Annotated in this window: 46 protein-coding genes and 1 riboswitch (1 of these 47 running past the window's edge); of the genes, 33 read left to right on the forward strand and 13 right to left on the reverse strand. The window is 60.1% G+C overall.

The features are described 5' to 3' along the window. Positions 1-99 precede the first annotated feature (99 nt). Positions 100-432, reverse strand: a complete 333-nt coding sequence (locus tag AB4N73_RS24165) for a DMT family transporter (protein WP_150638310.1) — start codon at positions 430-432, stop codon at positions 100-102. Between the two features lie 107 nt (positions 433-539). On the opposite strand from AB4N73_RS24165, the gene AB4N73_RS24170 reads away from it, so the two are divergent. Together AB4N73_RS24170 and waaA are read left to right on the forward strand one after the other, a co-directional pair. Next, positions 540-1,436, forward strand: coding sequence for a LysR family transcriptional regulator (locus AB4N73_RS24170; RefSeq protein WP_460142637.1), 897 nt, complete (start codon positions 540-542; stop codon positions 1,434-1,436). An 11-nt stretch (positions 1,437-1,447) separates the two neighbouring features. Further along, complete coding sequence (waaA, locus tag AB4N73_RS24175; protein ID WP_460142638.1) at positions 1,448-2,722, forward strand: lipid IV(A) 3-deoxy-D-manno-octulosonic acid transferase; 1,275 nt, start codon at positions 1,448-1,450, stop codon at positions 2,720-2,722. Between the two features lie 1,006 nt (positions 2,723-3,728). On the opposite strand, the gene AB4N73_RS24180 is transcribed toward waaA, so the two are convergent. After that, positions 3,729-5,162, reverse strand: a complete 1,434-nt coding sequence (locus AB4N73_RS24180) for a TolC family outer membrane protein (protein WP_041477642.1) — start codon at positions 5,160-5,162, stop codon at positions 3,729-3,731. Positions 5,163-5,366: 204 nt separating this feature from the next. Beyond that, positions 5,367-5,472: riboswitch (TPP riboswitch) on the forward strand. Positions 5,473-5,640: 168 nt separating this feature from the next. On the opposite strand from AB4N73_RS24180, the gene thiC reads away from it, so the two are divergent. Then, complete coding sequence (gene thiC / locus AB4N73_RS24185) at positions 5,641-7,506, forward strand: phosphomethylpyrimidine synthase ThiC (RefSeq protein WP_460143610.1); 1,866 nt, start codon at positions 5,641-5,643, stop codon at positions 7,504-7,506. A gap of 140 nt (positions 7,507-7,646) precedes the next feature. Continuing rightward, positions 7,647-8,939: a putative hydroxymethylpyrimidine transporter CytX gene (gene cytX / locus AB4N73_RS24190; protein WP_457264562.1), complete on the forward strand. Its 1,293-nt coding sequence runs from the start codon at positions 7,647-7,649 to the stop codon at positions 8,937-8,939. Here the strand turns inward: cytX and AB4N73_RS24195 are convergent. Further along, entirely contained in the window at positions 8,908-9,654 is a 747-nt protein-coding gene (locus AB4N73_RS24195) for an RsiV family protein (protein ID WP_016771974.1), read from the reverse strand. The two genes, cytX and AB4N73_RS24195, sit on opposite strands and share 32 nt — an antisense overlap. 227 nt (positions 9,655-9,881) lie before the next feature. Between AB4N73_RS24195 and AB4N73_RS24200 the strand changes: the two genes are divergently transcribed. The 9 genes from AB4N73_RS24200 to AB4N73_RS24240 all read left to right on the forward strand — a co-directional run bounded on the left by AB4N73_RS24200 (position 9,882) and on the right by AB4N73_RS24240 (position 19,382). Continuing rightward, complete coding sequence (locus AB4N73_RS24200; protein ID WP_024011344.1) at positions 9,882-10,499, forward strand: NUDIX domain-containing protein; 618 nt, start codon at positions 9,882-9,884, stop codon at positions 10,497-10,499. Further along, positions 10,490-10,942 carry a DUF1249 domain-containing protein gene (locus AB4N73_RS24205; RefSeq protein WP_016771972.1) on the forward strand — a complete coding sequence of 151 codons (453 nt, stop codon included), beginning with the start codon at positions 10,490-10,492 and terminating at the stop codon, positions 10,940-10,942. The genes AB4N73_RS24200 and AB4N73_RS24205 overlap by 10 nt, the downstream gene beginning before the upstream one ends. A 97-nt stretch (positions 10,943-11,039) precedes the next feature. Continuing rightward, complete coding sequence (cpdA, locus tag AB4N73_RS24210; RefSeq protein WP_460142639.1) at positions 11,040-11,855, forward strand: 3',5'-cyclic-AMP phosphodiesterase; 816 nt, start codon at positions 11,040-11,042, stop codon at positions 11,853-11,855. A 291-nt stretch (positions 11,856-12,146) separates the two neighbouring features. Next, positions 12,147-12,755, forward strand: coding sequence for a YqiA/YcfP family alpha/beta fold hydrolase (locus tag AB4N73_RS24215; protein WP_460142640.1), 609 nt, complete (start codon positions 12,147-12,149; stop codon positions 12,753-12,755). Between the two features lie 41 nt (positions 12,756-12,796). Continuing rightward, positions 12,797-14,704: a DNA topoisomerase IV subunit B gene (parE, locus tag AB4N73_RS24220; RefSeq protein ID WP_095180975.1), complete on the forward strand. Its 1,908-nt coding sequence runs from the start codon at positions 12,797-12,799 to the stop codon at positions 14,702-14,704. Beyond that, positions 14,704-15,693 carry an esterase-like activity of phytase family protein gene (locus AB4N73_RS24225; RefSeq protein ID WP_460059821.1) on the forward strand — a complete coding sequence of 330 codons (990 nt, stop codon included), beginning with the start codon at positions 14,704-14,706 and terminating at the stop codon, positions 15,691-15,693. Before parE ends, AB4N73_RS24225 begins: the two co-directional genes overlap by 1 nt. Next, the gene (locus AB4N73_RS24230; protein WP_460142641.1) at positions 15,690-16,214 is read left to right on the forward strand and encodes a retropepsin-like aspartic protease family protein; all 525 of its coding nucleotides are present in this window, start codon (positions 15,690-15,692) and stop codon (positions 16,212-16,214) included. The genes AB4N73_RS24225 and AB4N73_RS24230 overlap by 4 nt, the downstream gene beginning before the upstream one ends. Before the next feature lie 7 nt (positions 16,215-16,221). Next, positions 16,222-18,486 carry a DNA topoisomerase IV subunit A gene (gene parC / locus AB4N73_RS24235; protein WP_460059822.1) on the forward strand — a complete coding sequence of 755 codons (2,265 nt, stop codon included), beginning with the start codon at positions 16,222-16,224 and terminating at the stop codon, positions 18,484-18,486. A gap of 185 nt (positions 18,487-18,671) precedes the next feature. Continuing rightward, positions 18,672-19,382, forward strand: coding sequence for a PqiC family protein (locus tag AB4N73_RS24240; RefSeq protein WP_024011350.1), 711 nt, complete (start codon positions 18,672-18,674; stop codon positions 19,380-19,382). 227 nt (positions 19,383-19,609) lie between these two features. Here the strand turns inward: AB4N73_RS24240 and AB4N73_RS24245 are convergent, their stop codons facing one another. Continuing rightward, positions 19,610-21,121 (reverse strand): AhpA/YtjB family protein, encoded by a 1,512-nt coding sequence (locus tag AB4N73_RS24245; protein ID WP_150638296.1) that lies wholly within the window; start codon positions 21,119-21,121, stop codon positions 19,610-19,612. Positions 21,122-21,255: 134 nt separating this feature from the next. Between AB4N73_RS24245 and serB the strand changes: the two genes are divergently transcribed. Beyond that, positions 21,256-22,470, forward strand: coding sequence for a phosphoserine phosphatase SerB (serB, locus tag AB4N73_RS24250; protein WP_460059823.1), 1,215 nt, complete (start codon positions 21,256-21,258; stop codon positions 22,468-22,470). Between the two features lie 103 nt (positions 22,471-22,573). On the opposite strand, the gene AB4N73_RS24255 is transcribed toward serB, so the two are convergent. The 4 genes from AB4N73_RS24255 to AB4N73_RS24270 form a co-directional block, all read right to left on the reverse strand. Continuing rightward, a complete protein-coding gene (locus AB4N73_RS24255; RefSeq protein WP_460142642.1) occupies positions 22,574-24,322 on the reverse strand; it encodes a molecular chaperone in 1,749 nt (582 codons plus the stop codon). 66 nt (positions 24,323-24,388) lie between these two features. Then, on the reverse strand, positions 24,389-25,249 hold the full coding sequence (asd, locus tag AB4N73_RS24260) for an archaetidylserine decarboxylase (RefSeq protein WP_024011354.1): 861 nt from the start codon (positions 25,247-25,249) through the stop codon (positions 24,389-24,391). Positions 25,250-25,267: 18 nt separating this feature from the next. Next, complete coding sequence (rhdA, locus tag AB4N73_RS24265; protein ID WP_056787527.1) at positions 25,268-26,083, reverse strand: thiosulfate sulfurtransferase; 816 nt, start codon at positions 26,081-26,083, stop codon at positions 25,268-25,270. Between the two features lie 42 nt (positions 26,084-26,125). Continuing rightward, the gene (locus AB4N73_RS24270) at positions 26,126-27,664 is read right to left on the reverse strand and encodes an HDOD domain-containing protein (RefSeq protein WP_252887221.1); all 1,539 of its coding nucleotides are present in this window, start codon (positions 27,662-27,664) and stop codon (positions 26,126-26,128) included. 166 nt (positions 27,665-27,830) lie between these two features. Here AB4N73_RS24270 and motA point away from each other — a divergent pair, with 166 nt between their 5' ends. Then, positions 27,831-28,682, forward strand: coding sequence for a flagellar motor stator protein MotA (motA, locus tag AB4N73_RS24275; RefSeq protein ID WP_460142643.1), 852 nt, complete (start codon positions 27,831-27,833; stop codon positions 28,680-28,682). A 3-nt stretch (positions 28,683-28,685) separates the two neighbouring features. After that, the gene (gene motB / locus AB4N73_RS24280; RefSeq protein ID WP_073471668.1) at positions 28,686-29,726 is read left to right on the forward strand and encodes a flagellar motor protein MotB; all 1,041 of its coding nucleotides are present in this window, start codon (positions 28,686-28,688) and stop codon (positions 29,724-29,726) included. A 59-nt stretch (positions 29,727-29,785) separates the two neighbouring features. On the opposite strand, the gene AB4N73_RS24285 is transcribed toward motB, so the two are convergent. The 3 genes from AB4N73_RS24285 to rsgA all read right to left on the reverse strand — a co-directional run bounded on the left by AB4N73_RS24285 (position 29,786) and on the right by rsgA (position 32,575). Then, on the reverse strand, positions 29,786-30,271 hold the full coding sequence (locus AB4N73_RS24285) for a toll/interleukin-1 receptor domain-containing protein (protein ID WP_122748035.1): 486 nt from the start codon (positions 30,269-30,271) through the stop codon (positions 29,786-29,788). Further along, entirely contained in the window at positions 30,271-31,230 is a 960-nt protein-coding gene (locus AB4N73_RS24290) for a caspase family protein (protein ID WP_460142644.1), read from the reverse strand. Before AB4N73_RS24290 ends, AB4N73_RS24285 begins: the two co-directional genes overlap by 1 nt. A 313-nt stretch (positions 31,231-31,543) precedes the next feature. Further along, positions 31,544-32,575, reverse strand: coding sequence for a small ribosomal subunit biogenesis GTPase RsgA (rsgA, locus tag AB4N73_RS24295; RefSeq protein ID WP_024011360.1), 1,032 nt, complete (start codon positions 32,573-32,575; stop codon positions 31,544-31,546). Positions 32,576-32,682: 107 nt separating this feature from the next. On the opposite strand from rsgA, the gene orn reads away from it, so the two are divergent. The 6 genes from orn (at position 32,683) to AB4N73_RS24325 (ending at position 44,049) form a co-directional block, all read left to right on the forward strand. After that, positions 32,683-33,225 carry an oligoribonuclease gene (gene orn / locus AB4N73_RS24300; RefSeq protein WP_016771957.1) on the forward strand — a complete coding sequence of 181 codons (543 nt, stop codon included), beginning with the start codon at positions 32,683-32,685 and terminating at the stop codon, positions 33,223-33,225. Between the two features lie 151 nt (positions 33,226-33,376). Next, a complete protein-coding gene (locus tag AB4N73_RS24305; RefSeq protein WP_177342722.1) occupies positions 33,377-33,991 on the forward strand; it encodes a trimeric intracellular cation channel family protein in 615 nt (204 codons plus the stop codon). Positions 33,992-34,168: 177 nt separating this feature from the next. After that, the gene (locus AB4N73_RS24310; protein WP_460142645.1) at positions 34,169-35,194 is read left to right on the forward strand and encodes a hypothetical protein; all 1,026 of its coding nucleotides are present in this window, start codon (positions 34,169-34,171) and stop codon (positions 35,192-35,194) included. A gap of 184 nt (positions 35,195-35,378) precedes the next feature. Next, positions 35,379-37,898, forward strand: a complete 2,520-nt coding sequence (locus AB4N73_RS24315; RefSeq protein ID WP_460142646.1) for a leucine-rich repeat domain-containing protein — start codon at positions 35,379-35,381, stop codon at positions 37,896-37,898. A gap of 341 nt (positions 37,899-38,239) precedes the next feature. Then, a complete protein-coding gene (locus AB4N73_RS24320) occupies positions 38,240-39,226 on the forward strand; it encodes a hypothetical protein (protein ID WP_150638283.1) in 987 nt (328 codons plus the stop codon). An 80-nt stretch (positions 39,227-39,306) separates the two neighbouring features. Beyond that, a complete protein-coding gene (locus tag AB4N73_RS24325; protein WP_460142647.1) occupies positions 39,307-44,049 on the forward strand; it encodes an RHS repeat domain-containing protein in 4,743 nt (1,580 codons plus the stop codon). A 55-nt stretch (positions 44,050-44,104) separates the two neighbouring features. On the opposite strand, the gene queG is transcribed toward AB4N73_RS24325, so the two are convergent. Next, positions 44,105-45,205 (reverse strand): tRNA epoxyqueuosine(34) reductase QueG, encoded by a 1,101-nt coding sequence (queG, locus tag AB4N73_RS24330; protein WP_460142648.1) that lies wholly within the window; start codon positions 45,203-45,205, stop codon positions 44,105-44,107. A 63-nt stretch (positions 45,206-45,268) separates the two neighbouring features. On the opposite strand from queG, the gene AB4N73_RS24335 reads away from it, so the two are divergent. From AB4N73_RS24335 to hflC, 9 genes are all read left to right on the forward strand, one after another. After that, positions 45,269-46,768 (forward strand): NAD(P)H-hydrate dehydratase, encoded by a 1,500-nt coding sequence (locus AB4N73_RS24335; protein ID WP_460142649.1) that lies wholly within the window; start codon positions 45,269-45,271, stop codon positions 46,766-46,768. Further along, positions 46,756-47,226 carry a tRNA (adenosine(37)-N6)-threonylcarbamoyltransferase complex ATPase subunit type 1 TsaE gene (tsaE, locus tag AB4N73_RS24340; RefSeq protein WP_016771950.1) on the forward strand — a complete coding sequence of 157 codons (471 nt, stop codon included), beginning with the start codon at positions 46,756-46,758 and terminating at the stop codon, positions 47,224-47,226. Before AB4N73_RS24335 ends, tsaE begins: the two co-directional genes overlap by 13 nt. Positions 47,227-47,277: 51 nt before the next feature. Beyond that, positions 47,278-48,657: an N-acetylmuramoyl-L-alanine amidase gene (locus AB4N73_RS24345; RefSeq protein ID WP_370593506.1), complete on the forward strand. Its 1,380-nt coding sequence runs from the start codon at positions 47,278-47,280 to the stop codon at positions 48,655-48,657. After that, positions 48,654-50,561: a DNA mismatch repair endonuclease MutL gene (gene mutL, locus AB4N73_RS24350; RefSeq protein ID WP_460142650.1), complete on the forward strand. Its 1,908-nt coding sequence runs from the start codon at positions 48,654-48,656 to the stop codon at positions 50,559-50,561. The genes AB4N73_RS24345 and mutL overlap by 4 nt, the downstream gene beginning before the upstream one ends. Beyond that, positions 50,561-51,532, forward strand: coding sequence for a tRNA (adenosine(37)-N6)-dimethylallyltransferase MiaA (gene miaA / locus AB4N73_RS24355; protein ID WP_150638272.1), 972 nt, complete (start codon positions 50,561-50,563; stop codon positions 51,530-51,532). Before mutL ends, miaA begins: the two co-directional genes overlap by 1 nt. A gap of 95 nt (positions 51,533-51,627) precedes the next feature. Next, positions 51,628-51,894, forward strand: a complete 267-nt coding sequence (gene hfq / locus AB4N73_RS24360; protein WP_016771947.1) for an RNA chaperone Hfq — start codon at positions 51,628-51,630, stop codon at positions 51,892-51,894. A 12-nt stretch (positions 51,895-51,906) separates the two neighbouring features. After that, entirely contained in the window at positions 51,907-53,208 is a 1,302-nt protein-coding gene (hflX, locus tag AB4N73_RS24365; protein ID WP_041480728.1) for a ribosome rescue GTPase HflX, read from the forward strand. Between the two features lie 96 nt (positions 53,209-53,304). Next, the gene (gene hflK / locus AB4N73_RS24370) at positions 53,305-54,471 is read left to right on the forward strand and encodes an FtsH protease activity modulator HflK (protein ID WP_024011368.1); all 1,167 of its coding nucleotides are present in this window, start codon (positions 53,305-53,307) and stop codon (positions 54,469-54,471) included. Further along, the gene (gene hflC, locus AB4N73_RS24375; RefSeq protein WP_016771945.1) at positions 54,471-55,340 is read left to right on the forward strand and encodes a protease modulator HflC; all 870 of its coding nucleotides are present in this window, start codon (positions 54,471-54,473) and stop codon (positions 55,338-55,340) included. Before hflK ends, hflC begins: the two co-directional genes overlap by 1 nt. A 17-nt stretch (positions 55,341-55,357) precedes the next feature. On the opposite strand, the gene AB4N73_RS24380 is transcribed toward hflC, so the two are convergent. Continuing rightward, on the reverse strand, positions 55,358-55,564 hold the full coding sequence (locus AB4N73_RS24380; protein ID WP_143497950.1) for a hypothetical protein: 207 nt from the start codon (positions 55,562-55,564) through the stop codon (positions 55,358-55,360). Between the two features lie 88 nt (positions 55,565-55,652). On the opposite strand from AB4N73_RS24380, the gene AB4N73_RS24385 reads away from it, so the two are divergent. Next, positions 55,653-56,840, forward strand: a complete 1,188-nt coding sequence (locus AB4N73_RS24385) for an ATP phosphoribosyltransferase regulatory subunit (protein WP_095180957.1) — start codon at positions 55,653-55,655, stop codon at positions 56,838-56,840. A 54-nt stretch (positions 56,841-56,894) separates the two neighbouring features. Next, on the forward strand, positions 56,895-57,671 hold the 5' portion of the coding sequence (locus AB4N73_RS24390) for an adenylosuccinate synthase (protein WP_016771943.1). 513 nt of this gene lie beyond the right edge of the window; the window shows 777 of its 1,290 coding nt (coding positions 1-777); the start codon lies at positions 56,895-56,897; its stop codon lies beyond the right edge, outside the window.

The following is a 57,671-nucleotide window of genomic DNA, read 5'->3' on the forward strand; positions in this document are numbered from 1 at the left end:
GAGCCTGCTCGCGAAGAGGGAATGCCAGTCGACATATGTGTTGACTGATGTACCGCATTCGCGAGCAGGCTCGCTCCCACAGGGGATTGTGTCTGGCAGTTAATGGCCGGCGGTTTTCGAGAACAATTGAATCACCACCACGCCCAGCACGATCAACGCCATCCCCAGCATCGCCGGGATATCCAGCTTCTGCCCATAGATAAACAGTGCCGCCACGCTGACCATCACAATGCCCATACCGGCCCAGACCGCGTAGGCCACGCCGACCGGAACGGTGCGCACTACCAGCGTCAGCATCCAGAATGCAATCCCGTAGCCGACAATCACCAGAATCAGCGGTAGAGGAGTGCTGAAGCCCTTGACCGCTTTCATCGAAACGGTGGCGATCACTTCGGCGCAGATGGCGATGGCCAGATAGACGTAGGCGTTCATGGTTTGATCCTCAAATAAATCATTGCTTGCTGGAGTGACATTCTAGGGATTGCTCAGATGGGGTAAAGTCATTACCTATCTGTTCTATAGATGGGTTGGTAGCAAGCATGCAATGGAATCTCGATCAGCTGCGAGTATTTGTCGATGTCGCTGAACAGCGGTCTTTCTCCGCCGTGGCACGTCGACAACGCAAGGCGCAGTCGGCGATCAGCAGCGCCGTTGCGATGCTTGAAGAGGATTTGGGCGTAAGCCTGTTCGAGCGCAGCAGCGGTCGGCAGCCGATCCTCACCGAGGCGGGCGCGGCGTTGCTGGAAGAGGCGCGGGAAGTGTTGCGCCAGTGCGAGCGCCTCAACGGCAGGGCCATGGCGATGCTGCGCGGTCAGGAGGCGCAGTTGCGGGTGGCTCAGGACGAGGCGATGCCGTATCAGGCGCTGGTGGAAAGTTTCGGCGAACTGGCCGAGCAGTTTCCCAGCCTGGAAGTGCAACTGACCAGCGCCGCCCAAGGCGAAGTCGCGCGCAAACTGGTCGAACGCCGGGCCGATCTTGGCTTGTTGTTCTATCACGATGAAATCCCCGAAGCCCTTGAGCGCCGCGTGCTGGGTCGAGTGGAAATGGTCACGGTCTGTGGCGTCAATCATCCGCTGGCGCAGCATTCCTATGTGACCTGCCAGCAACTGGCGCAGCACCGGCAATTGCTGATGTCGACGCAGACCAGCGTCTATCCCGGCAACGAGCCGGCCAGCCCACAGGTGTGGCGCGCCGACAGCTTTTACGTAATGTCCGAATGGCTGGTGCGCGATCTCGGCTGGGCTTGGTTGCCGCGCCACGTTGTGCAGTACTCGGCGTATCAAGGCCAGATGATTGAGCTCGACAGCGAATGGACGCCGCCAGCGCTGGTGGTGGAACTGGTCTGGCGCCGCGACGAACCGCTCGGCCCGGCCGCGCGCTGGCTGGCGGAACGTTTTGCCGTGCACTTGCGGGCGATCGGCGACAAAAGCCGATAAACTCCGCCGCCATGAATAGAACTCTCTACACCGCGCTGTTTTACCTGGGGCTGCCATTGGTGGCGATTCGACTATGGCTGCGTGCGCGCAAGGCGCCGGCGTATGCCAAACGCATTGGCGAGCGCTTTACTTATGGCATGCCGACGTTGCAGCCCGGTGGCATCTGGGTGCACGCGGTGTCGGTCGGCGAAAGCATTGCCGCCGCGCCGATGATCCGCGCGCTGCTGGAACGCTACCCGACGCTGCCGATCACCGTGACCTGCATGACCCCGACCGGTTCGGAGCGGATTCAGGCACTGTTCGCCAACGAGGCGCGCATTCAACACTGCTATCTGCCGTATGACTTGCCTTGTGCGGCGGCGCGTTTTCTTGATCGCGTACAGCCCAGGCTTGCAGTGATCATGGAGACCGAGCTGTGGCCTAACCATATTCATCAATGTGCCAAGCGCGGGATTCCGGTGGCGTTGGCCAATGGGCGGTTGTCGCAGCGTTCCGCCAAAGGCTATGGCCGCTTCAGCAAACTCACTGCGCCGATGCTCGCCGAGATGAGTTTGCTGGCCGTGCAGACCGCAGCCGAGGCCCAGCGCTTCCGCGATCTTGGCGCACGTCCGGAAACTGTCGAGGTCACCGGTTCGATCAAGTTCGACCTGACCATCGACCCGCAACTGTTGCAGCGTGCAGCCGAACTGCGCAGCCGGTGGCAGGCGCAGGATCGCCCGGTATGGATCGCTGCGAGCACCCACGAAGGCGAAGACGAAGTGGTGCTCGACGCCCATCGTCGTTTGCTGGGCAGTCATCCCGATGCGTTGCTGATTCTGGTGCCGCGTCATCCCGAGCGTTTCAATTCGGTGTTCGACTTGTGCCAGCGCGAAGGTTTCGCCACGGTACGTCGCTCGACCGGGGCCAATGTCGATGCGCAAACGAGCGTGCTGCTCGGCGACACCATGGGTGAGTTGCTGTTTCTCTATGCCCTGGCCGACAGCGCATTTGTCGGCGGCAGTCTGGTGCCGAACGGCGGGCACAACCTGCTCGAACCCGCCGCGCTGGCAAAACCGGTACTCAGCGGCCCGCACCTGTTCAACTTCCTCGACATCGCCGCGCAATTGCGCGAAGCCGGGGCATTGGCCGAAGTGGATGATGCCGAAGGCCTAGCAGTCGAGGTGCAGCGCTTGTTCGAACTGCCGCGTGATGCGCAGCGCATGGCCGAGGCCGGGCTGGCGGTGATGCGCCGCAATCAGGGCGCGTTGCAGCGCTTGCTGGATGGCTTGGCGCGGCTGATCCAATAGTCGCCTGGAATATCAGGGTGGCGAGGGGATTCATCCCCGCTGGGTTGCGAAGCGGCCCAAAAACCATTCAGCGCGGTCATTCAGTCAGATCTGACAAGCAGGATTCACGACTGCTGCGCAGCCGGACGGGGATAAATCCCCTCACCACAGGGATTCATCCCCGCTGGGTTGCGAAGCAGCCCCAAAACCATTCAACGCGGTGATTCAGTCAGATCTGGCAAGCAGGATTTACGACTGCTGCGCAGCCGATCGGGGATAAATCCCCTCACCACAGGGATTCATCCCCGCTGGGTTGCGAAGCAGCCACAAGACCATTCAACGCGGTGATTCAGTCAGATCTGGCAAGCAGGATTTACGACTGCTGCGCAGCCGGACGGGGATAAATCCCCTCACCACATGGGATTCATTCCAGATTGTTTATGGCCGGGGCCTTTGGCTGGATGGTCTGGCGCGGCTGATCCAATAGTCGCCTGGAATATTACTGTGGTGAGGGGATTTATCCCCGTTGGGTTGCGAAGCAGCCCCAAAACCATTCAGCGCGTTGATTCAGTTAGATCTGGCAAGTCGGATTTACGACTGCTGCGCAGCCGGACGGGGATAAATCCCCTCACCACAGGGATTCATCCCCGCTGGGTTGCGAAGCAGCCCCAAAACCATTCAGCGCGGTGATTCAGTCAAATCTGGCAAGCAGGATTTACGACTGCTGCGCAGCCGGACGGGGATAAATCCCCTCGCCACAGGGATTCATCCCCGCTGGGTTGCGAAGCAGCCCCAAAACCATTCAACGCGGTGATTCAGTCAGATCTGGCAAGCAGGATTTACGACTGCTGCGCAGCCGGACGGGGATAAATCCCCTCGCCACAGGGATTCATCCCCGCTGGGTTGCGAAGCGGCCCCGAAACCATTCAACGCGGTGATTCAGTCAAATCTGGCAAGCAGGATTTACGACTGCTGCGCAGCCGGACGGGATAAATCCCCTCACCACATGGGATTCATTCCAGATTGTTTATGGCCGGGCCTTGAGCTGCGCTTCAGCCGCCGACGCCAGATCCGGCGGCAGGAAGTCCTTGTCCGGGTTGTAATCGGCTTTCAGATAGCGCCGCAGATCTTCCAGATCACCCGGGTTCAGCGTCCCCGCTGCCTGCTTCAGGCGCAGGTTGTCGAGGATGTAGTCGTAGCGGGTGTTGTTGTAGTTGCGCACCGAGGTGTACAGCTGGCGTTGCGCGTCGAGCACGTCGACGATGTTGCGCGTGCCGACCTGATAACCGATTTCCGTAGCTTCCACCGCACTCTGGTTGGAGATGATCGACTGGCGGCGCGCCTGCACCTGCTCGACGTCGGTGTTCACCGCGCGGTGCAGATTGCGGGTGTTTTCAACTACTTGCCGGCGCAGCGATTCGCGCTGCTGTTCGCTCTGATCCAGTTGCGCATAGGACTGACGCACTTGCGAACTGGTCAGCCCGCCGCTGTAGATCGGGATGTTCAGTTGCAGGCCCAGCGTGCTCTGCTCGACGTTGCCGCCATAAGGTGCGCCGAACGAGTTGGGGTTGGCGAAGCCGAGGGCGTCGTTGTCGCCTTTCTCGTATTTGGCCACGGCGTCGAGGGTCGGCAAGTGGCCGGCCTTGCGCTGCCTGAGCGTCTGCTCGGCGGAGCTGACCGCGTAGTTGCTGGCGAGCAGATTGAGGTTCTGCCGCGCCGCCGTGTCGACCCAGGATTTCGCATCGTTGGGCGAAGGCGGCAGAATCGGCAGCGTGTGGACGATGCCCTGAATCGAGTTGTACTGACGGTTGGTCAGGGTGATCAGCGCCTGGAACGCATCATCGACCTGACGCTGGGCGACGATGCGGTTGGCTCGCGCGGTGTCGTAACTGGCTTGCGATTGCAGCACGTCGGTCTTGTCCGAAAGGCCGACATCGAAGCGCTCGTTGGACTGATCGAGCTGACGTTTGAACGCCGCTTCTTCAGCCTTGGTCGAGGCCAGATTGTCCTGGCTGCGCAGCACGTTGAAGTAGCTTTCGGCGCTCTGCAGGATCAGGTTCTGCTCGGTGGCCGAGAGCTGCAGCGCGGCCTGTTCGTTGACGTCTTTGGCTGCTTGATACTGGAACCAGCGATCGGCGCGGAACAGCGGCTGCGCGAGTGTCGCCTGGTAGGAATGCGCGCTGCGGTTGGCGATGGCCGAAGGCTGGTCGATCGAGGTGCGCACGTCAGCAACTTCGGCGCCACCGGACAGGTTCGGCAGCAGACCGGCGCGGGCTTGCGGCACCACTTCTTTCTGCGCGCCATACTGGGCGCGGGCCGCGGCGAGGTCGGCGTTATTGTCGACCGCTTCCTGATAGACGCTGACCAGATCGGTTTTGGTCGACAAGGGTGCTTCCGCTGCCCAGGCCATTGTGTTGGACGCACAGGACACGGCAACAGCCAATGAAAGTTTGCGCAGCATGAGGCGATCCCTAGCATGAATATTATGGAAGTAATCCGGGCGCCAAAGGTAAGGCGCAGCCCACACAGCGTCAAGGCTGGGCAGGCCAAGCGAGTGTAGTTGCGCATTGCTCCGGCAACAATCGGCCAGCCTGGGTATTTACGCCATTCATCATGGCGTTCGCTGCGGTGTTGGCGTTCCTTGATGGTTGTGTCTAGACTGGCCGGGTTCTTGTCGGGGTGCCTTGCTATGAGGCTGAGATCGAATAATTTCGGATCCCGTTGAACCTGATCAGGTTAGCGCCTGCGTAGGGAACAAGATTTCTCGTCACCCGGCGAGTCCTCTTGTGCTTCGTCCGGGATATTGTTCGACAATCGAACGCTCATGACGAATGCACAGCACCGGTCCTGGTGCGTCCGTGCCTTTCAGGTTCTGCTCCGACAATCCACTGCTGGATGCTGTCTGGAGAGCCCGTGATGACAACAAAGAAAAAAACGCGATCAACCTGAGTGACTCGGCCAAGGTCGACGAGCAATCGATCAAGCCGTTCACCCGTTCGCAAAAAATCTACGTTCAGGGCTCGCGCCCGGACATCCGCGTGCCGATGCGCGAAATCAGCCTCGATGTAACCCCGACCGATTTCGGCGGCGAGATCAATGCGCCGGTCACGGTCTACGACACTTCCGGCCCGTACACCGATCCGAACGTGGTCATCGATGTGCGCAAAGGCCTTGGCGATGTGCGTTCAGCGTGGATCGATGACCGTGGCGATACCGAGCGCCTGCCGGGCCTGAGCTCGAACTTCGGCCAGCAGCGTCTGGCCGATGCCGAACTGACCAAACTGCGCTTCGCTCACGTCAACAACCCGCGCCGCGCCAAGGCCGGGGCCAACGTCAGCCAGATGCACTACGCGCGCAAAGGCATCATCACCGCCGAGATGGAATACGTCGCCATCCGCGAAAACATGAAGCTGCAAGAGGCCCGTGCGGCCGGTTTGCTCAAGCAGCAACATGCCGGCCACAGCTTCGGCGCAAGCATTCCGCAAGAAATCACCCCTGAATTCGTCCGCGAAGAAATCGCTCGCGGCCGCGCGATCATTCCCGCCAACATCAACCACGTCGAACTGGAACCGATGATCATCGGCCGTAACTTCCTGGTGAAGATCAACGGCAACATCGGCAACAGCGCCCTGGGTTCTTCGATCGAAGAAGAAGTGGCGAAACTGACCTGGGGCATTCGCTGGGGCTCGGACACGGTGATGGACCTGTCCACCGGCAAACACATTCACGAAACCCGCGAGTGGATCATCCGCAACTCGCCGGTGCCGATCGGTACCGTGCCGATCTATCAGGCGCTGGAGAAGGTCAACGGCGTCGCTGAAGACCTGACCTGGGAGTTGTTCCGCGACACCCTGATCGAACAGGCCGAGCAGGGCGTCGACTACTTCACCATTCACGCCGGCGTGCTCCTGCGCTACGTGCCGCTGACCGCCAAGCGCGTCACCGGCATCGTCTCCCGTGGCGGTTCGATCATGGCCAAGTGGTGCCTGGCGCACCACAAAGAGAACTTCCTCTACACCCACTTCGACGAAATCTGCGAAATCATGAAGGCCTACGACGTCAGCTTCTCGCTGGGCGATGGCCTGCGTCCGGGCTCCATTGCCGACGCCAACGACGAAGCGCAATTCGGCGAACTGGAAACCCTCGGCGAGCTGACCAAAATCGCCTGGAAGCATGACGTGCAATGCATGATCGAAGGCCCGGGCCACGTGCCGATGCAATTGATCAAAGAGAACATGGACAAGCAGCTCGAATGCTGCGACGAGGCGCCGTTCTACACCCTCGGCCCGCTGACTACCGACATTGCGCCGGGCTATGACCACATCACCTCGGGTATCGGCGCGGCGATGATCGGCTGGTTCGGTTGCGCGATGCTCTGCTACGTGACGCCGAAGGAGCACTTGGGCCTGCCGAACAAGGATGACGTGAAGACCGGGATCATCACTTACAAGATCGCCGCCCACGCAGCGGACCTGGCCAAGGGACACCCGGGCGCGCAGATTCGTGATAACGCACTGAGCAAGGCGCGTTTCGAATTCCGCTGGGAAGACCAGTTCAACCTCGGCCTGGATCCGGACACCGCGCGCTCCTATCACGACGAAACCCTGCCGAAGGACTCGGCCAAGGTCGCGCACTTCTGCTCGATGTGCGGGCCGAAATTCTGCTCGATGAAGATCACCCAGGAAGTCCGTGAATACGCGGCCAACCAACGCATCGATGCGGTCGACGTGGACGTCGCCAAAGGACTCGCGGAACAGGCCGAGCGGTTCAAGAAGGAAGGCAGTCAGCTGTACAAGAAAGTTTGACCCCGTACTGATCGTTCCCGCGCTCCGCGTGGGAATGCAGCCCGTGACGCTCCGCGTCACTGGACGCGGAGCGTCCCGAGAGGCATTCCCACGCAGAGCGTGGGAACGATCACAACAAATGTCCCTTTGAGATAACACCCTTGAGCATTCAACCCGGCACTTATTCCCCCGATCTCGCCGTCCCCGCTGCAAAGCGTGTGTTCGGCGGGCGCGATCTGTTTTCCCTGTGGTTCTCCCTCGGCATCGGCCTGATGGTTTTGCAGACCGGCGCATTGCTCGCGCCGGGTCTGGGTCTGTCCGGTTCTTTGCTGGCGATCTTCCTTGGCACGCTGGTGGGCGTGCTGTTGCTGGCTGCAGTCGGCGTGATCGGCAGCGACACCGGCCTGTCATCGATGGCGGCGCTGAAGCTCAGCCTCGGCAGCAAAGGCGCGAGCCTGCCGGCGCTGCTCAATCTGCTGCAACTGATCGGCTGGGGCTCGTTCGAAATCATCGTCATGCGCGACGCCGCCAGTCTGCTCGGCAGCCGCGCCTTCAGCGAAGGTTCGCTGTGGGCCAATCCGATTCTGTGGACGCTGTTCTTCGGTGCGCTGGCGACCTTGCTCGCGGTGAGCGGGCCGTTGACGTTCGTGCGGCAGATTCTGCGCAAGTGGGGCATCTGGCTGTTGCTCGCCGCGTGCCTGTGGCTGACCTGGAACCTGTTCGCCAAAGCCGACCTCGCGGCGCTGTGGGCGCGCGCCGGTGACGGTTCGATGCCGTTTGCCGTGGGCTTCGACATTGCCATCGCCATGCCGCTGTCATGGCTGCCGCTGATTGCCGACTACTCGCGTTTCGGCAAACGCGCGAAGAATGTTTTCGGTGGCACGGCTGTGGGTTTTTTCATCGGTAACTTCTGGCTGATGAGCCTTGGTGTGGCCTACACCCTGGCGTTCGCGCCGAGCGGTGAAGTCAATGCGTTGCTGCTGGCCTTGGCTGGCGCCGGCCTGGGCATTCCGCTGTTGCTGATTCTGCTCGACGAGTCGGAAAACGCTTTTGCCGACATTCACTCGGCGGCGGTATCGAGCGGGATTCTGTTGCGTCTGAAAGTCGAGCATCTGGCCTTGGCCATCGGCGTGATCTGCACGCTGATCGCACTGCTGGCGCCGTTGGCGCAGTACCAGAATTTCCTGCTGTTGATCGGCTCGGTGTTCGCGCCGCTGTTCGGCGTGGTGCTGGTGGATCACTTCATCCTGCGCAAGCGCAGTGCTCAGGTCGCCTCAGCCGCATTGCGCTGGCCGGCGTTGCTGGCGTGGCTGGGTGGAGTCAGCACCTACCACTTGCTGGCGAATCTGTATCCGGATGTCGGCGCAACCCTGCCGGCGCTGGTGCTGGCAGGGTTGCTACAACTGGTGCTGGGCCGGGCCTTCAGTTACGGCCGGGAAACAGCTCGGGCTTGAGTATGCCGTTCAGGCGCGGGTAAGGAATCTTCAGTTCGACGTGGCCCAGCGCATATGGCGCGATAGTGGTCACGTCGTACTTGAGGATCACGCCGCCGTAGGTCAGCGCCACGTGTGGGGTTTTCACGAACGGCCAGTTCGCGACGAATTCCGCCTCCTGATCGAGCTTGGTACTGATCAGCCAACTGTTGTGCGCCACTTGCGCGGCTTTCCAGAACGCCTCTTCCTGCCCCGGCAGCAACATGTCGGACAGGTTCAGCACCTTGTGCTGCTGGCGCGAATAGTTGATGAAACCGCGACCCGGCGTGCCGTGGGCGCCGCCGGTGTCGAGGTAGCTCGACAGCTCGATGATCACCAGTCCGTCATGCTGCTCGCGTACTTTCGCTTGCAGATAGCTGCTGTTGCGCGGGCCGGCGCTGGCGAGGAACTGCTCGCGGTAGGCGGCCAGGGTTGGCGCGACCGGTGCGTTCTTCTCGGTGCGGGTCATTTGCAGCAGACGTTTTTCGATGATGCCGTCCAGTGCCGGCTCGTCCGGGAAGCGCAGGGTGTCGATGTTCACCAGCGGGCAATCGGGATTGGAACAGCCGGGTTTGAGTTGTTCCGAGGCGTCGCGGGTGGTTTCCAGCGGCGTGCGATAGTTGGGCTGGAACAGGCTGGCACAAGCGCCCAGAGTCAGGGCAATAGCGGCCACAGAGGCAATTTTGAAAAGCGACATGGGCGTCCTTTCGAAAGCAGGGGAAGGCAAAAAGATACCGCTTCGACTCTCAACGGAGCAGTCAGTTCGCCACTAAGCTGATTAGAGTGTGTTTCACCGTCACCGTCCATCCCGCTGACGGTAAAGGGGCTGCATCAAACGGTGCGGGCGCGTTAGGATGGCGCGAAGTCGAGGTTGCCGGTTTTACACAGCAACCTCGTAATGGATGTGCAGTAAAGAGGAAGATTATGACTGACTTTGCCAACGCCATTCCGACCGCCGTGGATATCGTGCGGCGCGAAAAATGCTACGAGGGCTTCTACAAGCTCGACCGTGTGCACTTGCGCCATGAGCTGTTCGCCGGGGGCATGAGCCGCGAGATCAATCGTGAAATCTTCGTGCGCCACGATGCCGTGTGCGTCCTGCCTTACGATCCGCAGCGCGATGAAGTGGTGTTGATCGAGCAGTTTCGTGTCGGCGCCATGGGCAAGGCCGACAACCCGTGGTTGGTCGAACTGGTCGCCGGTCTGATCGACAAGGATGAGCAACCGGAAGAAGTTGCTCACCGCGAGGCGCAGGAGGAAGCTGGACTGGACATCAAGGCGCTGTGGCCGATGACCAAGTATTTCCCCTCGCCGGGTGGCAGCAACGAATTCGTGCATTTGTATCTGGGGCGTTGCAGCACCGACGGTGTCGGCGGGCTGCACGGGCTGGAAGAAGAGGCCGAAGATATTCGCGTAACGGTCTGGGCATTTGAAGATGCCTTGCAGGCCGTGCGTGACGGACGGATTGCCAACGCGGCGAGCATCATCGCCTTGCAGTGGCTGGCGCTCAACCGCGCCGAAGTGAGGGGGCTATGGTCGTAAACAAGCTGCGCGATCGTTATCGGGTTGACCTCGTAGGGCTGCAAGCCGCCTGCGAGGCCAACTACGCGCGCCTGATGCGACTGCTGCCGGACATGCGCAACGAACCCGAGGCGCGGCGTATCGCTGTGACCCAGGGCGAGCAGATGCTTGGAGTGCTCGCTCTCGAGGTGTTGCAGACCTGCCCGTACACCACGACCTTGCAGGTGCGCCAGGAGCACAGTCTGCCGTGGTTGCCGGTGCCGCAACTGGAAGTGCAGGTCTACCACGACGCGCGCATGGCCGAAGTGGTCAGCGCCGAGCATGCACGACGCTTTCGCGGCATCTATCCTTATCCGAACGCCGCCATGCACCAGCCCGATGAAAAGGCCCAGCTCAATGTGTTTCTGGGCGAATGGCTGAGTCACTGTCTGGCGTTGGGGCACGAGTACGAAGTCGTTCGCTAGTTGTGAACTGCGTCCGCTTCGGCGGTTTCCCCTTTGTGTCATCCCCCAGCATAATTGCCGCACCCATCCATTGCGTGCTTAGCCCCGGGAGAGCGCCTTGCCCAGCGTATCGACATTGACCAGCGCCGACCCGGCGCTGCTGGTGCAGTTGTCCGACAGCCACTTGTTCGCCGAGGCGGACGGCACGCTGCTGGGCATGAAGACCCGCGAGAGCCTGCAACAGGTCATCGACCTGGTGTTGGCGCAACAGGCGCAGATCGACCTGGTGCTGGCGACCGGCGATATTTCCCAGGACGGCACGCTGCAGTCGTATCAGGCATTCCGCCAACTGAGCGCGCAGATCAGTGCACCCGCGCGCTGGATTCCCGGCAATCACGACGAGCCGATGGTCATGGCCGAGGCGGCGGTGCAAAGCACGCTCCTGGAGCCGGTGGTCGATATTGGCAATTGGCGGGTGACGATGCTCGATTCGGCGGTGCCGGGTTCGGTGCCGGGCTATCTGCAGGATGATCAATTGCAACTGCTCGCCCGCGCGCTGAGCGAGGCGCCGGAGCGCCATCATCTGGTGTGCCTGCATCATCACCCGGTGTCGATCGGCTGCGCATGGATGGAGCCGATCGGCCTGCGCAACCCGGAAGCGTTCTTCGAAGTGCTGGATCGCTTCCCGCAGGTTCGCGCGGTGTTATGGGGGCATGTGCATCAGCAAATCGATCGAGAACGCAATGGCGTGCGTTTGATGGCTTCGCCTTCAACGTGCATCCAGTTCGAGCCGGGGAGTGCGGATTTCAAGGTCGGTGAGCAGGCGCCGGGGTATCGCTGGCTGCGATTGTTGCCGGACGGGAAATTGGAAACGGGCGTCGAAAGAGTCAGCGACTTCGAGTTCACAGTCGATTACGGCTCCAACGGTTACTGAACTGACAATCAAAGACCCTCACCCCAGCCCTCTCCCAGAGGGAGAGGGGGCCGACCGCGGTGTCTTTGGCTGTGCATCGACCTGAAACAGCGATATCGATTATGGATTCGCAGCAAAACGCTCAGGTCGGTGTAGCTCTCGAATATCCCCCAGTCGGTTCCCTCTCCCCTCCGGGAGAGGGTTAGGGTGAGGGCAGCTTGTGCTGTCACACCAATTTATTGAACCCACCCCCAATCCCGGTCCTTCTCCCTGTAAACTCCGCTATCTTTCGCCGACAGCCAGGGAGCTCAAATGTCCGGTTCGATCCTCTATATCCACGGTTTCAACAGCGCGCCTGCCTCGAAGAAGGCCTGTCAGCTGGTCGCGGTCATGGAGCAGCTGGGTTTGAGCGGGCAATTGCGCGTGCCGGCGCTGCATCACCATCCGCGTGAAGCCATCGGTCAGCTCGAGCAGGCAATCGCCGAGCTGGGCCGGCCGTTGCTGGTGGGAAGTTCGCTCGGCGGCTACTATGCGACTCACCTGGCCGAGCGCCATGGCCTGAAAGCCCTGCTGGTCAACCCGGCGGTCAGCCCGCACCGGATGTTCGATGGTTATCTGGGCACGCAGCAGAACCTCTACACCGATGAAACCTGGGAACTGACCCAAGACCACGTCACGGCGCTGGCCGAACTGGAAGTGCCACCACCGCAGGATCCGCAGCGTTATCAGGTCTGGTTGCAAACCGGCGACGAAACGCTGGATTATCGCCTCGCCCAACAGTATTACCGCGCCTGTGCCTTGCGCATCCAGGCCGGCGGCGACCACAGTTTCCAGGGCTTTGCCGGGCAATTGCCGGCGTTGCTGAGTTTTGCCGGCATGGCTGCCGATATGTACCAGGCAATCGATTTCACCACGCTGTGAAGTCTTGCCCCTCTTTCATGAATGACTGACGACGAGACCTTATGGCCACTCCCAGCGCTAGTTCTTATAACGCCGACGCCATCGAAGTCCTCTCGGGCCTCGACCCGGTGCGCAAACGCCCCGGCATGTACACCGACACCAGTCGGCCGAACCACCTCGCCCAGGAAGTCATCGACAACAGCGTCGACGAAGCCCTGGCCGGCCACGCCAAATCGGTGCAGGTCATCCTGCACGCCGACCATTCGCTGGAAGTCAGCGACGACGGCCGTGGCATGCCGGTCGACATTCACCCGGAAGAGGGTGTGTCCGGCGTCGAACTGATCCTCACCAAGCTGCATGCGGGCGGCAAGTTCTCCAACAAGAACTACCAGTTCTCCGGCGGCTTGCACGGCGTGGGTATTTCCGTGGTCAACGCGCTGTCGACCGAAGTGCGCGTACGGGTCAAACGTGACGGCAACGAATACCAGATGACCTTCAAGGACGGCTTCAAGGCCTCCGAGCTGGAAATCGTCGGCACCGTCGGCAAGCGCAACACCGGCACCAGCGTGTACTTCGCGCCGGACCCGAAATACTTCGACTCACCGAAATTCTCCATCAGCCGCCTCAAGCATGTGCTCAAGGCCAAGGCTGTGTTGTGCCCGGGCTTGCTGGTCAGCTTCGAAGACAAAGGCACCGGCGAGAAAGTCGAGTGGCATTACGAAGATGGCCTGCGCTCCTACCTGGTCGATGCGGTCAGCGAATTCGAACGTCTGCCGAACGAGCCGTTCTGCGGCGCTTTCGCCGGTAATAAAGAAGCGGTCGACTGGGCACTGTTGTGGCTGCCGGAAGGTGGCGACGCGGTGCAGGAAAGCTACGTCAACCTGATCCCGACCGCCCAGGGCGGTACGCACGTCAACGGTCTGCGTCAGGGCCTGCTCGATGCGATGCGCGAGTTCTGCGAGTTCCGCAGCCTGCTGCCGCGCGGCGTGAAGCTGGCGCCGGAAGACGTCTGGGAGCGCATCGCTTTTGTCTTGTCGATGAAGATGCAGGAACCGCAATTCTCCGGCCAGACCAAAGAGCGTCTGTCTTCCCGTGAAGCAGCGGCGTTCGTCTCCGGTGTGGTTAAAGACGCTTTCAGCCTGTGGCTCAACGCCAACCCGGAAACCGGTCTGGCCCTGGCCGAATTGGCGATCAACAACGCCGGCCGCCGTCTCAAGGCGAGCAAGAAAGTCGAGCGCAAACGCGTCACCCAAGGTCCGGCGCTGCCGGGCAAACTGGCTGACTGCGCCGGGCAGGACCCGATGCGTTCCGAGCTGTTCCTGGTCGAGGGTGACTCCGCCGGCGGTTCGGCCAAACAGGCGCGGGACAAGGAGTTCCAGGCGATCCTGCCGTTGCGCGGCAAGATCCTCAACACGTGGGAAGTCGACGGCAGCGAAGTGCTCGCCAGCCAGGAAGTGCATAACATCGCCGTGGCCATCGGCGTCGATCCGGGCGCGGCGGACATGAGCCAGCTGCGCTACGGCAAGATCTGCATCCTCGCCGACGCCGACTCCGACGGTCTGCACATTGCGACTTTGCTGTGTGCGCTGTTCGTCCAGCATTTCCGCCCGTTGGTGGATGCCGGTCACGTCTACGTGGCGATGCCGCCGCTGTACCGCATCGACCTCGGCAAAGAGATCTACTACGCCCTCGACGAAGCCGAGCGCGACGGCATTCTCGATCGCCTGGTGGCCGAAAAGAAACGCGGCAAACCCCAGGTCACCCGATTCAAAGGCCTGGGCGAAATGAACCCGCCGCAACTGCGTGAAACCACCATGGACCCGAACACCCGGCGTCTGGTGCAGTTGACGCTGGGCGAAGACTTCGCCGAAACCTCGGAAATGATGGACATGCTGCTGGCGAAGAAACGCGCCGGCGACCGCAAGACCTGGCTGGAATCCAAAGGCAACCTCGCCGAGGTGCTGGCCTGATGCAGTTTGGCTGGGCCTTGGCGGGTGCGTTGCTGCTGAGTGCGCTGAGCGTGTCGGCCGAGCCGCTGCAAGAATTGCGGCTGCTTTCCGAACACCCGGTCGAAGGCATGCGCGGCGGTAACCTGTCAGGTCTGGCCATGTGCGGCAACGAGCTGTGGACCGTTTCCGATCGCGATGACGAGCAGATCTATCGGCTCGATACCCGCGATCCGGTCTGGCAGGCGCAAACCGTGCACATCGACGTGCCGCCTGTGCCGGAGAGCGGCTTGCCGTGGGGCTTGAGTTCGCGTACCTGGGCGGCGTCGTTCATTCGCGGGGGCGAACTGGATTTCGAAGGCATCAGTTGCGACAGCGCTGGCAATCGCTACATCGTCAGCGAAGCCCATGCGGCGGTGTTGCAGGTGCCGGTCAGTGGCCCGGCGAACTGGCTGAAAATCTCGCCGCTGCTGGTTCGCGAAGCGCGGGCGAGCGGCCTGCTGCTGAAGTTCAATTCGATCTTCGAAGGCCTGGCGATCAACCCGGCCGGTGATCAGATATGGCTGGCCGCCGAACGGCAAAAGCGCGGCCTGCTGCTGATCAAGCGCCAGCAGACGGTGTGGGATTGTGACGGTCGCTGCGTGCTGCTCAGTGAGGGCGGCAAGGAGATGCAGCCGCCACAGTTTCCCAAGGCGAAAGCGGTTCATCGCGACTTTTCCGATATTTCCTTGTTCAACGGCAAGCTGTTTACCCTTGAACGCAACGCTTTCGAGATCTGCCGTCGCGATGCACAGACGGCCAAGGTCGAACAATGCTGGTCGTACGCCGGCGAACTGTTGCGGGAAAATCGCCGCTACTCGCAGAACTACGGACTGGAAGAAGCGCTGATCATTGATGCTGAGGGTGCGTGGATCGGCGTCGACAACAATTTTGGCCCGCGTGCCGACGGCGAAGTCCGCCCGGTGGTCTGGCGCTTCGCCGCGCCGGACGGTGGCTGGAGTGCCAGGCCATGAGCCAGCAACCGCCGGGCAAGCGTGCCGGTCGGGTGCTAATGGTCCTCGCCTGGTGCGCGGCACTGTTTCTCGCGACGAAATATTTTGGGCAGTGGGAGCAGCGCCAGCAGAATCCGAACATCGTGGTCACGTCGGAGCAGGGCGAAGGTTTTATCGAAGTGAAACTGGTGAGCAATGCCCAAGGGCATTTTGTTGCCAGCGGCCAGATCAACGGTGAGCCGGTCGAGTTCATGCTCGATACCGGCGCGACCGATGTGGCGATTCCGGCGGATCTGGCCAAGCGTTTGAAGCTGCAAGAAGGTTTCGGCGTGACCCTGAGCACGGCCAATGGCCTGAGCCAGGGCTATCGAACGAAGATTGCCCGCCTGCAATTGGGCGACATCGTGCTGCGGGATGTCCGTGCACTGGTGGCGCCGGGGCTGCATGGCGACCAGGTGCTGCTCGGCATGAGCGCCCTGAACAGACTTGAATTTACCCAGCGCGGTGGCACCATGCTGCTGCGCCAGACAACGAACCGATGAGGCCCGCATGAGCGACTCCCTTGATCTCAGCCTGGACGGTGTAGAACGCCGATCGCTGGCTGACTTCACCGAAAATGCCTACCTCAACTACTCCATGTACGTGATCATGGACCGCGCCTTGCCGCATATCGGCGACGGCCTGAAGCCGGTACAGCGGCGTATCGTCTACGCCATGAGCGAACTGGGGCTGGACGCCGATTCCAAGCACAAGAAATCGGCGCGTACCGTCGGTGACGTGCTCGGCAAGTTCCACCCCCACGGCGATTCGGCGTGCTACGAAGCGATGGTGCTGATGGCGCAGCCGTTCAGCTACCGCTACACGCTGGTCGACGGCCAGGGCAACTGGGGTGCGCCGGACGATCCGAAGTCCTTCGCGGCCATGCGTTACACCGAAGCGCGGCTGTCGCGCTATTCCGAAGTGCTGCTCAGCGAACTGGGCCAGGGCACCGCGGACTGGGGGCCGAACTTCGACGGCACCCTGCAGGAGCCGCTGGTGTTGCCGGCGCGCCTGCCGAACATTCTGCTCAACGGCACCACCGGTATCGCCGTGGGCATGGCCACCGATGTGCCGCCGCACAACCTGCGTGAAGTCGCCACCGCCTGCGTGCGCTTGCTGGATGAGCCGAAAGCCACGGTCGAACAGCTCTGCGAACACATTCAGGGTCCGGATTATCCGACCGAAGCGGAAATCATCACGCCGCGCGCCGACCTGCTGAAGATGTACGAAACCGGCAAGGGCTCGGTGCGTATGCGCGCCGTGTACCACGTCGAGGACGGCGACATCATCGTCACCGCGCTGCCGCATCAGGTCTCCGGCGCCAAGGTGCTGGAGCAGATCGCCGCGCTGATGCAGGCCAAACCGTCGAAAGCGCCGCAGATCGCCGATCTACGTGACGAATCCGACCATGAAAACCCGTGCCGCATCGTGATCATCCCGGTCAACAGCCGCGTCGATCACGAAGCGCTGATGCAGCACCTGTTCGCCAGCACCGAGCTGGAGTCGACCTACCGGGTCAACGTCAACATCATCGGTCTGGACGGCAAGCCGCAGCTGAAAAACCTCCGTGCGCTGCTGGTCGAATGGCTGGAATTCCGCGTGCTGACCGTGCGTCGCCGCCTGCAATTCCGCCTCGACAAGGTCGAGCGTCGCCTGCACCTGTTGGACGGTTTGCTGATCGCCTACCTCAACCTGGATGAAGTAATTCACATCATCCGTACCGAGGAGCATCCGAAAGCCAAGCTCATTGAGCGTTTCGCCCTCAGCGAGATTCAGGCCGACTACATTCTCGACACCCGTCTGCGTCAGTTGGCGCGACTGGAAGAAATGAAGCTGCGCGACGAGCAGGACGAACTGCTCAAGGAACAAGCCAAGCTGCAAGCCCTGCTGGGCAGCGAAGCGAAGCTGAAGAAACTGGTGCGCACCGAGCTGCTCAAAGACGCCGAAACCTACGGCGACGACCGCCGTTCGCCAATCGTCGAGCGCGCCGAAGCCAAGGCGTTGAGCGAGCACGATCTGCTGCCGAACGAGAAAGTCACTGTCGTGCTGTCGGAAAAAGGCTGGGTGCGTTCGGCCAAGGGCCACGACATCGACGCTACCGGTCTGTCGTACAAGGCCGGCGATGGCTTCAAGACCTCGGCGGCGGGGCGCTCCAACCAGTTTGCCGTGTTCATCGATTCCACCGGTCGCAGCTACTCGGTCGCCGCGCATACCTTGCCGTCGGCCCGTGGCCGGGGCGAACCCTTGACCGGCCGTCTGACGCCGCCACCGGGCGCTTCGTTCGAATGCGTGCTGATGCCCGAAGACGATGCGCTGTACGTGATTGCGTCCGATGCCGGTTACGGCTTCGTGGTCAAAGGCGAAGACCTGCAAGCGAAGAACAAGGCCGGCAAGGCCCTGTTGAGCCTGCCGAACAACGCCAAGGTCATCGCGCCGCGCCCTGTGGCCGATCGTGAGCAGAACTGGCTGGCCTCGGTCACGACCGAAGGTCGCCTGCTGATCTTCAAAATCAGCGATCTGCCACAATTAGGTAAGGGCAAAGGCAACAAGATCATCGGTATATCCGGTGAACGCGTGGCCAGTCGCGAAGAATATGTCACGGACATCGCCGTCCTGCCGGAAGGCGCCACCCTGGTATTGCAGGCTGGCAAACGGACCCTGTCGCTGAAAGCCGACGACCTCGAGCACTACAAAGGTGAGCGGGGACGGCGCGGAAACAAACTTCCGCGGGGCTTCCAGAGGGTGGATGCGCTGCTCGTCGAAAACCTCAATTAGGCGAGAACGCCTTCCTAGAGCGTTCGATCTGCGATTAAACGCGTAGATCGACGCTTTGGCGCTGGAGTCGGAACGCATATTCACGGATGATATGGCCTTTCAAGCGCCGGCGTGGCCGAGCGTTCTTCATATTTATTGAGTATTTTCACTGTGGTCAGCCTTGTGGCGGCCACCTGGACGGGATGATGACTGCTCTACGCCCCCTTATTTTGTTGCTCGCCGGCGTTCTTGGCCTGGCGGGTTGCAGCGTTCACCAGCCGGTGTCGCTGTACCAACTGGACAGCGGAAGTCCGGTTCAGCCTGCGCAAAGCGCGGGCATGGCGGTTTTGCTGGGGCCGGTAGTTGTTGCCGATTACCTGCAACGCGAAACCCTGCTGCAACGTCAACCCGACGGCAGCCTGCAAGCGGCGACCGACGGTCGTTGGGCTGGCAGCCTTTCGTCGGATATCGATCAACTGCTGATGCGTCAGGTGGCTGGTCACCTGGACAGCCAGCGTGTGGTGCTGGCGCCTGCTACTGCCGGATTCACGCCGGATGTGCAGGTTCTGCTGACCATCACCCGTCTGGATTCCGGGGCGAAACAACCGGCGATTCTCGATGCGCAATGGCGTTTGATCGATCGTCGCGGCAAGGTGCGTGATAACCGCATCATTCACCTGCAGGAAACGCACGCCGGCAGCACCGCTTCCCAGGTGCAGGCACAAGGGGTTCTGTTGCAGCGTCTGGCCGAGCAGTTGTCGGTGGCGCTCAAGCCACTGGCCAACCAGCCGCCCGTGGCCGAGGCACCGCGTAAAGCCGCGCCGAAACCCGCAGCGCCGGCGGCGGATGCCGAGAAGCAGCCAAAGATTCCGATGGCCTCGCCGATTCGTACCGATATGGAAGTGTTTCGCTTCTAAGGCTGGAACGAGCCAGAACAGAGCCCGCCTAGTGCGGGCTTTGTTGTGTCTGGGGCACAGGATCATTCTTCAGCGCTGAGCCCTTCGCGAGCAGGCTCGCTCCCACATTTGATCGGCGGCGAGCAGACCTGGTGGGAGCGAGCCTGCTCGCGAAGGGGCCAGCGCAGGCAACAAAAAGCCCGCAGACAATCACTCATCTGCGGGCTTTTGCGTATCTGGCCTAAGCCTTACGCCCGGCGCTCATGCATCCGCGCCAGTTGCCGTTCGAGCATCGACGGATAAGGCTCCATCAACCGTTCTACACAGCAAGCGCCTTCAGGGCTGGCGATCGGCCGGATCCGCGCACGCTGGCGGATCAGCGTGTCATCGCTGATCTTGCGCTCGACCAGCAGCAGATTGCGGCTGTGTTGCGACAAGGCCAGTGCATCCTGGGCCGAATCGGTCAGCAGCAGATCAATCTGGCTCAGACCGAACAACTCATCGCCCAAGGTCAGGCCCAGCTGCAATTGCAGGGTGATGCCGCTGTCTGCGACCTCGATCTGCAATTGGTGGCCGAGTGCACGCAGCAGTTCGCCGCAGCAGATGGCATTGGTCAGGTAATCGTCGCCGCAGTCTTCGGTGTGGAACAGCAACAGCGTGCTGCCATCGTTGAGGGTTTCGATTTCGCCCTGATACAGCGACGCGGCCTGCTCGAGGCAGTCGCGATAGCGTTCCTGCAATTCTTCCAGACGTGCGCGAGGCAAACGACGCAATTGTTCCTGCGATCCCAGTTGCACGGCCAGTACGGCGGTGTGCTGTGGCACGTCAGGGCTCGGTTTGCGCATCAGCGGTTGGGCGGCGCCGTTGAGCGATTCGTCGCGCAGGTCGGCGAAAGCGTCATCGTCATCATCGTCTTCGACGGTGCTGACCAGGTGACGCGGCGCCGGTTTCTTCGCGGCCAGCGGGCGGCTTTCGTCGAAGCTCGGATCGCGCAGGTTACGCACCTCGAATTCAGGCTCGTCTTCTTCCTCGGCGAATTCCGGCTCGGGTTCGGGCTCAGGCTCCGGTTCCGGGGCGTAGCTGGCATGCAGCTGGCGCGCCAGATCGCCGATTTCATCCTGGCGGTCGATGCCCGGGGTGTGCGCGTCGATGCGGCGCAGCCACACGCGCAATTGCAGCAACGGCGTCGACAGATAGCGGCCCATGCGCAGACTCAGAGCCAATGACAGCGCCAGCAGAATTGCGCTCAGAATGCCCATGCTTTGCAGGCTGATGGTCATCGGCTGCTGGAACTGATCCATGTCCAGGCTGATGCGCAGTTGCCCGGCAGTCACGTCCTGGAAAGTGATCTTGCTCTCGTACATGCCCTCGGCTTCGCCCAGCAGGCTGTGCTTGGGACGCTGACCGGACTCGGCGAGGATGCGGTTGTCCACACTGTAGATTGCCGCGTGGGCGACCAGTTTGTTCTTGGTCAGGTTGTTGAGCAGCACGTTGAGGCTGAGGATGTCGTTGGACACCAGCAGCTCGGTGGCGGAGGTGGCGGTCTGCGTGGTCAGGCTTTCGCCCAGCGCATCGGCCTGCTCGTGCATGGCCTGCTTGAATTGCAGACCCATCACCCCGGCATAGATCACCAGGGCCAGAGCGACCAGGATCACGTTGTGGCTGGCAATGCGCAATGCAATCGGTACACGGCGATGGCGCAGTGCACGGAAGATCAGCAGGAAGAAGTTATCGGTTTTGACTGGCGTGGGCCGGTTCACTTGAGCTCGGCTCTTTGTCCGTGAAGTTGACGCGCAGTATAGCGACAGGCCCCAGACCGGCAAAGCGCTCGCGGTGCCCGATGGTCACTGAAAGTGGGTAGAATGCGGTTTTTTTCCAGTTGCGGGGGTGCGCGTTGCGCGAAATCGTCCTGATTAACATCACGGGAGTCGACCGTCCCGGTCTGACAGCGGCCATCACCGGTGTTCTGGCACAAGGTGGTGTGAACATTCTCGACATCGGTCAGGCGGTGATCCACGACACCCTGTCGTTCGGCATCCTGGTTGAAATTCCCGATTCCGAACAGGGCAAGTCAGTGCTCAAGGACATCCTGTTCAAGGGCTACGAACTGGATCAGCAAGTGCGTTTCACCCCGGTGTCCGAAGAGGATTACCAGCAGTGGGTGGGCAATCAGGGCAAGAAACGCCATATCGTTACCCTGCTGACGCGCAAAGTCACAGCCGGCCAGTTGCAGGCGGTCAGCGCGATCACCGCCAAATATGGCTTGAACATCGACCATATCGACCGTCTGTCGGGGCGCATGCCGCTGGACACGCCGGCCGACAAGGGCAAGGGTTGCATCGAGTTTTCCGTGCGCGGCGAAGCCGCCGATCCGCAGGCTTTGCGCGCCGAATTCCTCAGCGTTGCCCAGGAATTGAACGTCGACATCGCCTTCCAGGAAGACTCGCTGTTTCGCCGCAACCGGCGTCTGGCGGTGTTCGACATGGACTCGACGCTGATCGAAGCGGAAGTCATCGATGAGCTGGCCAAAGCGGCCGGCGTGGGTGACCGGGTTTCGGAAATCACCGAGCGCGCCATGGCCGGTGAACTGGATTTCCGCGCCAGCTTCAAGGAGCGTCTGGCGCTGCTCAAGGGCCTCGACGTCAGCGTGCTCGACTCGATCGGCGCCTCGCTGCGCCTGACCGAAGGCGCCGAAACCCTGTTCGCCGAACTCAAGCGCCTTGGCTACAAAACCGCCATCCTGTCCGGCGGCTTCACTTATTTCGCCAAGCAGCTGCAAGCCGGGCTGGGCATCGACTACGTGTTTGCCAACGAGCTGGAAGTGGTCGACGGCAAGTGCACCGGCGTGGCGATCGAGCCGATTGTCGATGCGCAGCGCAAGGCTGATCTGCTCAAGGAGCTGGCGCACAAGGAAGGGCTGCGTCTGGAGCAGACCATTGCCGTCGGCGACGGCGCCAACGACTTGCCGATGCTGGCGATTGCCGGGCTGGGCGTGGCGTTCCGCGCCAAACCGTTGGTCAAGCAGTCGGCGAAGCAGGCGATTTCAACGCTGGGGCTGGATGGTGTGTTGTATCTGCTGGGTTTCCGGGATCGTGACGGGCAGCTCTGAGATCTCGATAAGCTGATCTGGCCTCTTCGCGAGCAGGCTCGCTCCCACAGGAAATCTCATTCCAGTGTGGGAGCGAGCCTGCTCGCGAAGGCCGCGCCTCGGTCTAGAGCGAATTCCACAACGAATCAAAATCCTCCTCACCCCCGCCATTCTGCGCAGGATCCAGCGACCGATAGGCGAACTGGTTGAAGCTGTGCGTACTCGCCACCCGCCGATCCAGCCCGGCGCGGTGTTCTTCGCCCTGGGTGTTGATCAACACCTTGTTGCCTTCCTGGAACGGCAGGCGCGGCGCAAGCACGGTGGCCGGCACATCGATCGCACTGATCTCCGGCAACAGCAAACCGCGCAGATAATGGCTGTGATCGTCCTTGGAACGAACCAGTTGCAGCCCGCACGGCTGCGCGTGTGGCGCGACCAGTTCAATGCCCATCTGCGTGCCGCTACCGCGCACCTGGCGGATCCAGCGAATCACCGCAATGCTCCAGCCTTTGCCCTCGCTGTCCTGAATGCCGAGCATTTCCCCGGCCTGCAATTCCGCCGGCACCTCGCTCGGCCAGGCCAGGCAATAGCCGCCGGGGCTATGGTTGATCACCGGCAAGGCGTAAGTCGGATAGTTCGGCCAGTTGCCGGGGCCTTCATCCTCGCTCAACTGGTCGTACTGGATTTCCTCGTACGGCAACAGCTCATCGTTACTTTGCGGGGCAGCGTCGAACGCCTGACTCCAGCTGTCCTTTTCGCCGTTGGCCACCACGCTGCTGAAATTTGCCGCGCGGGCACCGGGATGTTTGAGCAACTCGCTGAAGGTGCGCTCGCCGCCGAGGTAGAAGTGCAGGGCGCTCATGCCGACGCACACGGTCAATGTGCCCTGGCCGGCGCTGCGCTGAAAACTGCGTTCGGCAGCCTGGCCCCAGGTCGCGTGCAGATGTTGCAGGGTATCGATGCTGAGACCTGCGGAAACAGGCAGGGGGGGCGAAGTCGGCTGCTGCAGCAGGTGCGTTTCGAGCTGTTTGACCAGCGGTTGCGGATCGAAGCCCAGCAGTCCGCTCTGTTGTTCGCTGCGAAACATTTTGCGGTAGCGCGGGCCGACATCGAGTTCCGGACTGACCGCAAACAAGCCGTCGTCGGCGCTGTCGGGATGCAGCTTGAGCAGGGCGCTCCACGGCTCGATCACCTCGGCCAGCCGGGCAATCTGGCTCTGACGCAATTGATTGCAACGGGCACTGCCCAATAGCAGTGCGGCGATGTAGGTCTGTTCGACGCTCAATTCGCTGGTCAAAAACGCCAGATCATCGCGCAGCCGCCGTTGTTGCAGCTGTAATTGCGCAGCGCTGCGATACAGCTGATGCAATTCCAGCCACGCGTGTTCCGGCGGTGAACTGTACAGCTGCGTGGCGCGCACCAGTTGCGCCTTGAGGGCATGCGCCGCGCGTTGCAAGGCGGTGCCGACCAATGTCGCGCGGTCCTTGGTGTATTTGGGCAGGATGCGCAGAACAATCTGTTTATAGCCGATGGCCAACTGACCTTGCAGCGCCTGACACAGGTTGCTGACTTTGCGCGAACGCTCGTCGAGCATGATCGCCTGATGCAGAAAATGCCGTTCCAGATGCTGGCAGACGAAATACACCTCGGGCCGCAGCAGCTCAAGCAATTGCAGGCGATTGTCGCTGGGGGTGAGCAACAGGTTCAGTTCGCCGAGGCCTTGATACAGCAAGCGGGCGGTTTCGCCGATGTTGGCTTTGGGCAGGCTGGCGATCCAGCGCTTGAGGTCGCGCGGGCTGGCGTCGCAGAACGACAGGCGTGTTTGCGTGGGAGTCGGAGCGCGCAGCTTGGGAGAAAAGTTGGTCTGGCTCATGAGCAAAACCATAGCAGCAAATGCCGCAGTTTGCGGAAGCAGCCTCGGCTGCTTCCGCGAACAGGGTCACGCTTTTGGCAGTGCCAGGCCTTGGCCCATCTGCACGGGTGAACCGGCCACCAGCTCTTCGGCCCACTTCACCTGATCCGGGCCAAACAGCACGATCGCCGTCGAACCGAGCTTGAAGCGCCCAAGTTCCGCGCCTTTTTCCAGATGAATCGGTGCGCGTGCGGCTTCGTCGTAGCGGAAGGTTTTCAGCTCGCGCTTCGGTGGCGTGACCAGACCGGCCCACACGGTTTCGATCGAAGCGACAATCATCGCACCGACCAGCACCACGGCCATCGGCCCGCGTTCTGTATCGAAAATGCACGCCACGCGCTCGTTGCGGGCGAACAGCTCCGGGACGTTTTCGGCAGTGGTCTGGTTCACCGAAAAAATGCGGCCCGGGATGTAGACCATTTCGCGCAGGGTGCCGGCCAGCGGCATGTGCACGCGGTGGTAGTCCTTAGGCGACAGGTAAATGGTAGCGAAGTCGCCGCCCATGAACGGCGCTGCGTTGGCCGCATCCCCGCCGAGCAACTCCAGCACGCTGAAGCTGTGGCCCTTGGCCTGGAACACACGACCGTGCTCGATCGGGCCGAGCTGGCTGACCGCACCGTCGGCCGGGCTGAGGATTGCGCCCGGGGTCTCGTCCAGTGGACGCGCGCCGTCTTTCAGGGCACGCGTGAAGAAGGCGTTGAAGTGCTCGTAAGCGGTCAGGTCTTCGACCAGCGCTTGCGACATGTCCACTTGATAACGCTTGGCAAACCATTGGGTGAAGGCATTCTTGAACCAGCGCACGCGGCATTCGGCGATGCAGCCGGCCAGGCGCGACAGCAGGTGATGCGGCAGCAGGTACTGGCTGAGGATAAACAGACGCTCTTTCATTAGTTGTCCTTAAAAACCTTAAATCTCGACTGGCGTGTCAGGGTGGTTGCCCCATTCGCCCCAGGAACCGGCGTAGCCCTTGACCCGCGGATAACCGAGGGCTTTGGCCACCAGATAAGTGAAGCCCGACCGGTGATGGGTCTGGCAGTGGGTAATGATTTCCTTGTCCTTGGTGATCCCGAGGTTTTCGAGGATCTGCGGCATGTCGCTGCGGATACGCAACTGACGCGTCTGGTCCATGCCGGCAGTCCATTCGAAATTGACCGCACCGGGGATGTGGCCACCCTTGGCGGCGAGGACTTTCGCGCCGGAATATTCCAGCGGCCCACGCGCGTCCCAGATCGCCAGATCGGCGGCGCCGAGACGGCTTTGCAGGTATTCGCGGGTGGCGGTCGGTTCGTCGTGCAGGGTCAGCGACACTGGGCCACCGACGGCGGCCGGCACTTGAATCGACATGGGCATGCCGTCCGCCAGCCAGGCCGGAAGACCACCGTCTATATAGTGGTACTTGTCGTGGCCAATGACATCGAGCAGCCAGATGAAACGCCCGGCCCAGCCGCCGCCCTCATCGTCATACACCACGTAGACCGCGTCTTTGCGATGACCGAGCTCACCAAACAACGCTTCCAGATCGGCCTTCGCCGGCATCAGCCCGGGGGCCGGTGGCTGGCCGAGCTGGGTGCGTTTCGGGTCGACAAAACGTGCGCCGGGCAAGTGACCTTCGGCATACCGGGCAGGGCTGGTCAGGTCCACCAGTATCAGTTCCGGGGACTCCAGACGCGGCAGCAGGTCGCTCGGCTCGATGACAAGCGGCAAGCCAGAGAAGTCAGACATGTGAGGTCTCCAGAGCACAAAGGGGAGGATTGTAGCGCAGGCTCATTGGCCACGGCTGCTAAAGCTGTGCAGGGCTTTTTCGATGCACTGCGCGGTTTTGCCGAAGGCTTGCACAGTGATGTCGGCGAAGGGGCCGCCGCCCTGATCGGCAACGACGATCATGATCACCCGACCATTGTTGACCAATGAACGCAGAAACAGATGTTCGCCACGAAACAGCGTGCGCAGGCTCGCCGGTAACAAGGCCGAGAATTGTGCGTTGTTCTCCGGCGTAATCCGCACCTGCGCCTGCTGAGCGAGCAGGCGCTGCAGGACTTTGCTCTGGCTGACGACAAAACTCAGCGCCGCCGCATCCTTCGGCAAACCGGCGGTCTGGTGTACGCGCAGGGTCGAGTGCGTGCGGTCGGCCATCAGAATCATCACCCGGCGCATGCCGCTGGCCACCAGTGCCTCGCGAGCGGCGACGGTCAGGCTCATGGCATTGGTGAAGCGGCTGGGTTCGGCGAGCAGTTCGGCGCATTGCCGACGCCACTGGCCCAAGTCATCCGCATTCGGCGCTGCTGCCGGGAGCATGCCGGCCGGCAAGCGACGAGTGCCCCACGGCCAGATCAGCGAAACCGCCGGGTGCCACAAATCGGGCATCGCATGCTGACGCGCGCTGTTCGCCGCTTGCTGGTGCAACTGTTGCTGCACTTCGTCCATGGAAATCTGCAGATAGAGGCTGGTCAGGTACTGCCAGCGCTTGCTGTGCGGACTGTCCCAGGCCTGTTGCGCCGACAGCGCCAGCCCATTGGCCAGCAGCACGGTATTCGCCGGCTGGTTGAGCCAGCGGCGCAATGTCGGGTCATCGTCGAGGCGATTCTGCTGGCGCAGCGGGTGTTCACTGTCGCGGGCGATGCGCAGCACTTTGACCAGTTCGCGTTGTTCGCTGAGCAGCAATTTGTAGCCTTGCTCGACCCAGATCGGCAGATGCCAGGCGTGGACCAGTGCCTCGGCGATCTTCAACAGGCGCACGCCGAACAATTGCTTTTCGACCACACGTGCCGACTCGCCCTTGTGGATCACGCGCAGTTCCCACTCCTCGAGCAACTGCGGATACGTCAGTGCCAAGGGCCACAGCGGCGACAAAAACAGCAAGCTGCCCCAATGAATGTCCTGCCACAGCCGCGCGAGGCGACTGGCAAAAAAACCGTTGGCCTGTTGTGTCGCGTGTTGGCTGATCAGTTGCAATTGGCGCAAAGCCTTGGGGATTTGCCGGTGCGGTTCGGCGGGCAGGCGCGCGAGCAATTCTTCGGTGCGGGCAAGGCCCAGGCGATTGATTGCCACCTCAAGATTTTCCGCCGGCGCGGCCATGGTGCCGTGGGTGTGACGATTCGCCTCACGGATGACGCTCAAGGCCAGCGCCGGGCTGTCCTGCATCAGATCGGCGATGTCGCGCAGCGAGCTGCGATTGTCGCGGATCGCCCGGCAGACTTTGTCGTGAGCCTCTTGTGGTACGGGCAGGCGGACGCTGTCGAGCAGCTTGACCCAAGCCTGGAGCGTGGTCGGTATTACCGATGGAATGTTCGTTTCATTAGCCATGTCTGGACGAGATCTTCACTGACTGTAGACGCGCCCGGCATGGGCTAAATTGGCTTTTCGCCTGAACTGGCTATAGTCTGGCGCAGTTTTGCCGATAAGTAGAAGAAGAGATTTTTTAACTTCCGAATATGACCTTGAACCCGACTTAAACAAGTACCTTCTACCTATGGCTAAAATTATCGGCATCATCGTCGTATTCGCGAGCGTGCTCGGCGGATACGTGCTCTCCCACGGCAAGATTGCCGCTCTGATCCAGCCCTTCGAGGTGATGATCATCGGCGGTGCGGCCCTCGGCGCATTTCTCCAGGCCAACCCCGGTTACATGACGATGCACGTGCTCAAGAAATCCCTGAGCATGTTCGGTTCGCGCTTCACTCACACTTTCTATCTGGAAGTGCTCGGGCTGATCTACGAGATCCTCAACAAGAGCCGCCGCGAAGGCATGATGGCGATCGAAGGCGACATTGAAGATGCCGCCGCGAGCCCGATCTTCGCCAAGTACCCGGCGGTGCTCAAGGATGAACGCATGACCGCGTTCGTCTGCGACTACCTGCGCATCATGTCCTCCGGCAACATGGCTCCGCACGAACTGGAAGGCCTGTTCGACATGGAACTGTACAGCCTCAAGGAAGACCTCGAGCACCCATCGCACGCGGTCAACGGCATCGCCGACGGCATGCCCGGTTTCGGTATCGTTGCGGCGGTACTCGGTATCGTGGTGACCATGGCTTCGTTGGGCGAGGGCGACCAGGCGTCGATCGGTCTGCACGTGGGTGCGGCACTGGTCGGTACCTTCTTCGGTATTCTCGCGGCCTACGGTTTCTTCGGTCCGCTGGCGCATTCCCCGGCCCACGATGCCAAGGAAGAGCTCAACGTCTACGAAGCCATCAAGGCCTCGCTGGTGGCTTCGGCGTCCGGCATGCCGCCGTCGCTGGCGGTCGAGTTCGGACGCAAGGTTCTGTACCCGGCGCACCGTCCGAGCTTCGCCGAGCTGGAACAAGCGGTTCGCGGTCGCTAAGTCATGGAAAATAATCAGCCGATCATCGTCAAGCGCGTCAAGCGCATTGCCGCCGGGCACCACGGCGGGGCGTGGAAAATCGCTTTCGCCGACTTCGCCACGGCGATGATGGCGTTCTTTCTGGTGCTGTGGCTGCTGTCCACCGCTACGCCGGAACAGAAGATCGCCATCGCCGGTTATTTCAAGGACCCGGTCGGCTTCTCCGAAAGCGGCACGCCGTACATCATCGACCTCGGCGGTACACCGACCCTGGCGCCGGAAAACACCCTCAACCCGGAAGTGAAGTCGCAACCGCAACCGGACAAGGTCACGGTCGACACCGATCAGGTTGAAGGCATGGCCGAGCAGGTCGAGAAGGAGCGTCTCGAACTGCTCCTGCAAGAACTGCAGAACAAGGTCGACGAGAACCCGCAACTGCAGAAGTTCAAGGATCAGATCCTCTTCGAAATCACCCCGAACGGCTTGCGCATCCAGATCATGGACGCCGAGAACCGGCCGATGTTCGACTCAGGTTCCGCACGCCTGAAACCGTACTTCGAAGACATCCTGCTGGCCATGGCCGACACCATCAAAGCGGTGCCGAACAAGATCAGCATCAGCGGCCACACCGACGCCAAGCCGTACATTGGCACTGGCGACTACGGCAACTGGGAGCTTTCGGCCAACCGCGCCAACGCGGCTCGCCGTGCCCTGGTCGCGGGCAGCTATCCGGATGCGCAGGTGGCGCGGGTGGTCGGTTATGCCTCGTCGGCGTTGTTCGACCGGGAAAATCCGTTCAACCCGGTCAACCGCCGGATCGACATTGTCGTGCTGACCAAAAAGGCCCAGGCCGCCATTGAAGGTGCGCAGGGTCCCGAGGCGGCGAAACCGGCGGATCAGGGTCAGAACGGTGCTGCTCCGGCAGCCCCGGTTGATCCCAATGCCTTGCCGGCGGACAAACAGCCAGTGCCGGCTCACGAGTTGCGCGAGCGGTTGAATCTGTTTGACGATGCGGCGCCGAAACCGGCTGAGCCGGGTGGGGCGGCGCCTGCGCCGAAGCAGTAAGTGAAAAAAAGCCGACAGTGATGTCGGCTTTTTTGTGGCTATCACAGGCCGGCACAGTCTCAGAATCCCCGACGAATCCGGTTCTTCAGCTGTTCATGAAACATCTCTGCATCGCGCTTGTACGCCCCTTTCACCGAGTCGCTGAACGAGTCCAGGGTTATCGAGCGCTGGTTCGACACCTCATCCCGATACGCATCGATGAAGAAATCCAGATCGCTGGCCGTGCTCAGCTTCGGCCATTTGTCCAGATAGATCGGCAATTGCGCCGGCCCGGTCTTGAACGTACAGATCCGCCGATTGCTGATCGTCGCCTCGCCAATTTCGAAAGGCACCCACCACGACAGTGCTGTTGTCTCCGACACCACCGCCAGCAGATGCGTGCACTCGGTGATGTTGCGGGTAATGACCCCGGTGATGTCATCGGTGGTCTGCGATTCCGGATCCAGCACGTCGAGGTAAGTCCTGATCTTCGCCTGGGTCAGACGGGTATTGATGGCAATCGCATGAGCGCGATCCATATGGCGGTAGCTGATAAAGACTGGCATCAGAAATGTCCTTTGAGGGCGAGTTCGCGGTAATAGGCGCCGAGTGCCGTCAGGCGGCAGCCGGTGGAGTTGAGGGCGGCGTAGTACATGTGCTCGGCGTCGACCGGCTCGATCAGGCTGTGGCGGTTGCACTTCTGCAACTGGGCAAAGATCTCGCCATGTTCAGGCACGAACGCCTTTTCGGTGGGCTCATGGCTGGGGTCGAGCGGGTAGACCGATTCGGCTTCGGCGAACCAGTCGGGCAATTTGCGCAGTATCTCCTTGGGGATCAGCGGCGAGACTTCGCGCAGGGAAATGAACTGCGACACATTGGTCTTGAACACCGGACGCTGTTCCCAGGCGCCGAGGGCGTTGTCGACAAAGGAATACAGACTGCCGGGGGTGATTTTGCCGAGGATATTCGCCGCGCCGCCATGCAGCGCTTGCAGGAGCAGGCCGGTGAACACGCCGTGCTGCGCGCCCTCCAGCGCCGGCTCGGCTTTTTTGCAGGCGGTGAGGATCGTCATACCCTCGCTGACCATGCTGCTCTCGCTGCGCAGGGCGCGCACTTCGCCGGCCGAACCGCTTTCGCAGCAGTCGAGGATGATCACTTTGTTTTTGATTCGCGTGGCCTTGTCCGCCCAGTTCAGGATGTCGCTGATGCGGATGCCGTCCTTGGCGTTGCGGTAGTCCTGCGCGATCAACATGCCTTCGTCAGTGTCGGCGTCGAAACCGCCATGGCCGGCGAAATACAGCAGAGCGACGTTGCAGTCACCGGAAAACAACTCGCGGATCTGGTCTTCGAGTTTTTGCCGGCTCAAATAATCCTCGGCGGACGTCAACACGACATTCTTGAAGTTGGGGTCGCCGTTGGCATTGGTTTTCAGCACCGATGCCATGGCCATGGCGTCGTTGCAACAGCCGCTCAGGCCGCCGATATGCGTGTAATCGTTGATGCCGATGAACAGTGCCTTGCGCATGCTCATACCACCGTGTGCAGGCGGATCGCGCCGACGATGCTGTGGGCACTGCACGCGTGGATGTAGCGAGACGAATGGCGGATGAATAAAACACAGGTTGGCATGGCTTTCCTCGAAGGTCGCTGTGAGCGAAGGAGGAAAGGAATGTAGGCCGCTGGCTCAGGCCTACAAGGTCTGCGCGGCAAAACAGAAAGGTCCTGCAAGCAGCCGCGCAAAAGCCTACAGCAGAGGCTTATGTTTAAGTGGGGGAGAGCTGATTCAGATGCGGTCCGACAACCGGCAGCCCGTGGTGCGGGGCTGCCGGCGCGACTGTTTAATAACCGTTTTCGGGCAGGCTGGCGATGATCGAGCGATAGCTGTTCATCCGTTGCTGCTGGATGCGGCCATCTTCGAGCGCCTTGAGCAGCGCGCAACCCGGTTCGCGGTCGTGCTTGCAGTCGCGGAAACGGCAAGTGCCGAGCAGGTCATCGAACTCGATGAAACCGGCTTCGACATCGGCGCGGCTGACGTGGCCCAGACCGAATTCACGGATGCCCGGGGAGTCGATCAGTTCGCCGCCGCCGGGGAAGTGGAACAGGCGCGCGGTGGTGGTGGTGTGCGTGCCCTGACCGGACAATTCCGACAACGGCCCGACGCGGGTTTCGACTTCCGGCAGCAGGCTGTTGACCAGCGACGACTTGCCGACGCCGGACTGGCCTACGAACACGCTGATGCGCCCGTCGAGCTGCTTTTGCAGTTGCTCCATGCCGTCGCCGTGGTGGGCCGAGACTTCCAGCACCGGATAACCCAGCGTGCGGTACACCGCCAGCAACGCGTTCAGCGCCGGGGCGTTCTGCTCGTCGATCAGGTCGAATTTGTTCAGCAGCAGAAGCGGGCGGATACCGGCATGTTCGGCGGCGACCAGATAGCGGTCGATCAGGTTGGCGTGCGGCTCGGGCAGCGGCGCGAAAACGATGACGATCATGTCGACGTTGGCGGCAACCGGCTTGAGCTGGCCACGACTGTCGGGGCGGCACAGTTCGGTGCTGCGCGGCAGTTGCGCGACGATCACGCCAATGCCTTGGTTGCCGGCGCGCCAGACCACTTTGTCGCCAGTGACCAGCGCTGGCAGGTTGGCGCGCAAGTGGCAACGGAACACTTGACCGGCGAGTTCGCCGTCGACGGCTTCGACTTCGACCTGCACGCCGAAGTGGGCGATCACCAGGCCGTGTTGCTCTGGGCCAAGGTCGCCGCCCTCGAGGGCTTCGACCGCCGAGGACTCGCGTTTGGCGGCGCGTGCGGCGCGCTCGCCCTGGATCTTTTCGATGCGCCAGTTTTGACGACGATTGAGTTGGCGTTTGGCCATGGGTGTTCCGTCTGAAGAATGCAGCGATTAGGTAAAACGGCCGCGAGTTTAGCACGCCCGGCCATCGGCCTAGGCTAAACTGCGCAGCATTGCCTAGGAGCCCGAATATGCAAAACCCGCAGAACCTGATCTGGATCGACCTGGAAATGACCGGTCTGGACCCGGACAACGATGTCATCATCGAAATGGCCACTATCGTTACCGACAGTGAGCTGAACACATTGGCTGAAGGTCCGGTGATTGCCATCCACCATAGCGACGAAGTGCTCGCGCGCATGGACGAGTGGAATACCCGCACCCACGGCAACTCCGGTCTGACCCAGCGTGTGCGCGACAGCCGCATCAGCATGGCTGAGGCAGAAGCTGAGACCATCGCCTTTCTGGAAAAGTGGGTGCCGAAGGGCAAGTCGCCGATCTGCGGCAATAGCATCTGCCAGGATCGTCGCTTCCTTTATACCCACATGAAGGCGCTGGAAAGCTACTTCCACTATCGCAACCTCGACGTCTCCACGCTCAAGGAACTGGCCGCGCGCTGGGCGCCGGATGTGCGCGACAGCTTCAAGAAGGGCAGCACCCACCTGGCTTTGGATGACATCCGCGAATCGATCGCCGAGCTGCAGCACTACCGCAAGCACTTCATCAAGTTCTGATGCGGCGGCATCAGCCCTGACGCTTTCGCGAGCAGGCTCGCTCCCACATGGAATGCGGCTTATGTGGACGCGAGCCGGCTCGCGAGAGGCGCGCCCTCTTCTGGTGCGGCGCCGAAATGGCTAGACTGCGCGCCTTCCTGCCTGGACTGCCATCATGTTGCTGATGCTATATCTGATCGCCATTACCGCCGAAGCCATGACTGGCGCGCTGTCCGCCGGACGACGAGGCATGGACTGGTTCGGCGTGGTGCTGATCGCCTGCATCACCGCGCTCGGTGGCGGTTCAGTGCGCGATGTGTTGCTCGGGCACTACCCGCTGACCTGGGTCAAACACCCGGAATATCTGGTGCTGACCTCGGTGGCGGCGATGTTTACGGTGTTTGCCGCACGCTGGATGCGTCACCTGCGCTCGCTGTTTCTGGTGCTCGACGCGGTGGGGCTGGTGGCATTTACCTTGATCGGTTGCATGACAGCGCTGGAAATGGGCCACGGCATGCTGGTGGCCTCGGTCAGCGGCGTCATCACCGGTGTGTTCGGCGGCATCCTGCGCGACATTTTCTGCAATGACATTCCGCTGATATTTCGCCGCGAACTTTATGCCAGTGTTTCATTCGCTGCGGCATGGTGCTACATGTTTTGTCTTTATATAAATGTGCCGGGCGAACAAGCCATCCTGATCACTTTGTTTGGCGGGTTTCTGTTACGTCTGCTGGCCATCCGTTTCCATTGGGAAATGCCGAAGTTCGTCTATAACGACGAACATTGATCATTCTTGCGTTGGTGTATTGGAGGCTGGTTTAAAGGCGTATGAGTTGCCGGCGGCTGGTGCGCGCATATTTCTTACACTTTTCACTTTGATATTTTCTCGGTGGGTATGTAACTTTTTTTGCTGACATGTTTTCGATGTCACTATCAAGTTATATTCTCACAGAGGAGCTGTATTATGAGTGAAAGCATGGATGCTACAGGTAATCAACAAAACACTTCGCCCGTTCTTGTGGGGTTGTCCAGTCTGAAGGTCAAGTTTGACGCCAGTGATAACACTCAAAGCAGGGCACTTTTTGCTAATGGCCGGATGCAAGTCAAAGTTCAGGTGCTGGTTGCCGGAGTAGACGCCGACGGCAACGCTGTGCATGTACCGGAAGATGTACTGGAAAGCATCCAGCTTATTCATTACGCGACCGGCAAGACCTTGCGCGATGGTTGGGTCGCGAGCGCAGTCCAAGGGCAGTTTACGCGTGAGGCACGGCCTGCACCGGATGCCTTGGACAGGCACGATGATGATCTTGAGAATGACAGCGTTCATCCACAGGTGCGTACGTTCTGGGTTTCCTCGTCGAGCGCCGGAACGACTGAGGTCGGTGCGCGCCTGTCTCTCAACGGGGAGAGGATTTTGAGCAACGGAACCACCCCTGCCAGTGTTCATTACAGCAGCGTGACTCTGGAGGCTGAAAAGCCCGCGACATATGGAGTCTTTCAGTTGTATCAGAACAGGATTGGTAATGAGTCGCCTGGTAATCGTATCTGGAAGTACCATCTGGGGCTGTACCCGGACGGGAAGCAAATCCGCCTGGTCGATTGGATGGTCGAGGGGGCTGAAGAGGGCGAAAACCTCGATTTTGCGGGCGGGAACAGGCTTAACGAAATCAAAACCAATTATATGAAGTGCATTTTCGTCCGTCCCGAAAAAACCAGTGTGACCGTCACCTTGCCTGATAGGGGTGATCCGTTTGTATATGCTTTCACCGGCGATGCGCAAACATGGAATCACAAGCATTACAAAGTAAATACGCAAAGCGACGGAGAACTCACTATTGTGCAGGCGTTATCCGAATACTCGGAAAATACCGGTGCGCAAAAATATGGAAGTGTCCTCTACTTTATCGCTATCGATGAATATGGTACCGGGCATAAGTTGGCGATTCGCGTGAGTTTTTATGAGCGCAATTTGTCTCTTCAGCGAGGCTGAGTTTCATCATCCATTGATGCAATGTCTTGGGATGTAGTAGCTGTATATGCGTTTGGCATCGCGGCTGCAGATAAGCTGCCATGTTCGATGATCAGGCATATGCACGAAAGTGCTTTATCTGATGTCTTGCGCTGGCCCGCAGCGATGTGTGGCCAGCGTCACCACTCCTCAAGGATGAGCATTCATGACTGGCAAACCGCCGAAAATCAAACCTGTATCTGCCCCAACCAGACCCATCGAGTCCAGCGGGGATGGCCTGCCCCGGGCTCTGAACCCGTCTTCGACAATGCCGCATTCGACTGTTGCACATCATCAGGGACCCTTGCCTTCGCTATCTTCTTCAGATTCGCTTGCAGTGATGCCTGTCATCAGTGTGAGCACGAGGCCGAAATATTCCACGATCGACGAGTTCGCAAGTGTGTCCGCAAGGAATTCGCTGGAGAACTACTGGATACCCACGCAAGAGCGTCTCGACGAGACCGATGCATGGGGCATCGCAATCATGAAGCAGCGTCAGTATGTTGCCGTCGCTGACAATCACATCGTACAAGTGGTCCGAGACCCCGAGAGCGGCCTGCTTCGCGCCACACATGCCAGAGAACTGCATCCTTCCGGTCCGCTGTTGAGGCCTGACAGCGAGGGCCGTTTGTGGCATCCGCTGGATGATCCTGAGTCGGCCAATCCAGTTGCAACTGTCTTTACCGGACAAAATCGCACGACAGAGCTTCCCGGCACGGAGTATTCAATAAAGGATTTTCCTCCACTGATGACCCAACGCATATTTGCCGTGAGCGGCGTCGACGCGATGATGGCGCACAGGTCCGACATTCATCCCGCTTCGCTGGCATTGCTGCAGGACACAGCGAGACGCTTCGCCCTCGATCAAAAGATCCGCCAGTTCATCACCCAAGTGCAACATTCCGATCCGACCGTGCGTGCGCAGGCCGATTCACAACTGCAGGCTTTGTTAACGCTACAGGCAACTGATCTGAGCGAGCGCGTTATCGAACAGTCCCGCGCTTTGCTCTTTGAGCAGAGCGAGCGGGCGTTCGAACTCGATTGCGATGACAACACATTGCAGATGCGACGGATTTTTCCTCATCTGCCCAAGACGATTGCTCAGGCATTGTGGCGAGAGGCCAGTGCCGCCGACCATAGGCATTTGCGCCTGCGGCCGGGAATGCCGAGGCACATGGCAGAAAAAACGCTGGTGGCGCTACGCGAGGTGCGTCTCGCCAGGGCGTGCGAAGGAATCTATCTGGATGCGGTAGCCAGCCTGGACACTGACCAACTGGCGTTGCAGATGATCGGGCAGCTTGATCAGTGGCCGCGACAGATTCGTATCGAGATTCGTCTGCAAGCGTCAGAGGGTGAGTCATTGAGTGCTATTGGCGATGCTCGATCGCCAGTGCGTCACATATTGATTCGTCAGCTTGAAGGCTACGTTATCCAACGCAGCGGCATCGCGTCCCCCCAGGATCGGATGGATCTGTATGCCGCCGTCTGGCGCCTTTTACTGCCCGGGCAGCGCCAGTTGCTCGGTGTAGCGCAGGGCGGTGGTGCGGCTCTGCGGCAACTGGTACGCGCACAGCCATTGCCGTCGCGCCAACGCGTGAGCGAATGGCTGGGACTGGCACCTGTGCAGGTAACGGCTGTTCCGGCCAGCGCCCAATACGCGCAAGCGGGGCTGCGAGGCGGCGGCGATGTCAACCCGATGTTGACAGGATCCGTTGTGGAACGTGTCCGTAGCCTCTATCCGCAGCTTGCTGACAAGGAGTTGGCCGCGTTCGTTTCCGAGCGCCTGGGATCTGAGCCGACCACAGTTTTAGCGCGCCTGGAGACAGACCTCGCAATATTGCGCAATGAATTGGCGATCTGGAGTGCGGAAGGATTATCGACCCAAGCGGACTCTTCGCAGGACGCAATGCAGATCGCAGAACAGCGCCAGGCTCGCGAGCAATTTAGCGCAAAACTGCAAGATATCTGGCGACGCAAGTCGGTTTCCAGGTGGGGTTACGGTGACTATCATTTTTCCCATCATGTCGATTTTACTGGTGAGTTACCAAGATTATCCGCCAGGTTCGACTATGTAACAGAGTTGATATTGACTGTGGAAACGCCAGGCGCACGCATCGGCGCTTTTTTTGACAGTTTTCCCAATGTTCAATATTTGATGGTCACTGGCATAAAAATGGAGGACTTCCCGTCAGGGATATTCCAAATGCGCCAGTTGCGTCAACTTGTGCTGGACGATTGCTCGCTTGAATTATCTGAAGCGACGGCTGAAGGTGTGTCCAGGATCGAGACGCTCACTTTGTTGAATCTGGCCAACAACCCTCTGACAGTTGCTCCGCATGTAGGCTTCATGACAGGTTTGACCGAGTTGATGCTATATAACGCCAATCTCTCCAGCCTGCCTTCCGGTATAGACAGGCTTGGAGATCTTCGGGTCATGGCGTTACAGGATAATAATATCTCAGACGTAGGGGGCGATCTGTTCGATATTCCGGATACTCAAGATCTATATGTTGGTTTATTGAACAATCCGCTGAGTGACGAGTCGATGCGGCGGATTAATCAATATCTTGAAAATTCCAGTATGGACCGGAAAGTGGAAATCCAAACGGAAGAAACAGTTTCAGACGTTGATTCCGATAGTGAGTCATCGGAGAGCGGATTTTCGACAGGTCCAGATAGCGACTGAGTGTTGTCGAAAGTAACGGATCGATCACGCTGCCAACATGATTTGGCAAACATAAGCTACTCGCTGACTCCCCTTCCGGTTCGGGTTGATTGAATTCGGAAGGGGTAACAGGCCTTCGTGGGCCAGAATCAAAGGGGCGAAAGGCTTAGTGTTGAATCTCGTAACATGCAGATCGCATTTTTTGAAGTTATTAGCATCTGTGTGAATTATTAAAGATGATGTTGAAAGTTTGCTTTTTCACAAAATGTCAAATGTCGCGGCTGTTTATATTTAAATTCGACGTTAATACTTTGCCCAGCCCTTGAAGGGCGAAATATATTAATCGGCTGAGGTGTTATCAGATGTTTGATGAGCAAGTTGGTATTTCCCGTATCGAGGTAAAGCTCGACGCCACAAATCATGGCCAGCACAAAGTGCTTTATGCCAACGGTCGCATGCAGGTGCGTGTATTGGTGCTTCTGCACGGTATCGATAACAATGGCGACGGCGTATCGCTGCATGGACATCCTGCATTGCCGTCATTGCGGCTGATTGCCTACAACGGTGCTCGGCCTCTGGAGGGAGACTGGAGTGTTTCGATTCAGGAAAATCGTTACGCTCACGAAATGTCGGGTGGTGCAACGCGCCTGACAGAACTCCCTCGGGTCAGTGACAACCAGATAAGCAACGCCGCAGATCCGGTACAGATTTTCCAGTTCTGGGTCTCGGCTTCCCGACCTGGAATTATGGAAGTGGCTGCCGAGATCTCTTTGAATGGCGTGGTATTGCGAAGTAATGGGGTTGGTTTCGACAGCAGTGTCACGCTGGAGGCGATTCCTCCGAAAGAGTACTCGCTGAGCAGCTTTTCATTGAGCAAGTATGATGAGAAACGGCAGAGGGGTCGATACGATTCGATTCAGCATTATCATATTGCCCTGCGCGCTGAAGGCAGGCAGATTCACCTCCTTGACTGGTACAGCAGTGAGGTGAAACTTGATCCTTATGATTCCGAAGAGGCGGTGCAAGTCTATGTGTCCGGTAATATCCCCGGAATACAAGGTAGTCGCAAAGTTTTTTATGGCTATATGGCACCGATATATGGCGTGCAAGCAACATTCCGCAGTCCCCTAAGCTACGTTACCGTCCCTATCAATAAGGTGCCTGGGCAATTAACCCTTGTTCAGTATCTTTCCGCTGACCCGCAAGCAGCACGGGAAAATGAAAGCGCATTCGAGTTTGCCGTGTTCGATGAGTTCGGTACGGAGCACCGCCTTTGTATCGATGGTGATAAAGAGCGGCTCACTTTTATTCTGGATCAATCCAGGCGGTCAATGAAGCAGCTTAGCTGACTTCGTTGTGTGGTCGGCGCTTTTTGCTGGCCAGTTTTAACTGCTCAACCTAAGTCTGGAAATAAAAGGACGGTTTACCAATGGAAAGTAATTTCTCTCCCTCTGTTCATTCAAACGCTTTCAACTTTGGTGAATTTGTTTCAGGAGGCGTTGATCCCCGCACGGGCATGTACACCTGCGCATTTTCGCTTGGCAAGTTGCACTCGGCGGATCTCAATGGTCCGGAGCTTGCACTTTCAGTGGGCTTTAATCCGCTCAATCAGGCGGATAGTGGTTTCGGCGTTGGCTGGTCTTTGACACTAACCAATTATGACTTGCGCAGCAAAGTGATGACCTTGTCCAACGGTGAGCGCTACAAGGCTGTCGAGACGTCTTCCGGCCTTAAGTTCAAGGAAATGAAACTGCAAACGGCGAAAGTGTCAGTCGCTGGAGCAGGGCGCTATGAAGTTCGATACAAGGATGGCCGGCGTGAACTGCTCAAAGTCCTGGCCGGCACTCAGGTCGCCGTCGCGGAAAAAATAATCGCCGCGAACGGTGTGAGCATTACGCTGAAGCATGAGTTGTTCAACCAGTTTCCCCGATTGGCCGAAGTCCGTGATGCCAAGCGCTGCCTGTTGAAAATCACCCGCGCGGCTGGCCAGGTGACGCTGTCCCGGCATCCCGACACTACTTCCAGTTCCAACTACAAGCTGATCTTGAAAAACTCTCGAGTGACGGCCATCGAGCTGCCGGTTGGTAAGGGTTGGGACCTTGAGTATGAAGTCATCGCTGGAGCCAGCTATGTTCATCGCATCGTCAATCCGCTGCGCGGGGTCGAAATCATTCGCTACAAGCGGCACGGCCACCGCTTCATCAGCGGTGTGGAACGGACACTGCCGTTTGTGATTGCTCACGATGTCTACCCAGGGCGCGGCCAGCCCCGACTTTGCAAGACCTACACGTACTCCGACCATAACTTCCTTGGGCAGGGCCTCCTTCCTGCCAAGGATAGTGATCTGGATCCTCTCTATCTGGCGCCCGGCCACTACGTCTACACCTCGGACGAGCACTTGCTGGTCAGCGGCAAAGTACATACCCGCATCAAACGCACCTACAACAAATTCCATCTGTTGGTGGCTGAGGTTACAACCTGTGGTGACGCTCAGATCGCCACCACCACGGAGTATCACTGTTCCATTACCAAGCCATTCAGTGAGCAGGTGGCTCAGTTCCGCATGCCTAAAGTCCACACGGTGACGTACCTCGATCGGCGCACCCAACAGCAGCGTGTGGAAACCACCGTCACCGAGTTCGATGACGAAGGTAACTTGCTCAAGCAGGTCGAGCCCACTGGGGTGACGACGACCACGGAATTTTATCCGGCCAGTGGTGGAGATAACTGCCCAGAGGATCCGCTGGGCTTTTCCAGATTCCCGAAAAAAAGGACGGTGACTGCTGCCGCATCCGATGGTGCTTCGACAGTCACCTACTACGACTACGCGCTGCATCCGGCGCTGGACGGTGCGGAACTGGCATCCGTGTTACCGGTCGAGGAGCGTTTTTGTGAAGTGTTGGAAGGCGTTGAGGTATTGCGTTCGAAAACCGCACGCAGTTATTTGAATACGCCCGGGGATCCACTCAAGCATGGAGCCACGAAAGAGCAGAGTGTCATCCTGAATGATAAAAAAACCGCTATCGAGTTTTCCTATGAACTTGAGGGTGACAGGTTGCGAGTCAGGTCCAGCACGCGCGGATTTGACGGCACGCTGCAGACCAGTGAGAAAGTGCTGTCGACGCTGACCGGATTACAGGTCTCTGAAGTCGGTGTCGATGGCGAGCACATCGAGCATGAGTACGACGCAATCGGTCGGGCAGTGGGCAAAACGGTTGCTGGCGGCACCCCATATGCGGCCGTTACCCGGTGGACCTATCTGGCTGCCAGCAAACAGCATCCGGCGACAATGGTGACCACGGATCCTGCTGGCGGCGAGCAAAAAGTGACTTATGACGGGATGGAACGGGTGATCACCGTTCATGAAAAGGACTGCGACCATCCCGACAAGGACGGTCTGATTCAGACACGCACGCTTTATTCTGCGCTGCATGATTCGGTCGGCCACAAGGTGAAAGTGACGCTGACTGATTGGCGTGATGGCAAGCCTTATCCGGTCAGCACCGGCTACGAATTCGATTCCTGGGGCCAGGTCAGCAAGACGCTGCACGATGATGGACGTATCGAACACAGCGAGGCGGACCCGGTTCTTCGCCGGCAGACCCATTGGTTCCAGGGGATGGGCAAGACGATCACCCTCGTCAATGATTTCGGTAAACCGCTGAGCGTCGAGAGCTTCAATCTGAAGAACAAGAGTCTCGGCAAAACCGTTTACACCTATGACGGTTACGGGCGCACAACCAGTCAGACAGACCCTGTCGGCAATACCAGTCGATATGAGTACGACGTTTTTGACCGGATAACCCGCAGTGTCCTGCCCGACGCCACTGCGGTCGTGACCGACTACGCCGGGCATAGTGATGAAGGTCTGCCGATCAACATCAAGGTCGCTGACAAAGTGTTGGGGCAGCAAACTTATGACGGTCTGGGTCGCTTGATCCGAAGTACCGTGGGCGGACGTAAGTCCGAGGCTGGTTATGAAGCGGGCTTCACCCAGCCGCAGTGGTACAGGAGTGCTGATGGCAAAAAAACCGAATTCACTTATTTGCGGGAACTGGGCGGCCTGCTGACTGAGCGCAAGGCAGGGGATCTGGTCACGACCATGACGTATGACCCCCTCAGTGGCAATCCCTTGACCTGTACCGAAAACGGCAGAGAGCGCAATTTCGCCTATCACCCCTCCGGGCGTGTGAAAACCGAAACGACGACCCTCGGCGCTATCACCAAAGCAACCTCCAGTACCTGGTCCCTGCAGGGGCGACCGATCGCCCATGTCGATGTGCTCGGAGTCGAAAGCACATCCGAATACGATAAGCACGGCCGCCTGCTATCCACCTCTCAAGGCTCGCTTAAAACCGAATTCCACTACGACGCGCAGACGGGGATGCTGGACTGGACGCAAACCGAAGAAACGTCCATCAAGCGTCAAATGATCACCCGGTTTGCCTATGACGATATCGGGCGTGAAACCCGCCGTACTTTCGAGATTCAGGGTCAGCCAGACCAGACCCTGGAATCGACTTACACGCTGGCTGGCAAACTGGCGCAGAAAGTGTCCAGACGTGGCACTCAACTTTTACGTGATGAACAGTTCACCTACGATGTGCGCGGGCGCTTGATCCAGTACGACTGTGCCGGCACGCAAAAGCCGCGCGATCCGTATGGCAAGGAAATTATCCGCCAGACATTCACCTTCGATGCATTGGATAACATCCTCACCGTGCAGACGAAGTTCCCGCTGGGGGTGAATCTGACCACCTTCAGTTACGACAATCCTGATCCTGCACAGCTCAGCGCCGTCAAACATTCCCACGTCGACTATCCCTCGGCAGTGACGCTGGAATACGACGCCAACGGCAGGATGATCAAGGACGACCAGGCGCGAACGCTGGCCTATGACGCGTTCGGACGTCTCGAGCAGTTGTCCAGCGCAGGGGGATCAGTGATTCGTGGCTACCATTACGACGGTTTCGACGATCTGGTGGAGCTGTCGCAAGCCGAAAAAGCAATTGTGCAGCGTTACTACTACGCAGGCCGGGTTGCCAACGAGGTGAGTGGTGAAAGTTCAACCAGTGTTGTGCGTCACGGTGGAGCGCTCGTGGGGCAACAGCAATCGGGGTTGAACCCCGACGCGCAGCTATACGCCACCGATCAGCAGCAAAGTGTGCTGGCAACGCTGGGCAAGGAGCAGCTCACCGATTGCGCCTACAGCCCTTATGGGCATCGTCCCGCCGAAGGTGGATTGTTCAGCGTGGCAGGGTTCAACGGCGAACAGCTGGATCCGGTTACCGGGCTGTATCTGCTGGGCAACGGTTACAGGGCTTATAGTCCGACACTGATGCGCTTTCTCGCCCCCGACAGCATGAGTCCATTTGGCGCGGGCGGATTGAATGCCTACAGTTATTGCCTGGGCGACCCTGTCAATCGTGTCGACCCTACCGGGCATATCTCCTGGCAATCGATCCTGGGCATCGGCCTCAGTGTTCTCGGGATTGTTGCCAGCGTGGTGACAATGGGTGCGGCGACGCCATGGGCAGTGGCGGCATTGGGGCTGGCGGTTGCTTCAGGCCTGGCGGGTATTGCCAGCGAGGTGGTCAATGAACTCGCACCGGGTTCTCAAGCGGGCGAGATATTGGGCTGGATCAGTTTTGGTCTTGGGCTGGCTTCGGTGGGCGCAGGGCTGGCAGCGGGTGCCAAAGCGGGCATCAATGCTGGCAGGAAACTGGCTGGCGCCTTCAAGCAGGGCCTGAGTAGTAAAGGTTCCAAAGCAGCGGGTCAAGAGATGGCCCGAGGCATGATCAAGGGTAAGGGAAACAAGGCGGCGGCCAAGGCGAAGGCGAAGGCCAGCGCGGCCGTTCAGGAAGAGGCCGAGAAACCATGGTCACTCGTCAGGGTCGACCCCAAAAAGAACATCCTTGAGAAAGAGGGCCTTACCGGCTTGCTTGAAAAGGCCGAAACCTTCATGCAGCACATTGAGGCGGGTAACTCCCCGACGTCTTCTGCAGCGCTGATTCATGCCAAATACACGCCAATGCATGGTCCATCCGGCTCAGCATCAAAGCCGATGCATCTCTATCTGTCGCAAGGAGACCGAATATATATGACCGAAAACGCCAAGGAGCGGATCGCGGTCATCAACCAGCTGGGTGGTCATTTAAAGGAAAAAAAGTAAGTCGGAGCACGCAACGAAACGATACAAGGCGAAAGCAGGAACACTCAAGGTCCGGCTACGATTTGAACAGTACGCTTGCCGGTTTTGCGAGCGCGCGGTGGGCGTGCTGTTCCAGTGCCCACTCGACATGTTCCCTGACCAACTCTGACGGATAATCACGTCGCGCCTTCAACGCTTCCAGCACAGGAATCGTTGAAGGCGCATTCCCCAGTCCCACCGCCAGATTGCGTAACCAGCGCTCGTACCCGGCACGCCGCAACGGTGAACCTTCGGTGCTGCTCAAGAACTTTTCTTCATCCCACATGAACAGTTCAGCCAGCTCGGCATTATCGAGATTGTGCCGTGGCTTGAAATCGCTTTCTCCAGTCGGCCGGGCGAAGCGGTTCCATGGGCAGACGATCTGGCAGTCATCGCAGCCAAATACCCGATTGCCTATCAATGGCCGCAATTCTTCGGGAATCGCGGTTTTCAGCTCAATGGTCAAATAGGAAATGCAGCGCCGGGCGTCCAGCACGTACGGGCCGACAAAGGCGTTGGTCGGGCAGATATCCAGGCATGCGGTGCAACGCCCGCAATGTTCGCTGCTGTGCGGTTCGTCCACCGGTAGCGGCAGGTCGACGAACAGTTCGCTCAGGAAGAAATAACTGCCGGCCTTGCGGTTCAACACCAAGGTATTTTTACCGATCCAGCCCAGTCCAGCCTGTTCGGCGATGGCTTTTTCCAGCACCGGTGCGCTGTCGACAAACGCACGAAAGCCGAACGGGCCGATCTCCGCCTGGATCTTGTCGGCCAATTGTTGAACACGTTTACGGATCAATTTGTGGTAATCGCGGCCCAAGGCATAACGCGACACGTAAGCCTTCTCCGGCTCAGCCAGGCGTTTGGCCATTTCCGTATCGCCTGGCAAGTAGTCCATGCGCAGGGAAACCACGCGCAACGTGCCCGGCACCAGCTCTTCCGGGTGCGAACGTTTGCTGCCATGGGCGCCCATGTAGTCCATGTCGCCGTGGTAGCCGGCCTCGAGCCAGCGCTGCAGATGCTGCTCGTGTTCGGCCAGGTCCAGACCGCTGATGCCGACTTGCTGGAAGCCCAGCTCGCGGCCCCAATCCTTGATCGATTGGGCGAGGGCGGGCAGGTCTGTGGTGATGGCGGACATGAGGCGAGAGAAACCGGAGCTGAGGTGCGTATAATTCTGCCAGACATCGGAGCCCGAAGACGCATGCCGCAGACGAAAGATGAATTACCCGACGCGCTGTACCGCGCCGCGCAGGTGCGCGAACTCGACGCGCGGCTGATCGCCGCCGGCACGCCGGGCTTCGAATTGATGCAACGCGCCGCCCGCGCGACGTGGCGCGCACTGGTGCGCAAATGGCCGGGCGCGAACGAGCTGACCGTGCTCGCCGGCCATGGCAACAATGCCGGTGACGGTTATCTGGTGGCCGGGTTGGCGCTGCGGGCCGGCTGGACCGTGCGCGTTCTCGCCGTCGGCGATCCGCAACGTTTGCAGGGCGATGCCGCACTGGCCCATGCCGAATCCGTGGCTGCTGGTGTTGTGGTGCAAGGCTGGCAGGGGCAAAGCGAGCTGCGCGGTGTCGTCCTCGATGCCTTGCTCGGCACTGGCCTGAGCGGCGAAGTGCGTGAGCCCTATGCCTCGGCGATCAAGGCGATCAACGCCTGCGGCTTGCCGGTAGCGGCGGTCGATATTCCTTCCGGGCTGTGTGCCGATACCGGGTGTGAACTGGGTGTCGCGGTATGCGCCGATCTAACGGTGACCTTCATTGGTATGAAGGTCGGACTGTTGACCGGTGATGCTGCGGATCATATCGGTGAGCTGGTCTTCAGCGACCTGCAAGCCCCCGACGAAATTTTCAGTGACATTCCTGTCTGCGCTCAGCGCCTGAGCGCCGCTAATCTTCCAGCACTTGCGCCGCGCGCGCCGACCTCGCACAAGGGCCGCTTTGGCCACGTGTTGCTGATCGGCGGCGATCACGGTTTCGGCGGAGCGATTCTGCTCAGCACGGAAATGGCCTTGCGCGGCGGCGCGGGCATGGTCTCGCTAGCGACTCGCCCAGAGCATGTGCCGGCGGCGCTGACTCGGGTCCCGGAGGCGATGGCGCTCGGCACTTCGTCAGCCAATCAACTGATGGGGCTGCTGGAAAAGGTTTCGGTGCTGGTGGTCGGACCGGGTCTCGGTCAGGCCAGTTGGGGCCGTGCCCTGTCGTCGGCGGCCGCCAATGCTGCGTTGCCGCAAGTGTGGGACGCCGACGCGTTGAACCTGCTGGCCAGCGATTTTGTCCAGTTGCCCAAGGATTGCGTGATCACCCCGCATCCGGGTGAAGCGGCGCGCTTGCTTGGCATCAGTACCGCCGAAGTGCAGGCCGATCGCCCGGCCGCTGCTCTGGCGTTGAGCAAAAAGTATTCAGCGGTAGTGGTTCTGAAAGGGGCCGGCAGTCTGATCGCCCATCCCGATGGGCGTCTGGCCTTGTGTCATCAGGGTCATCCGACGATGGCCACGGGCGGGCTCGGCGATGTGCTGGCCGGTCTGACCGGCGCAATGCTGGCCCAGGGCATGGGCGCGTTCGATGCGGCATGCCTGGCCGTCTGGCTGCACGCCAACGCCGGCATGCAACAAGGCAAATTCGGCCGTGGGCTGGCGGCCAGTGATCTGATTCCAGCCATTCGTCAGTTGTTGGAGGAGCAAGCACCGTGTCTGAAGTAACCCTGTACCTGGCCGATGAACAGGCAATGAGCGACTTTGGCGCACGGATCGCCCGCGTCACCCAGGGCCATGGCCTGATTTTTCTTGAAGGTAATCTGGGTATGGGCAAAACCACCCTGTCACGGGGCATCATTCGTGGGCTGGGGCATGTCGGCGCGGTAAAAAGTCCGACCTTCACATTGGTCGAGCCCTACGAGATCGGTGACATACGTGCCTTCCACTTCGACCTCTATCGTTTGGTCGATCCCGAGGAGCTGGAGTTTCTCGGCATCCGCGACTACTTCGAAGACGATGCCCTGTGCCTGATCGAATGGCCCGATAAAGGTGCAGGCTTTTTGCCAAAGCCTGACCTGACCATTACCATTAGCCCGCAAGACAGCGGGCGTTCGCTGAAAATTTTAGCCCAGGGCTCGCGTGGCGAGGCCTGGTGTGCCGCTTTGGCATTGGAATCCAATTAAATGATGGGGTTTGGTATGCGCTTTCGCGCGTTGGTGGCTGCCGCTGGACTGATGTTGATGGCAGTAACCGTCAACGCTGTGGCCGATTCAAAGGTCAACAGCGTGCGCCTGTGGCGTGCGCCGGACAATACGCGACTGGTCTTTGACCTCAGCGGGCCGGTGCAGCACAGCGTTTTCACCCTGACAGCCCCTGATCGGCTGGTGATCGACATCAACGGCGCCACCCTCGGCGCGCCGTTGAACGTGCAGACCGCGAACACGCCTATCACCGCGATGCGCTCAGCCCAGCGCACACCGACCGACCTGCGGGTGGTCATCGACCTGAAAAAAGCCGTCACCCCGAAAAGCTTCTCGCTGGCGCCGAACGCGCAGTACGGCAACCGTCTGGTGGTCGATCTGTTCGACAACCCGGCCGATGCCGCGCCGCCGCCAGCCCCGACGCCATCGGTGGCGACCGTGCCGGCGGTGCCGGTGACTCCGACCGAACCGGCGATCAAGTTGCCGCCAGCCCCGGCCGGCAAGCGCGACATTATCGTTGTCATCGACGCCGGCCACGGTGGCGAAGACCCGGGCGCTTCCGGCTCGCGCGGCCAGCGTGAGAAAGACGTGGTGCTGCAGATCGCCCGCGAATTGCAGCGTCAGGTCAACGGCATGAAAGGCTTCCGCGCCGAGCTGACCCGTACCGGCGACTACTTCATTCCATTGCGCGGGCGTACCGAAATCGCCCGCAAGAAGGGCGCCGACCTGTTCGTCTCGATCCACGCCGACGCTGCGCCGTCCGCGGCCGCTTTCGGTGCTTCGGTGTTCGCCCTGTCCGATCGTGGCGCTACCTCCGAGACTGCCCGCTGGCTGGCCGACAGTGAAAACCGATCCGACCTGATCGGTGGTGCCGGCAACGTCAGCCTCGACGACAAGGACCGCATGCTCGCCGGCGTGTTGCTCGACCTGTCGATGACTGCGTCGCTGACCTCCAGTCTCAACGTCGGGCAAAAGGTGCTGACCAACATCGGTCGCGTTACGCCGCTGCACAAACAGCGCGTGGAACAGGCCGGCTTCATGGTGTTGAAGTCGCCGGACATTCCATCGATCCTGGTTGAAACCGGCTTTATTTCCAACGCCAACGAAGCGAACAAGCTGTCCGCATCGAGCCATCAGCAAGCGCTGGCCCGTTCGATCAGCAGCGGCGTGCGCCAGTTCTTCCAGCAGAATCCGCCGCCGGGCACCTACATCGCCTGGCTGCGTGATTCCGGCAAGATTGCCCAAGGCCCGCGCGACCACCGCGTCGGGCCGGGGGAAACCCTGGCGATGATCGGCGTGCGCTATCAGGTTTCGCCGGCCACCTTGCGCGCCGCCAACAATCTGAAAAGCGATGAGCTGAAAGTCGGTCAGCACCTGACCATTCCAGGCACCGAACTGGCGTCCAAAGAATGAACCAGGTAATGAACACCGCGCGCATCGAGCTGCTCAGCCCACGACTGGCGAACCAGATCGCCGCTGGTGAGGTGGTCGAGCGCCCGGCTTCGGTGATCAAGGAGTTGCTGGAAAACAGCCTCGACTCTGGCGCCAAGCGTATTGACGTCGATGTCGAGCAGGGCGGCGTCAAGTTGCTGCGCGTGCGCGATGACGGCAGCGGTATTTCCGCCGATGACCTGCCGTTGGCCCTGGCCCGTCACGCCACCAGCAAGATTCGCAACCTCGAAGATCTCGAGCAGGTGATGAGCCTGGGGTTCCGGGGCGAGGCGCTGGCGTCGATCAGCTCCGTGGCGCGTCTGACCCTGACCTCGCGCACCCGCGATGCCGATCAGGCCTGGCAGGTCGAAACCGAAGGCCGGGACATGGCGCCGCGCGTGCAGCCGGCGGCGCATCCGGTCGGCACTTCGGTGGAAGTCCGCGACCTGTTCTTCAACACCCCGGCCCGGCGCAAATTTCTCAAGACCGAAAAAACCGAATTCGATCACCTGCAGGAAGTGATCAAGCGTCTGGCGCTGGCGCGCTTCGACGTGGCTTTTCATCTGCGCCACAACGGCAAGACCATCCTCAGCCTGCACGAGGCCCACGATGATGCAGCCCGCGCCCGGCGTGTGGCGGCGATCTGCGGTTCGGGTTTCCTTGAGCAGGCGTTGCCGATCGAGATCGAACGCAATGGCTTGCACCTGTGGGGCTGGGTCGGTTTGCCGACCTTCAACCGCAGTCAGGCGGATTTGCAGTATTTCTTCGTAAACGGCCGTGCGGTGCGCGACAAACTGGTGGCCCACGCGGTACGCCAGGCTTATCGCGACGTGCTGTTCAATGGTCGGCACCCGACCTTCGCGCTGTTTTTCGAGGTCGATCCCGCAGCGGTAGACGTCAACGTGCACCCGACCAAACACGAAGTGCGTTTCCGTGACGGGCGCATGGTCCACGATTTCCTGTATGGCACGCTGCACCGTGCGCTGGGCGATGTGCGTCCGGAAGATCAACTTGCCGGCTCGGTCACCACGGCGATCGTTCGGCCGAGTGGGATCGAGGCTGGCGAGTTCGGCCCGCAAGGCGAGATGCGTCTAGCCGCCAATGCGCTGCTGGAGCAGCCTCAGGCGCAGCCGGTGTTCAATACTCCGTCCGGGGCTAGCGCTGGCGGCGCTTATCAGTATCAATACACGCCGCGTCCGCAATCGGCGCTGCCCGCTGCCGAGGCGCAAGCCGCATACAAGGAATTTTTCGCGCCGCTGCCTGAAGCCAATGCCAGCGCGCTGCCAACCGGTCAGGAAGATATCCCGCCGCTCGGCTATGCACTGGCGCAGCTCAAGGGCATCTATATTTTGTCCGAAAACGCCCATGGCCTGGTGCTGGTGGACATGCATGCCGCCCACGAGCGAATCATGTACGAGCGCCTGAAAATCGCCATGGCCAGCGAAGGTCTCAGTGGCCAGCCGTTGCTGGTGCCGGAATCGCTGGCGGTCAGTCAGCGCGAGGCCGATTGCGCTGAAGAACACGCCGCTTGGTTTCAGCGTCTTGGTTTTGAATTGCAGCGACTGGGGCCGGAAACCCTGGCGATCCGGCAGATTCCCGCTTTGCTCAAGCAGGCCGAAGCCAATCGACTGGTCGGCGACGTGCTCTCTGACCTGATGGAATACGGCACCAGTGACCGTATCCAGGCGCACCTCAACGAACTGCTCGGCACCATGGCCTGCCACGGCGCGATCCGCGCCAACCGGCGTCTGGCCCTGCCGGAAATGAACGGTCTGCTGCGCGATATGGAAAACACCGAGCGCAGCGGTCAATGCAACCATGGCCGACCGACCTGGACCCAATTGGGCCTGGACGATCTGGACAAACTGTTCCTGCGCGGTCGTTGATGAGCCAGCTGCCTCCAGCGATTTTCCTGATGGGCCCGACCGCTGCGGGCAAGACCGATCTGGCCATCGAGCTGACCAAGGTGCTGCCGTGCGAATTGATCAGTGTCGATTCGGCGCTGGTCTACCGCGGCATGGACATCGGCACGGCCAAGCCTTCGAAAGAGTTGTTGGCCGAATACCCGCACCGGCTGATCGACATCCTCGACCCCGCTGAAGCGTATTCCGCTGCCGATTTCCGTCGCGACGCGTTGCAGGCCATGGCCGAAATCACTGGGCGAGGAAAGATCCCGCTGCTGGTCGGCGGCACCATGCTCTATTACAAGGCTCTGGTCGAAGGTCTGGCGGACATGCCGGCAGCCGATCCCGAGGTCCGCGCGCAGATCGAGGAAGAAGCTGCACGCCTCGGCTGGCAAGCCCTGCACGAACAGTTGGCGCAGATCGATCCGGTGTCGGCGGCGCGCATCCATCCCAATGATCCGCAACGCTTGAGTCGGGCACTGGAAGTGTATCGAGTCAGCGGGCAGAGCATGACCGCTCTGCGCGAGCAACAATCTGTGCAAAGTACTGAAGCAGCCGCTTCGGGACGGCAACAATTGCCCTATACTGTCGCGAACCTGGCCATTGCTCCGGCGAATCGTCAGGTTCTGCACCAGCGAATTGAACAAAGATTCACAAATATGTTGGAACAGGGATTCATCGACGAGGTCGTAGCCCTGCGTAAAAGAAGTGACCTGCATTCGGGGTTGCCGTCTATACGTGCGGTAGGCTACCGCCAAGTCTGGGATTACCTGGACGGCAAGCTGACATTGGCCCAGATGCAGGAGCGGGGCATCATCGCCACGCGCCAATTGGCCAAACGCCAGTTTACCTGGCTGCGCAGCTGGGACGATTTGCATTGGCTGGACAGTCTTGATTGCGACAATCTGCCACGCGCCTTGAAATACCTTGGGACCATCTCCATATTGAGCTGAGTCCTTGCAATTGCCGTCTATCCTTGGGGGTGTGACGGCCGAAGCCATCTGAATTTACCTGTTTTTATTATTGAATCCTTAAAGGAGTGCGGCACATGTCAAAAGGGCATTCGCTACAAGACCCTTACCTGAACACTTTACGTAAAGAGAAAGTCGGGGTTTCCATCTATCTGGTCAACGGTATCAAGCTGCAAGGGACGATCGAGTCGTTCGACCAGTTCGTGATCCTGCTGAAAAACACCGTAAGCCAGATGGTCTACAAACACGCTATCTCGACCGTCGTGCCGGTTCGTCCAATTCGTCTGCCTAGCGCAACCGAAAACGAACAGGGCGATGCCGATGCAGCGCCGGGTAACGCCTGATAGGAGTCTCCTTTGTTCTTTGAGCGCCACGGTGGTGGTGAACGAGTCATCCTCGTTCACTTGGATGGACAGGACCCTGAGGCGCGCGAAGATCCGCAGGAGTTTCAGGAGTTGGCAAATTCGGCTGGCGCCGAGACCGTCGCGTTTTTTAACGTGCCGCGTCATCGGCCAACCGCCAAATATCTGATCGGCAGCGGCAAGGTCGAGGAACTGCGCGACCTGGTCAAGGCTGAAGAAGCCGATCTGGTGATTTTCAATCACATCCTCACGCCCAGTCAGGAACGCAACCTCGAACGTGTCTTCGAGTGTCGCGTGATCGACCGCACCGGGCTGATTCTCGATATTTTCGCCCAACGCGCACGCACCCATGAGGGCAAGCTGCAGGTCGAACTGGCCCAGCTTGACCACATGAGCACGCGGCTGGTTCGCGGCTGGACTCACCTTGAGCGTCAGGGTGGCGGTATCGGTATGCGCGGTCCGGGTGAAACCCAGCTGGAAACCGACCGCCGTCTGCTGCGGGTTCGCCTGCGCCAGATCAAGGGGCGGCTGGAGAAGGTGCGCAGTCAGCGCGAGCAGTCGCGCCGTGGCCGATCCCGTGCGGACATCCCTACCGTTTCGCTGGTGGGATACACCAACGCCGGAAAATCGACACTCTTCAACAACGTGACGAAGTCCGAGGTGTACGCGGCCGATCAGTTGTTCGCCACGCTCGACCCGACCCTGCGCCGGCTGGAGCTTGACGACCTCGGTCCGATCGTCCTCGCCGACACCGTGGGGTTCATTCGTCACCTGCCACACAAGCTGGTCGAGGCATTTCGGTCTACGCTCGAAGAGTCGAGCAATTCCGACCTGCTGTTGCACGTGATCGATGCGGCTGAACCGGATCGCATGTTGCAGATCGAGCAGGTGATGGTGGTGCTGGGCGAGATTGGTGCCCAGGACTTGCCGATCCTCGAGGTCTATAACAAACTCGATTTGCTTGAAGGCGTCGAGCCGCAGATCCAGCGCGATGCCGATGGCAAGCCGCAACGGGTCTGGCTCTCGGCGCGTGATGGCAGCGGTCTGGAATTGCTTGAACAGGCCATCGCCGAGTTGCTCGGCAGTGATCTGTTCGTCGGTACCTTGCGCTTGCCGCAACGATTCGCTCGGCTGCGTGCGCAGTTCTTCGAACTCGGGGCGGTGCAGAAAGAAGAATACGATGATGAAGGTGTCAGCCTGCTGGCCGTTCGTTTGCCCCGGATCGAGCTGAATCGATTGGTAAGCCGCGAAGGATTGCAGCCGATGGAATTCATCGAGCAACACACTTTGCAATAAAAGCCTGACAAAGCGGTTGTGCCGCAACGGCAGGCATTCTGTAGCATTGGTCGGCGCGCCGTGGGTGCGTCTTTGCTTTATCAGATGGAGAGCGCTATGGCTTGGAATGAGCCGGGTGGCAACTCGAATAATCAGGATCCCTGGGGTGGCAAGCGCCGCAATAACGGCGACCGCAAGGGACCACCGGATCTCGACGAGGCCTTCCGAAAGCTGCAGGAAAGCCTGAACGGGTTGTTCGGTGGTGGTAAGAAACGCGGTGATGACGGCGGCGGGTCGGGGCGCAGCAGTGGCGGCTTCGGCGGTCTGCTCGGCATCGGCCTGGTCGTGTTGGCGGCTGTCTGGCTGTACAGCGCGGTCTACGTGGTGGACGAGCAGGAGCAAGCCGTTGTGCTGCGCTTCGGCAAGTACTACGAGACTGTCGGCCCGGGCCTGAACATCTACTTCCCGCCGATCGACAAGAAGTACATGGAGAACGTGACGCGTGAGCGTGCGTACACCAAGCAGGGCCAGATGCTGACTGAAGACGAGAACATCGTCGAAGTGCCGCTGACCGTGCAGTACAAGATCAGCAACCTGCAGGACTTCGTGCTGAACGTCGATCAGCCGGAAATCAGTCTGCAGCACGCGACCGAAAGTGCACTGCGTCACGTGGTCGGTTCTACCGCCATGGACCAGGTGCTGACCGAAGGTCGTGAATTGATGGCCAGCGAAATCAAGGAGCGTCTGCAACGTTTCCTCGATACCTATCGCACCGGTATCACCGTCACCCAGGTCAACGTACAGAGCGCAGCAGCACCGCGTGAAGTGCAGGAAGCTTTCGATGACGTGATCCGCGCCCGTGAAGACGAGCAGCGTTCGCGCAACCAGGCTGAAACCTACGCCAACGGCGTTGTGCCGGAAGCCCGTGGTCAGGCCCAGCGCATCATCGAAGATGCCAACGGTTATCGCGACGAGACCATCTCGCGCGCCAAGGGTGAGGCCGATCGCTTCACCAAACTGGTCGCCGAGTATCGCAAGGCACCTGAAGTCACCCGCGAGCGTCTGTACCTGGACACCATGCAGGAAGTCTTCAGCAACACCAGCAAGGTGCTCGTGACCGGCAACAAGAACGGCCAGAGCAATCTGCTTTACCTGCCGTTGGACAAAATGATCCAGAACAGCTCGGGCAACGCACCGGTGACCGGTTCGGCCGCCAGCAACAACACGGACGTCACGCCGCATGTCACTGACGTGCCGCAGACGCGTACAAGGGAGACCCGCTGATGAGCAATAAATCGCTGATCGCCCTGATCGTTGGCGTCGTTGTGGTACTGGTGGGCTGGAATTGCTTCTACATCGTCGCTCAGACCGAGCGCGCGGTGCTGCTGCAATTCGGCCGTGTGGTTCAGGCGGATGTCCAGCCAGGTCTGCATGTGAAAGTGCCTTACGTCAACCAGGTGCGCAAATTCGATGCGCGTCTGCTGACGCTGGATGCGCCGACGCAGCGCTTCCTGACCCTGGAAAAGAAAGCCGTGATGGTCGATGCCTACGCCAAGTGGCGGGTGAAAGATGCCGAGCGCTTCTACACCGCGACTTCGGGTCTGAAGCAGATCGCCGACGAGCGTCTGTCCCGTCGTCTCGAATCGGGGCTGCGTGACCAGTTCGGCAAGCGCACCCTGCACGAAGTGGTGTCGGGTGAGCGTGATGCGCTGATGGCTGACATCACTGCATCGCTGAACAAGATGGCGGAAAAAGAGCTGGGTATCGAAGTGGTTGATGTCCGGGTCAAGGCCATTGATCTGCCGAAGGAAGTGAACCGCAGTGTGTTCGAGCGTATGAGCACCGAGCGTGAGCGTGAAGCTCGCGAGCACCGCGCCAAGGGTAACGAGCTGGCCGAAGGCATCCGTGCCGACGCCGATCGTCAACGCCGCGTGCTGCTGGCCGAAGCCTATCGTGAATCCGAAGAGGTTCGCGGTGACGGTGACGCCCAGGCAGCTGCGATCTACTCCAAGGCCTACGGTCAGGATCAGGAGTTCTACGGTTTCTACCGTAGCCTGCGTGCCTACCGTGAAAGCTTCGCGAACAAATCCGACGTCCTGGTCCTCGACCCAAGCAGCGACTTCTTCCGTTACCTGGAAAAAGCCAAACCTTGATACGACGTTGACCTGAATCATTCCGCCCGGCGGCTAAAACCTCGGGCGGGGTGATCCTTTCGGAAAACGTGTGTATGATGCGGCAGCCGGGAAATTCCCGGCTTTTTTGCGTCTGCACGTTTGATTGCTGTTTTTGTTGCAGGCATCGGGTTTGAATAGCCCGAGCGTTTTTCGAGGAAAGTGATGGGCGAAGCCGCCAGCCGGCCTTTCGCTGCGTCGTTCATGCGCGTGCGTTTTGAACGCTCCGGTCATTTTCTGCTTCACTCAAGGCTCGCCTAGTGCTGGCCGCCCGGATCAAAGGGGAATGGCGTAATGGCAACGGTAGACCGCTGGCTGCTGCCAGATGGCATCGAAGAAGTACTGCCACCGGAGGCGGCGCGCATTGAAGTCGCGCGTCGTCAGGTGTTGGATCTGTTCCAGAGCTGGGGTTACGAGTTCGTCGTGACTCCCCATATCGAGTACCTGGAATCCCTGCTGACCGGCGCGGGCCAGGACCTGGATCTGCGTACCTTCAAGGTCATCGACCCGCAATCGGGCCGGCAGATGGGTTTCCGTGCCGACATCACACCGCAGGTGGCGCGTATCGATGCGCACACCCTGCGCCGCGAAGGCCCGAGCCGTCTGTGCTACGCAGGCAGTGTCCTGCACGCCCAGCCGCGTGCATTGTCGTCCTCGCGCAGCCCGATCCAGCTGGGCGCCGAGCTGTACGGCGACGCCAGCCCGAGCAGCGACGTCGAAGTCATCAGCCTGATGCTGGCCATGCTGCAACTGGCCGATGTGCCGGACGTGCACATGGACCTCGGGCATGTCGGCATCTACCGTGGTCTGGCGCGTGCCGCTGGTCTTTCCGGTGAAGTCGAGCAGCAGTTGTTCGATGCCCTGCAGCGCAAGGCCATCGATGAAGTGATTACCCTGACCGAAGGTCTCCCGGCCGATCTGTCGGGGATGCTGCGTGCCTTGGTTGATCTGTGCGGCGGCCGTGAAGTATTGAGCGCTGCCCGCGAGCGTCTGGCCAATGCGCCGGCGCCGGTGCTGGCGGCGCTGGAAGACCTGCTGGCGATCGCCGAGCGTCTTTCCGTGCGCTTCCCGCACCTGCCGCTGTATTTCGACCTCGGTGAGTTGCGCGGCTACCACTACCACACCGGTGTGGTGTTCGCGGTGTTCGTGCCGGGCGTTGGCCAGTCCATCGCTCAGGGCGGTCGTTACGATGACATCGGTGCCGACTTCGGTCGCGCCCGTCCGGCGACTGGTTTCTCTACCGATTTGAAAACCCTGGTGACCCTGGGGCGTGCTGAGATCGAGCTACCGTCTGGCGGTATCTGGATGCCTGACAGTACGGATGCGGCACTCTGGCAGCAGGTTTGCCAGTTGCGCAGTGAGGGTCAGCGTGTCGTTCAGGCCTTGCCTGGACAACCTTTGGCCGCCGCCCGTGATGCGGACTGCGACCGGCAATTGATTCAGCAGAACGGGCTTTGGCAAGTATCGCCACTGGCTTCTTGAGTTTTCCTGCCGGCCATCGCCGGCACCAAGTTTGCGCGAATGAGGACAAGTGTTATGGGTAAGAATGTCGTAGTCCTGGGCACCCAGTGGGGTGATGAGGGCAAAGGCAAGATCGTTGATCTGCTGACCGAACATGCTGCCGCCGTAGTGCGCTACCAGGGTGGCCACAACGCGGGTCACACGCTGGTGATCGACGGCGAGAAAACCGTCTTGCACCTGATTCCGTCGGGCGTGCTGCGCGAAGGCGTGCAATGCCTGATCGGCAACGGCGTGGTGGTTGCACCTGACGCCCTGCTGCGCGAGATCACCAAGCTGGAAGAGAAAGGCGTACCGGTGCGCGAGCGCTTGCGTATCAGCCCGTCCTGCCCGCTGATCCTGTCCTTCCACGTTGCGCTGGACCAGGCCCGTGAAAAGGCCCGTGGCGAGCTGAAGATCGGTACTACCGGTCGCGGCATCGGCCCGGCGTACGAAGATAAAGTTGCCCGTCGTGGCCTGCGTGTCGGCGACCTGCTGAACATGCCGCGCTTCGAAGACAAGCTGCGGGAACTGGTGGATTACCACAACTTCATGCTGGTCGGTTACTACAAAGAGCCAGCCATCGAATTCGAAAAGACCCTGGCCGAGTGCAAGGAATACGCTGAGCTGCTCAAGCCGCTGATGCTCGACGTGACTGCCGAGCTGCACGATCTGCGTCGTGCCGGCAAGGACATCATGTTCGAAGGCGCGCAAGGTTCGTTGCTCGACATCGACCACGGCACCTACCCGTACGTGACCAGCTCCAACACCACTGCGGGTGGCGTGGCGACCGGTTCGGGCGTTGGCCCGATGTTC

This window comes from Pseudomonas sp. S3_B08, from assembly GCF_054667725.1.

Excerpts from the sequence above, each read along its gene's own strand:
- AB4N73_RS24165 (WP_150638310.1), bottom strand. The coding sequence starts at position 432 with ATGAACGCCTACGTCTATCTGGCCATCGCCATCTGCGCCGAAGTGATC.
- AB4N73_RS24170 (WP_460142637.1), top strand. The coding sequence starts at position 540 with ATGCAATGGAATCTCGATCAGCTGCGAGTATTTGTCGATGTCGCTGAA.
- waaA (WP_460142638.1), top strand. The coding sequence starts at position 1,448 with ATGAATAGAACTCTCTACACCGCGCTGTTTTACCTGGGGCTGCCATTG.
- AB4N73_RS24180 (WP_041477642.1), bottom strand. The coding sequence starts at position 5,162 with ATGCTGCGCAAACTTTCATTGGCTGTTGCCGTGTCCTGTGCGTCCAAC.
- AB4N73_RS24195 (WP_016771974.1), bottom strand. The coding sequence starts at position 9,654 with ATGTCGCTTTTCAAAATTGCCTCTGTGGCCGCTATTGCCCTGACTCTG.
- AB4N73_RS24200 (WP_024011344.1), top strand. The coding sequence starts at position 9,882 with ATGACTGACTTTGCCAACGCCATTCCGACCGCCGTGGATATCGTGCGG.
- AB4N73_RS24205 (WP_016771972.1), top strand. The coding sequence starts at position 10,490 with ATGGTCGTAAACAAGCTGCGCGATCGTTATCGGGTTGACCTCGTAGGG.
- AB4N73_RS24215 (WP_460142640.1), top strand. The coding sequence starts at position 12,147 with ATGTCCGGTTCGATCCTCTATATCCACGGTTTCAACAGCGCGCCTGCC.
- parE (WP_095180975.1), top strand. The coding sequence starts at position 12,797 with ATGGCCACTCCCAGCGCTAGTTCTTATAACGCCGACGCCATCGAAGTC.
- AB4N73_RS24225 (WP_460059821.1), top strand. The coding sequence starts at position 14,704 with ATGCAGTTTGGCTGGGCCTTGGCGGGTGCGTTGCTGCTGAGTGCGCTG.
- AB4N73_RS24230 (WP_460142641.1), top strand. The coding sequence starts at position 15,690 with ATGAGCCAGCAACCGCCGGGCAAGCGTGCCGGTCGGGTGCTAATGGTC.
- parC (WP_460059822.1), top strand. The coding sequence starts at position 16,222 with ATGAGCGACTCCCTTGATCTCAGCCTGGACGGTGTAGAACGCCGATCG.
- AB4N73_RS24240 (WP_024011350.1), top strand. The coding sequence starts at position 18,672 with ATGACTGCTCTACGCCCCCTTATTTTGTTGCTCGCCGGCGTTCTTGGC.
- AB4N73_RS24255 (WP_460142642.1), bottom strand. The coding sequence starts at position 24,322 with ATGAGCCAGACCAACTTTTCTCCCAAGCTGCGCGCTCCGACTCCCACG.
- asd (WP_024011354.1), bottom strand. The coding sequence starts at position 25,249 with ATGAAAGAGCGTCTGTTTATCCTCAGCCAGTACCTGCTGCCGCATCAC.
- rhdA (WP_056787527.1), bottom strand. The coding sequence starts at position 26,083 with ATGTCTGACTTCTCTGGCTTGCCGCTTGTCATCGAGCCGAGCGACCTG.
- AB4N73_RS24270 (WP_252887221.1), bottom strand. The coding sequence starts at position 27,664 with ATGGCTAATGAAACGAACATTCCATCGGTAATACCGACCACGCTCCAG.
- motA (WP_460142643.1), top strand. The coding sequence starts at position 27,831 with ATGGCTAAAATTATCGGCATCATCGTCGTATTCGCGAGCGTGCTCGGC.
- motB (WP_073471668.1), top strand. The coding sequence starts at position 28,686 with ATGGAAAATAATCAGCCGATCATCGTCAAGCGCGTCAAGCGCATTGCC.
- AB4N73_RS24285 (WP_122748035.1), bottom strand. The coding sequence starts at position 30,271 with ATGCCAGTCTTTATCAGCTACCGCCATATGGATCGCGCTCATGCGATT.
- AB4N73_RS24290 (WP_460142644.1), bottom strand. The coding sequence starts at position 31,230 with ATGCGCAAGGCACTGTTCATCGGCATCAACGATTACACGCATATCGGC.
- rsgA (WP_024011360.1), bottom strand. The coding sequence starts at position 32,575 with ATGGCCAAACGCCAACTCAATCGTCGTCAAAACTGGCGCATCGAAAAG.
- orn (WP_016771957.1), top strand. The coding sequence starts at position 32,683 with ATGCAAAACCCGCAGAACCTGATCTGGATCGACCTGGAAATGACCGGT.
- AB4N73_RS24310 (WP_460142645.1), top strand. The coding sequence starts at position 34,169 with ATGAGTGAAAGCATGGATGCTACAGGTAATCAACAAAACACTTCGCCC.
- AB4N73_RS24315 (WP_460142646.1), top strand. The coding sequence starts at position 35,379 with ATGACTGGCAAACCGCCGAAAATCAAACCTGTATCTGCCCCAACCAGA.
- AB4N73_RS24320 (WP_150638283.1), top strand. The coding sequence starts at position 38,240 with ATGTTTGATGAGCAAGTTGGTATTTCCCGTATCGAGGTAAAGCTCGAC.
- AB4N73_RS24325 (WP_460142647.1), top strand. The coding sequence starts at position 39,307 with ATGGAAAGTAATTTCTCTCCCTCTGTTCATTCAAACGCTTTCAACTTT.
- queG (WP_460142648.1), bottom strand. The coding sequence starts at position 45,205 with ATGTCCGCCATCACCACAGACCTGCCCGCCCTCGCCCAATCGATCAAG.
- AB4N73_RS24335 (WP_460142649.1), top strand. The coding sequence starts at position 45,269 with ATGCCGCAGACGAAAGATGAATTACCCGACGCGCTGTACCGCGCCGCG.
- AB4N73_RS24345 (WP_370593506.1), top strand. The coding sequence starts at position 47,278 with ATGTTGATGGCAGTAACCGTCAACGCTGTGGCCGATTCAAAGGTCAAC.
- mutL (WP_460142650.1), top strand. The coding sequence starts at position 48,654 with ATGAACCAGGTAATGAACACCGCGCGCATCGAGCTGCTCAGCCCACGA.
- miaA (WP_150638272.1), top strand. The coding sequence starts at position 50,561 with ATGAGCCAGCTGCCTCCAGCGATTTTCCTGATGGGCCCGACCGCTGCG.
- hfq (WP_016771947.1), top strand. The coding sequence starts at position 51,628 with ATGTCAAAAGGGCATTCGCTACAAGACCCTTACCTGAACACTTTACGT.
- hflK (WP_024011368.1), top strand. The coding sequence starts at position 53,305 with ATGGCTTGGAATGAGCCGGGTGGCAACTCGAATAATCAGGATCCCTGG.
- hflC (WP_016771945.1), top strand. The coding sequence starts at position 54,471 with ATGAGCAATAAATCGCTGATCGCCCTGATCGTTGGCGTCGTTGTGGTA.
- AB4N73_RS24380 (WP_143497950.1), bottom strand. The coding sequence starts at position 55,564 with ATGAACGACGCAGCGAAAGGCCGGCTGGCGGCTTCGCCCATCACTTTC.
- AB4N73_RS24385 (WP_095180957.1), top strand. The coding sequence starts at position 55,653 with ATGGCAACGGTAGACCGCTGGCTGCTGCCAGATGGCATCGAAGAAGTA.